Raw genomic sequence first — 57,671 nt, 5'->3', positions numbered from 1 at the left:
TAGGAGTTATTTTAGTAAGTGTATTATTTTATAATTTAAAAGAAGGTAAAAATAGAGACGAAATTTTAAGTAAATCTGAGGTATCAAATGGAAATGTAGTTTATGATTCAAATAAAGGAAGTACAGATATAAAAAACTTTGAACAAATAAGCATAGGAGATACTAAAGATTATGTACTGTCATTAATAGGTAAACCAGCTAGGATTGATGAAAGTGAATATAATTTTAAATGGTATGTATACAATCAATACAAAGAAAATTTTGTTATGATTGGAATAAAAGATGATGTAGTGGTTGGACTTTATACTAATTTTATAAACTCGGTGGAAATAGAAAATGTATCTATAAATGATAATAAAAAAATTGTAATAGAAAATTATGATCCATTAGAATATAAGAAAAAAGGAAATACTAGATACATAATAAACTCAAATAATCAATATGATATAGTCAAAGAAGATAACAAATATATAACTTTCTTTTATGATATTTATGAAGAAAATAGAGTATGTTCATACCAAATAATAAGTAATGATGCAGAATTAAGTTTAAGTAAAATGTATCCAAGTCCTAGCGAAGAATTAAAAAAGAGTTTTGAATTACAAGTAATAGACCTTGTAAATAGTGTTAGATACCAAAGAGATTTAAATGATTTAAAGTATAGTGAAAAAGCAACGATAAGTTCTAGAAAACATAGTCAAGATATGATGGTGAAAAAATATTTTGATCATACAAATAAAGAAAATAAAAGCCCATTTGATAGAATGAAAGCAGAGGACATTGTATATATGAGTGCTGGTGAAAATATAGCAGCAGGTCAAACAAGTGCAATATATGCACATGAAGCATGGATGAATTCTGAGGGTCATAGAAAAAATATTTTGGGGGATTATAATAATATAGGAGTTGGAGTTGCATTTGGAGGTCATTACAACATATATTATACTCAAAATTTCTATAGATAGAAAAATGTTGAAAGGAAGTCATAAATATGAGACATAAGAAAAAAAAGTTAACACTTGTTATATTAAGTTTAATTGCTATATTAAGTTTTAATACTTGTGTATACGGACAAGATGAAGAAGTATTTGTGAAAAATGGACCAAGAGATAAGAAAGTAATAGCATTAACATTTGATGATGGACCTCATCCAAAGGAAACTAATCAAGTTTTAGATGTATTAAAAAGATACGATGTAAAAGCTACATTTTTTATAGCAGGTAAGCATGCAAATTGGTACTCAAAGCCACTGATTAGAGCAAGTGAAGAAGGTCATGAAATAGGAAATCATACTTTTAATCATCCAGATATAAGTAATTTAAGTAGAGATCAATTAGAAAAAGAAATAGTAGAGTGTGAAGATATACTTGTAAAGCTAACAGGAAAAAAACCTACATTATTTAGGCCTCCATATGGGAGTTATAAAAAAGAAGCATTACAAGATATTGCTAAAAAATATGATTACAAGATAGTATTATGGACTACTATAGACGCAAAAGATTGGCAAAATCCTGGAGCGTGTAAAATTGCAGACACAATAATTAATAATTCTAAAAATGGAGATATAATTTTATTACATGATTATGCTACAGACAATACCGTTGAAGCTCTTGAAATATTAATACCTAAAATGGTAGAAAAAGGGTATAAGTTTGTAACAGTTTCAGAGTTAATAGATAATAAATAAATTAAAAAAATAAGAATATATGCAATATATATTTAATATATTCTAATTATAATAACAATATATGCAAATAAAAAAAATAAAAAATAAAAAAATATAAAACATTTTTGAAAAAGATTAATATATATATATTAAGACTATCTTGAAAAGGATTGATTTAATATATGTATAATAAAATCTATGAAAAAAAAGAATTTATCATATTTCAGGTGAAGGAAGGTTATATCGTCTACAATACTAAAAAGGTTTTTCAAGAAGGTCATACGCATCTAAAGCACTTTGAGGCAGCCAAAACAGCGGTGGACTTAGTAATAAATAAAAAAATTCCAAAAAGTACGGATGGATATTATTTATCAAGTCTTATAAGGATTTCTGATGATGATAACTATATAAATAAAATCAATGCTTTAATAGAAGCAAGAGCGAAAAAAGGAAAAAAAGAAAAGTATTATAATCCAGGATATAAACTTTCAAAAAGGAGCATATAATGCTCCTTTTTTGTGACGAATTTATAACCTATGAGGCAATAATATATTCAAAATTAGTTTTAGATATCAATTAATAATTATACTATGAAACTATCTAATAAATAATACTTAAAAATGACTGTATTGACAGGTATTTCCATAAAAATATATAATTATTAATGTACATAGATAAAATACTAAAATCCGATTAATTGTATAGTTAAATACATATTCGGAATCTTATTGGGGGGAATAGAAATGATTCTTATGATAGACAATTATGATTCATTTGTTTATAACTTAGTTCAATATATTGGAGAACTAGGTGAAGAGGTGTTGGTAAAAAGAAATAACGAAATAAGTTTAAGTGAAATTGAAGAGTTAAACCCAGAAATGATAGTTTTATCGCCAGGTCCTTGCTCACCAAAAGAAGCAGGTATCTGTATTGATGTAGTAAATAAATTTAAAGGAAAAAAACCTATACTTGGAATTTGCTTAGGACATCAAACTATAGGGCATGTATTTGGAGGAGCAGTTATAAAAGCTACACAGCCTGTACATGGAAAGGTTCATAGTATAAAACATACTAATAAGGGTGTATTTAAAGATTTAAATAATCCTTTAAATGTAACTAGATATCATTCACTAGTAGTAGACTTAGAAAGTTTACCAAAAGATCTAGAAGTAACAGCTTTGACAAATGAAAATGAGATAATGGGTATAAGACATAAAAAATACCTTATAGAAGGTGTCCAATTCCATCCTGAAGCTATTTTATCAGAACAAGGTCATGACATACTTAGAAACTTTATAAAGCAAGCAAGACAAGGGGGACAAAGATAATGATAAGAGAAATAAGTACTAAATTAAATTCTTTCGAGATTTTTACTATATTTAAGGATGAAGAAAATAGTTTTATATTAGATAGTGCTATGGACCCTAAAAAACTAGGGAGATATTCTTTTATAAGTAGTAACCCTTTTAAAGTATTAAAATATAAAGACGAAGAAAAGAATCCACTAGACAATTTAAAAGAAGAATTAAATAAATATAAAGTGAAAAATAATACACATCTGCCATTTACAGGAGGTGCAGTAGGATATCTATCTTATGACTTAGGAAACTACGTGGAAAAGCTTCCTAGGACGGCTAAGGATGATACAAATGTATATGATTTATACTTTGGATTATATAACTGGGTAGTAGTGATAGACCATTTAGAAGAAAAAACATACATAGCTACTCCAGATTTAGATACTAAAAACGAAGAAAATATAATTTATGAAATAGAAAATAAAATAAAAGAAGCAGAGATAAATGGAATAGATAGTATTTGTTATGAAGAAAAGGAAGTTGAACCAATAAAATTATCTTCAAACTTTACCAAAGTAGAATTTGAAGATGCAGTTAGAAAAGTTCAAAGCTATATAAGACAAGGTGACATATATCAAGCAAACTTAACTCAAAGATTTAGTGGGCAAACTAAGCTGTCAAGTTATGAACTTTATAGAGATTTGAGAAGATTTAGTCCAGCACCATTTGGAGCGTTTTTAAATTTTAAAAATAGTAGTGTATTATCCAACTCTCCAGAAAGATTCATAAGATGTATAGGTAAAGAAGTTGAAACGAGACCTATAAAAGGGACTAGACCAAGAGGGAAAACTGTAGAAGAAGATTTAAGACTTCAAGAAGAACTAAGAAATAGTGAAAAAGATAGAGCCGAGCTACTTATGATAGTAGACTTAGAAAGAAATGATATTGGAAGAATATCAAAAATAGGAAGTGTAAAAGTTCCAGAGTTATTTGTAATAGAGCCTTATGCAAATGTAAATCATTTAGTAGCTACTGTAGTTGGAGAATTAGATGACGATAAAGATTGTGTAGACGCTATAAAAGCTACATTCCCAGGAGGGTCTATAACAGGAGCACCGAAAATTAGAGCTATGGAAATAATAGATGAATTAGAACCAACACAAAGGAATGTATACACAGGTTCTATAGGATATATAGGATTTAATGGAGAGATGGACTTAAACATTGCAATAAGAACTATTGTAAAACAAAATGAAAATGTATACTTCCAAGTTGGAGGAGGCATGACTTGGGACTCAAAGCCAGAAGAGGAGTACCAAGAAACATTAGACAAAGCTCAATCTATAATGAAAGCATTAAGAGGTTATTATGAAGAATAAGGTATCTTTTGATAGTGATTTAACTAAGTTTGGTATAGGTTTATTTGAAACAATTAAAGTGAAACAAGAACCTATAGATATAGATTTACATATGGATAGAATGTTTAATTCAATGAAAGAGTTAGATTTAGATTTTAAGTATGAAAAGGAATATCTAAAACAAGAAGTTGTAAAACATATAAGAGAAAATGAAATATTTAATAAAGCTATTAGATTAACTGTATTTGATGAAGGATACAATATTTCTACTAGAGATATACCATATAGCAAAAAAATGTATGAAGAGGGATTTAAACTTAATATATCTCCTATAAAAAGAGGAGATAGTATAATATATAAGCATAAGACTACGAATTATTTTGAAAGTATCTATACTAAAAATTATGCAGTTGAAAAGGGATATGATGATGGGTTATTTATCGATTTAAATAATATAGTTTTAGAATGTTCTATGAGTAATATATTTTTTATAAAAGATAAAAAAATATTTACACCAAATAGCAAATTACCTATATTAAATGGAACAACAAAAAGAAGGATTATAGACATTTGTGACGAATTAGATATACAGGTGGAAGAATTAGAAATAAAATCAAATCAAATCAAAGAATTTGACTTTGTTTTTGTGAGTAATAGCCTTATGGGGATGATGAAAATCACTCATATAGAGAAAATTAAATATAATGAATATAATGAGCTGTTTAATAAAATATTATCCTGTATGCAATCTTAAGAGTTAAATGAAAATATTTTGCCAATAAGATACTTAAATAAGTTCTTAGTTTGTAGATTGCTTGAGCAACTTGTTGGCAAATTAATTGAGTCAAATGAGCGAAGTGAAATTTATGTCTGATGGAGAAGAAATATGACTAAAGGGGTTTATGAGATATACAAAAATGAAATAAATAAAATAATAAAAAATGAAAATACAGAATCGGTTTTTTTAGTAGGGTCTTCAAAAGAAATAAGCTTAGGTAAAGAAAATGTGAAATTAAATGATATTGATATATTTGTGTTTGTAGAAAAAGGGGATATGCAAATAAGAGAGATCAAAAATATAGATGGAATAGAGTTTGATATCAACTATTTTTCAAAAGAAGGAATTAAAAAGTTAATAGATTCTAAAGAATACTTCTTTTTAAAAGAAATGTCACAACCTAAAATAATCTATGATAAAACAAAAAAAAATATTGATATCATAAATTTATGTAAAGTGAAATTTAAAGAGGGACCAAAAGAATTATCTAAAGAAGAAAAATATTACATAAAAAGTGATATAAAATCAAAAATAGATAGATTAAAAAATAAAGATGAAGTAGAGAAATTTGAATATGAGTTTTTGACGAATTTATATTTAAAAGATATAATAGTGGGGTATTTTAGTATAAATAATAAATGGATACCTAAGGATAAAAATCTATTCAAAGAGTTAAGAGTGGAAAATTTAGAGCTATTTAATTTAATACAAAAGATTAAAATAAATTATAACTATGAAGATTTATTAAATGTTTATGAATATATATTCAAAAATATAGAAATAAGCAAAAACATAAGAATAACTTACTAATCAAGGGGGCTAAACCAATGAGCAAGGTAGATAAGGATAAGATAAGAAATGCAGTAAGAGACATATTAGAGGCAATAGGAGAAGATCCAGATAGAGAAGGGTTATTAGACACTCCAGACAGAGTAGCTAGAATGTATGAAGAAATATTTGCAGGGCTTCACCAAGACCCTAAAGATCATTTAAAAGTAATTTTCCAAGAAGAAAGTCATGAGGAACTAGTATTAGTTAGAGATATACCTTTTTATTCATGCTGTGAACATCACATAGTTCCATTTTTTGGAAAGGCTCATATTGCATATCTGCCAAAGGGTGGAAAATTAACAGGTCTTTCTAAGCTAGCTAGAGTTGTAGAGACTTTTGCTAAAAGACCACAACTACAAGAGAGAATAACTAAAGGTATTGCAGATATAATAATGGAAGAACTTGAGCCATATGGAGTTATAGTTGTTGTTGAAGCAGAACATATGTGCATGACTATGAGGGGTGTTAAAAAACCTGGATCAAAAACAATAACATCAGCAGTAAGGGGAATATTCCAAAAAGATATAGCAGCTAGAGCAGAAGCTATGAGTTTAATAACTATGAAATAATAAATTAGGAGAAATAGATAATATGTTTGATTATGGAAAAAAGACTTATATAATGGGAATATTAAATGTTACTCCAGACAGTTTTTCTGATGGTGGAGATTTTAGTAGTGTAGATATAGCAGTTAATCATGCTAAGGAAATGATAAAACAAGGTGCAGACATAATAGATTTAGGAGGAGAGTCAACTAGACCAGGTCATGATTATGTAGATGCTAAAGAAGAATTAAAAAGAATTATACCAGTTATAAAGAAGTTGAAAGAAGAGATAAATGTACCTATATCAGTAGATACATATAAATCAGATGTTGCAAAAGCTTCTTTAGAATTAGGTGTTGAAATGATAAATGATATATGGGGACTTAGAAAAGATGAAAACATGGCAAATGTTATAGCTAAGCATGATGCACATGTTTGTATAATGCATAATCAAGATGGTAGTGAGTATGATAAGGATATAATGGAAAGTATAAAAAAATTCTTATTAGAAAGTATAGAAATAGGATTAAATGCAGGTATAAAAAAAGAAAAGATAGTATTAGATCCAGGTATTGGATTTGGAAAAACACTTGAGCAAAATCTAGAGGTATTAAAGAGATTAGAGGAATTAAAAGATTTAGGATATCCAGTTCTTCTTGGAACATCTAGAAAATCTGTAATAGGAAATGTACTAAATGTAGAACCTAAAGAAAGAGTGGAAGGTACTATAGCAACAACGGTTCTTGGAATAAGAGATGGAGTTGATATAGTTAGAGTACACGATATAAAAGAAAATATAAGAGCAGCTAAAATGGCTGACGCTATATATAGAAGATAGAGGGATACTATGGACAAAATATTAATGCAAAACCTTGGATTTTATGGGTATCACGGCCTTTTAAAAGAAGAAAGCGTGTTAGGGCAAAAGTTCTTTTTAGATATAGAACTAGATATCAACACTAAAGAAGCTGGTTTAACTGACGATATGACTAAATCAGTTAGTTATGCAGATGTTTATGAAGTCGTAAAGGATATAGTTCAAAATCAAAGATTCAACTTATTAGAAGCATTAGCCGAAAATATAGCTAAAGAAGTATTAGAAAAATTTGATTTAGTTAAAGGAATAATGATTAGGGTTAAGAAGCCAGAAGCACCTGTAAATGGAATTTATGATTACTTTGGTGTGCAAATAAGGAGAGCTAAAGATGAATAGAGTTTATCTAGGTCTTGGAACTAATATGGGAGATAGATTAGAATATCTTCATGGAGCTTGTCAAATTTTAAGTAAAAATAATTCTATAAATATAACTAAGAAATCAAAAATATATGAAACTAAAGCTTGGGGATATACAGATCAATCAGATTTTTTAAACATGTGTTTAGAAATAGAAACTACACTAGATACATATGAATTGCTAGAAGTATGTCAAGAAGTCGAAAAAAAGCTGAATCGAGAACGAATAATAAGATGGGGACCAAGGACTATTGATGTTGATATATTATTCTTTAATGATATAATATTAGACGACGAAAAATTATTAATACCTCATCCAAGGATAAGTGAGAGAGCTTTTGTACTTATACCTCTTATGGATTTAAATAGTAACCTAAAAATAAAAGAAGCAACTATAGAGAATTATTTAAATTCGCTAACTTGTGAGGAAAGAGAACAAGTAAAGGAGTATGTAGGCGATGAAAAAAAACATATTTAATGAAAATTTTAAATTTGAAATAAATTTATGCGATGAAAAAAAATTAATAGCAAAACAAGATAAACTTATAATGGCAGGGCCATGCGCCATTGAAAGTTATGAACAACTTTTGGAAACTGCTAAGTTTGTAAAAAGTAAAGGTGCAAATATATTAAGAGGTGGAGCATATAAGCCTAGAACATCTCCAAATTCATTTCAAGGGTTAAAAGAAGAAGGTCTAGAGATATTAAAGGCAGTTAAAAAAGAAACTGGTTTGCCTGTGATAACGGAACTTATGGATGCCCGAGAATTAGATAAGTTATATGAAGTAACTGATGTGATTCAAATTGGATCAAGAAATATGCAAAATTTCACTTTATTAACAGAAGTAGGTAAACAGGATAAGCCCGTGATGTTAAAAAGAGGAATATCCGCGAGTATAAGTGAATGGATAGGTGCAGCTGAATATATAGCTGTAGGTGGAAATCAAAAGATAATAATGTGTGAAAGAGGTATAAGAACATATAATGATTATACTAGAAATACATTAGACTTAGCGGCAGTACCTATAATTCAAAAAGAAACAGGTCTTACTGTAATTGTAGACCCATCTCATGCTACAGGAGTTAGGTATTTAGTTAAACCAATGTCTATAGCATCTCTTGCAGCTGGAGCAGATGGTATCATGGTGGAAGTTCACCCAGATCCAGTTAATGCATTATCAGATGGAATGCAATCACTTCATTTTGATGAATTCGAAGATTTAATGAATTCTATAAAATAGTTGAAAAGAGGTTAAACACCTCTTTTTTTTATTGAATAAAATAAAAAAAATTAAAATTCAAAAAATAAGGGTAAATATAATTTAAATAGGTAAAATTATATAAGCATAAAAAAATATCAAGTGCTAAAATTTTCCATTTTAAGTTTTTTTATTTAGCAAAATAAAATAGATAATCTTTATATTAAATATAGGTATTAATTATTGAAAATTATGTAAATAATCAATAATGAATGCAATGTATTTCCAAAAAAAGAGAAAAAAATAAAAAATTCGATTTTAAGAAGGATATTAACAAAAAAAGTCGAATTCTGTATAATGAGGATTTGACAAATTCAAAATATAATGTAAAATAGAAATGTTAGAAAAAATTACACCAGAAGGTGATAATATGAATGATATAAAAGAAATAATAGATGAATTAAAAAGTAGATGTGACATAGTTAGTGCAATATCCCAATATATAGAGGTAAAACAATCTGGCGCGAATTATAAAGGATTATGTCCTTTTCATGGCGAGAAAACACCATCGTTTTATATAAATACATCAAAGCAAATATATAAATGCTTTGGATGTGGAGAAGGTGGAGATGTAATTAACTTTGTTATGAAGATGGAAAATTTAGATTTTATGGATGCAGTAAAATTACTCGCAAAAAGGTATGGAATAGAAATCAATACTAATATGGATGAAGAATCTAAAATTAGAATGGAAAAGATAAAAAGGTTTCAAGATATACATATAGAAGCGGCTAGATTTTACTTTGCAAACTTGCTAAGTGGAAAAAATTATGGTTATGAATATCTAAGAAAAAGAGGATTAGATGATAAAATTATAAAAAAATTTGGACTAGGATATTCACTAGTATCATGGAATTCACTTATGGACTATTTAATATCAAAGGGAAATACAAAAGAAGAGCTAATAGAATGTGGTCTAATAACGTATAAAGAAGAAGGAAATAAAACCTATGATAAATTTAGAAATAGAGTAATGTTTCCTATATTTGATTATAGAGGGAATGTAATTGGTTTTGGTGGAAGAGTATTAGATGATTCGCTACCAAAATATTTAAATTCTCCAGATACTTTAATATTTAATAAAAGACAAAATTTATATGGATTAAATTTTGCAAGAAAAGAAATAACAAATAAAACTGTAGTTTTAGTAGAAGGTTATATGGATTTAATATCTCTTTATCAATATGGGATAAAAAATGTAGTAGCTACACTGGGAACAGCATTGACAGAACAACAGGGAATGTTAATAAAACGATATGCAGAGACTGCTATTATATCTTATGATTCAGATGAAGCCGGAATAAAAGCAACACTAAGAGCTATAGAAATACTTAATAAATTAGATATTAGTGTGAAAATATTAGATTTAAATAAATCTAAAGATCCAGATGAATTTATTAGAAAGTACGGATTAAATGAATATAAAAAAGCAATGGATACTTCTGTTCACCAAATAAAGTATAAAATAGATAATCTTAAACGAAGTTTTAATATGCAAAAAGATGAAGATAGGGTGAAATTTGCAAAAGAAGCATCTAAAATAATCAAAGGCTTAAAAAGTGATGTAGAAATTGATTATTATACTAAATATTTATCAAATCAAATTGATATAAGCGTTGAGTCAATAAAAAGAGAAGTTTATGGAAAAAGTTATGATAAATTACAAAGTAAAAAATATAATAAATTTGATAAATATAAAAATAAAAAAGAAGATAAAGTAATAGAAAAGCCTAAGACTATAATTAATGGCGAAAAATTTGTTGAAGAAAGCCTTATAAAAATAATGATAGAAGATAAAAATCTTAGAGATATAGTATTACTTAAGGTAGATGAAAATGATTTTTCACTAAAGGATAGTAAAGAAATTTTAAATTATATAATTAAAAATCAAGAATTGGACAAAATACCTATTGACAAAATGAAAAGTTCAAACGTATCCGAAGAATATTTAAAAGAATTACAAAATATATCTTTAAACAACATGAACTTACAAAATATCAAAAGCATAGATGAGATAGTAAAAAATATGAAGAAGAATACACTTCATGAAAAAATGAATAGATTGCTAGAAGAACAAAAAAATATTGAAAATAACAAAAATATTAGTGATGCGAAAGAGGTAGATGGTAAGATTATGGAAATTGCTTTAAACATCGTGGAAATAAGAAGAATGTTACAAAGGTTATAGAGAAGGGAGGTCTGAGTGTGGAAAATAAAACTAATAAAAAAGAATTAAAAAAAGTAACGGCGAAGAGTTTAATTGAAAAAGGTAAGAAGCAAGGATCCCTTACTCTTGCAGAAATAATGGAGGCTTTTTCTGAAACAGAATTAGATAAAGACCAAATAGAAAATCTTTATGAAACTCTAGGAAATTTAGGTATAGAAGTAACGGAAACTAAAACTGAAAAAGCAGAAATAGATTTTTCAACTGATGATGACTTAGATATTGATGTTTTAGAAGAGGAAGCAGAATCAGAAGAAGAGTTAGTAAAAGAACATGCACCTATGGAATTAGAAGCTATAGATTTATCATTACCAAAAGGGATAAGCATAGATGACCCGGTTAGAATGTATCTAAAGGAAATAGGAAAGATTCCACTACTTAAACCACATGAAGAAATAGAATTAGCTAGAAGAATGATGGAAGGCGACGAGATGGCCAAGCAAAGACTTGTAGAGGCTAACTTAAGACTGGTTGTAAGTATAGCAAAAAGATATGTAGGAAGAGGAATGCTTTTCTTAGATTTAATACAAGAAGGTAACTTAGGTCTTATAAAGGCAGTTGAAAAATTCGACTACGAAAAAGGATTTAAGTTCAGTACGTATGCCACATGGTGGATAAGACAAGCTATAACTCGTGCTATAGCTGACCAAGCAAGAACAATAAGAATACCAGTTCATATGGTTGAAACTATAAATAAATTAATAAGAGTATCAAGACAATTACTTCAAGAGTTAGGAAGAGACCCTAAACCTGAAGAAATAGCCAAAGAAATGGAAATGACGGAAGAAAAGGTAAGAGAGATAATGAAGATAGCTCAAGACCCAGTATCTTTAGAAACTCCAATAGGAGAAGAAGAGGATAGTCACTTAGGAGACTTCATACCAGATGATGATGCACCAGCACCAGCAGAAGCAGCAGCATACTCATTATTAAAAGAGCAAATAGAAGAAGTACTTGGTTCTTTAAATGAAAGAGAACAAAAAGTATTAAAATTAAGATTTGGTCTTGAAGATGGAAGAGCTAGAACTCTTGAAGAAGTAGGTAAAGAGTTTGATGTAACAAGAGAAAGAATAAGACAAATAGAAGCCAAGGCTTTAAGAAAATTAAGACATCCAAGTAGATCTAAAAAGCTTAGAGATTATTTAGACTAAGATTTATATATGTAAAAAATTCGCCTTGACAAAGGCGAATTTTTAATATGTGGAGTTGAAATTAATATATTAATGCCAATAATTAATTCTTTTTCCATAATTAATTTCTTTTTGTAAATCTGATTTTGATTTAGAAGCATTTTCATCTTCAGCTTCTTGAATTATTTTTTGGTCAGTTTGATTAGACCAAAGAAGAGTATTTCCACCCCAGTTATAGGTAGGATTATATTCAGATTTACGTTTTTTTATTTTAGGCAATATAAACACCTCCTAATAATAGTATTAGGATTTTATATAATATTATTATAAATACTTCAAATTTAAGAAAGGATGAGACATTTGAAATTAACAGATAGATTATTAAAAATAGCATCACTAGTTACTAAAGGGAAAAGAGTTGCTGATATAGGAACTGATCACGGATACATACCAGTGTACTTATTAAATAAAGGTTATATAAATTTTGCAATACTTGCAGATGTAAATAAAGGACCTCTTGAAAATGCAAGAGGAGAAGTAAGACATAATAACTTACTTGAAAAGGTAGACTTAAGGTTAGGTTCAGGTATAGAGGTTTTAAGAGTAAATGAAGTAGATGAAGTAATAATTGCTGGTATGGGTGGAATATTAATAAGCGAATTGTTAGAAGCAAAAAAAGAAGTTGCTCATGGTGTAGATAAGCTTATACTTCAGCCTATGCAAGCTCAAAATGAACTTAGAAAATATCTTTTAAACAATGGATATGAAATATTAGATGAAGTATTAGTTAAAGAAGATTTTAGAGTATATGAAATAATAATAGCTAAATATACTGATAAAAATACTGTAGTTGAAGATGAAATATATTATGAAGTAGGAAAGAAACTTATAGAAAATAAAGATCCTTTACTGAATGAATTTATAGACAAAAAAGTATTTATGTATAGTTCAATACTTAAAAAAATTGAAGGTAAAACTGGAGAGGGAATAAGCAAAAAGGTAGAGGACAGTAAACTTGCAATAAGTAAACTTGAGAAGTTAAGATATTAATATAAAATATTATGGGGATAATACTATGAACTTAAAAAGCCTTATAAAGAAAATAGAAAACAAATACCCACTAAACTTAGCTTATGATTGGGATAATGTAGGTCTTTTAGTAGGTGACTTTAATATGGATGTAAAAAAAGTATTAGTAGTTCTTGAAGCTAATGAAAAAGTTATAAATGAAGCTATAGAAAATGAGGTAGATTTAATTATAACTCATCATCCATTTATATTTAAAAAAATGAATAAAATAAATACAAGTGATTTAAAAGGAAAATTAATACATAAACTTATAAAAAATGATGTAGCTCTTTATTCTATGCATACAAATTTTGACATAGCATTTGATGGATTAAATGATTATTTTATGGAGTTAATGGGATTTGAAGACTGTAAGATACTAGATATAACAAACAATGAAGTTTTATATAAATTAGCTGTATATGTTCCAACTACACATATAAAAAAAGTAAAGGAAGCCCTAGCTAAGCCTGGAGCAGGGCATATAGGTAATTATAGCCATTGTAGTTTTAGCAGTGAAGGAATAGGCAATTTTAAGCCTTTAGAGGGTACTAATCCATTTATAGGGAATGTTGGCAAAATAGAATCTGTTGAAGAAATCAAAATAGAAACAATAGTTCCGCAGAAAATTTTAGGCGGAGTTATTAATTCTATGATAAATTCTCATCCTTATGAAGAAGTAGCATATGATTTATATAAACTTGAAAATAAAGGAAAATCAGTTGGGTTAGGAAGAGTGAGCAAGTTAAAAGAAAATATAAGTCTACAAGAGTTATGTAATAATATAAAAGAAAAATTACATATGAATCATATTAGACTAGTAGGAGATATTGATACTAAGATAAGTAAAGTAGCAGTAGTAACAGGATCTGGTACAGATATGGTTAAAAAAGCACAAAGAGCAGGAGCAGAGGTTATAATAACAGGAGATGTAAAATATCATGATGCGCAAGATGCACTAGATATGGGAATGTGTATAGTAGATTGCGGACATTTTGATACTGAAGATATATTTAAAGATGCAATGAAAAGATTTTTAGACAATATAGAAGAAATAGATGTAATAAAAAGTGATGTATATTTAAATCCATTTACGATAATATAAGAGAAATAATTTGTAGCAATAATGCAATAATTTCATATAGTATAATATAAATTTGTAAATGTATTAATTAAAATAATAATTGACAGTATAAAATTATTAGCGTATTATTAAGTTAAATAAATTAGTAAATCCTTTGATAAGGAGGAGTAGCTAGATTTAGGTTCAATATAGAGAGCTGAGGATGGTGGAATCTTGGCAAGAAGAAATTTAGTGACTGGGCCTTTGAGGAGCAAATCGAAATTGTTTTAAAGTAGACTTTGCCGTGTGTCGCACGTTATAGCGAATAGGGTATGATAGTACCTGAAATTGAGTGATGTGTGACGATATTTTGTTATACATAAACTAGGTGGCAACGCGGATAATCTCCGTCCTATTAATATAGGGCGGAGTTTTTTATTTTCTAAATATATAAAGGTGGTGATGATGATGGTATGAAAGTTTAAATCTAAGGAAGATGTACTAGGAGATTGGCAAATTATAAAAATATTTAAATTAAAAAATACTAGGAGGAAATACAATGAAAACAAATACAAGAAAATTAGTTTTAAACTCAATACTTTTAGCAATGGGATTGTTACTTCACCAAATCACACCTGCATTAGGGCTTCCAATACAACCGGATATGACTCTTACAATGCTATTTACAATAATGATATTAAATAAAGGTGATTATAAGAGTTGTTTAGTAGCGGGGATAGTTACAGGAATATTTACAGCTTTAACTACAAAGTTTCCAGCAGGACAATTACCTAATATAGTTGATAAGGTTATTACAGTAAACTTAGTTTATTTTATAATGGCTGTTATATATAATTTACCAATTATAAAGAAATTAAATGATAAAAAACAAGACAATATAGTATTAACAATAATATTACCACTTGGAACTCTTATAAGTGGATGTGTATTTTTAGGATCTGCACAAATTTTAGTTGGTCTTCCAGGATCATTTACAAGTTTATTTATGGTAGCTGTAGTACCAGCTATAGTTATGAATGCAGTAGTGGGTATGTTCTTATTCAAAACTGTAAATATATCTGTAAGTAGAACAAGTTATAAAAGTACTAAAAGTAAATAAACAATAAAAACAAATAAAAAATATCATAGGCAAAGTCTAGAGCCTATGATATTTTTTTATATTAAATGAAACTTATTTAATTGACAAAAGCTTTTTTATATCGTATACAGCAGCTTCAATTAATATATCTGCTTGTTGTTGTGTGATTTTATTATTACTAAGTTGAATTAATTTATTTACAGCTAATTCTTTTTTATCGATTCCAGCTAGCTGAGGATTTGCTTGTTCAATTGCCATAACGACTTGTTTTGCCATTGCATAGTAGTTAGTTAATTTATCATTTCCTATTTTTTGTCTTAAAAAGTTAACTAAATAACCTCCTCCAACTGCAATAACTAATGAAATCAAACCTAAAAATGTATTAAACAATGTTGAGTCCATTTACTATATCACCTCTCTTAATAAATAACAAAAAATGTAATTTTGAAATAGTATAATTTTTATTTAAATAATACACATACTATTAGTATAGTATATGACATTTCAGGAGGTTATGTGACATGGTAAAGTACTTAATTAAGAAAAAAATGAAAAAACAAGCTGAAGAAAATGGAAAGAAATCTCTTATATATGCAGGAGCAGTATTGACAGGAGTGGGAGCATATTTTTCTTACAAGGCAATAAAAAATCATAAATCAAATAAAGAATTAGAAGAAGAAAACTATTTAGAGGATAGTGAGTACGAAATATATAATTATGACAAGGAAAAAGATGAAAATAATGATTTAGATGAAAAAGTAAAAGAATTTAACTCAAGAAGAATAAATTATGATAATTGCCCACAAGTATCTAAAGAGGATTTGGAAAGTTATGTGAACGATTCAGAAATGCATAAGAAAGAAGAAAAGAATGAAATAGATTTAGATGAAAATGGCTATAAAGAAGAAGGATATGATAAGTATGAATATTATGATGATGATTTATCAAAAGATAAATAATATATTGTGCTAGTTAATCATGCTTATTGAAGATGTCTAGTTTCATAAATTAGTTTTAATAGTATTAAAATATAAAATTTATTAATTTAAACAGATATGTTATTTTAAATATCACAACAGGTTAAGTAGCATAGCTTAAACCTATATGTTATGTATTTGTGTTGTAACTTTTATTTAACATATTGAGCTTAACTATGCTACTATTATTTTTTGGATAATTTACGATTATATTTTTTATTGTAGAACTAAGGTATTTAATTAATTCAAATAGAATATGAAATACTGAAATAAAGTTATATATACTAAATTTTTAATATAAATAGAATAAATATAAGCTCGATAAAGAATAACTAAATACACAGGTTTTGATGGGAAAAATAAAATAAAAAAATTTAAAAAAGTAGATACAAAAAATAGAAAATGTAAAAAAGGGGGTGATTAAATATGAAAGTATATAATAATGCAATTTATAAAAATACCAAGTTGAGTGATAAAGAAATTCCCCTTTTGAGTGCTTTAAAAAAATACTCATTAAGAAATATATCTTGTTTTGACGTTCCAGGTCATGTAAAAGACCAAGGAGTTGATGTTTTAAATAATTACCTAGGGAAACATATTATGAATATGGATATAAATTCATCTCCAATTATGGACAATGTAGCTAACCCAAATGGAGTTATAAATGAAGCACAAAATTTGTTAGCTAAAGCATATAAATGTGATGAAGCTTTTTTTATAACTAATGGAACTACACAGGCAATACATTCAATGATATTGAGTATGATAAGACCTGGTGATAAAATAGTTCTACCTAGAAATATTCATAAATCGGTTATAAACGCACTAATTTTAAGTGGTGGAGTACCTGTATTTATACAGCCCGAATTTGATGAATATTTAGGTATTAGCTTAAATTTAGATTTTGATAAAGTTAAAAAAGTTATAGAAGAAAATAAAGATGTCAAAGCATTATTTTTATTAAATCCAACTTACTATGGAGCTTGCACAGAACTAAAAAAGATAATTAAGCTTTGTAGAGAAAATAATGTATTAGTTTTAGTTGATGAAGCTCATGGAGCGCATTTTGCATTTCATGATGAATTGCCCCCTTCAAGTATGGAATTAGGTGCAGATATGTCAGCTATAAGCATTCATAAGACAGGTGGAGCGCTTACTCAAGCATCTGCGCTTTTAGTAAATAATAAAAATATAGATGTAAGTAAAGTAAGACAAAGTATAAATATGTTACAGTCAACATCTGCTTCGTATTTACTTATGGCAAGTATTGATGGAGCTAGACATAATTTAGTCGAAAATGGTCAAAGTCAATTATTGAAAGCTTTAAATTTGTCTAGATATGCAAAAGCTGAGATAAATAAAATAAAAGGTATAAAAGTCGTTTCAACTGAGTTAAAACAAAATAAAGGTGCTAATTTTATTGATGAAACAAAGCTATGTATAAATACAAGAGGCATTAATTTAACTGGATTTGAAGTTTATGATTTACTATATAAAAAGTTTGATGTTCAAGTTGAACTAGGAGATTTATATAATATATTAGCATTAGTAGCGATTGGAACTACTAAAAATGATATAGATAAATTAATAAACTCATTAAAACAAGTAGCTCAATCATTTTCTAAGATAGATAAGGTAGATATTGTAAAACAAATAAACACTAAGCAAATAATACCTGAAATTAAGATGAATCCAAGAGAAGCTTTTTACATGGAAAAAGAAAGTGTAGAAATAGATAAGTGTAGAAATAGGATAAGTGGAGAATCTATAATGGCATATCCACCAGGAATACCTATAGTTGCACCTGGAGAATTAATTACAAAAGAAATCATCCACTATATAAAAACACTTAAGGAAAAAGATGCTCATTTAACAGACATGAAGGACAAAACTCTTAAAACAATATTAGTAATAAATGACAAAGATAAATAGAGGAGAGTGGATATTATGAAATTTGAAACATTAGGGAGACATATATTAGTAGAATATTATAACTGTGATGAGGAAATTTTAAGAGATCCAAAACTTATAGAAAAATATATGAATGATTCGGCTTTAAATGCGAAAGCAAATATAGTAGATTCAGTTTTCCATCACTTTAATCCGTGGGGAGTATCAGGTGCTGTTATAATAGCAGAATCTCATTTAACTATACACACTTGGCCAGAATACGGATATGCAGCAGCAGACTTTTTCACTTGTGGAGATATAGATCCATGGAAAAGTTTTGAATTATTAGAAAAACTTTTAAAGGCAGAAAAAAGTGAATCTATAGAAATACCAAGAGGTTTGACAACAAAAATACAGAAGTTTGCAAAAAAAGATTTAGGGGATATCACTCACAAGCCGGAAATTGTTTAGATGAAATATATGAAGGAACTAAAGATATTGTAGGTGATAACAAGAGGGATTTATATATCAAAATCTTTTATAATTGGAATTGTAGTGGAGATACTTATTGGTATATAAAGTAAAATAGCCTAACTAAATATAAATTTAGTTAGGCTATTTTGATTATTAATGACAACTTAAATCACTTTCACTAAATTTAGCTTTAGTTCCAGCAGTAGCTTTATTTATTGGTCCCTTAAGCATTAAAGTAAATACAATAGGTATAACCATAAATATAACTAATACACATATATCTTTTATTAAAGTAGGCTGATATACACCACCTACTGTTTCACGTAATGCAGATATTGCATAAGTGAAAGGTAGTAGTGGATTTATATTTTGGAAAAATTGTGGAGTAACCTCGATTGGGAAAGTTCCTCCAGAACCTGCTACTTGTAGTACTAATAATACAATACCAATTGCTTTACCCATATCTCCAAAGATAGATACTATAGAGTAAATTATTGAAGTAAATACCATACTTGTAAATATTGATAACATAACAAATGATATAGGATCTACAACTGTTACACCTAGCAATAATATATCACCAATACTAACGATAAGAGCTTGAGCTATAGTAATACTTAAGAAAGTAAGACCTCTACCAAAGTATATTTCATAAGATTTATAATCCCCGTGAGCCTCTGTGGAAAGAAGTGACATCATCAATAATAAACCAACCCATAAAGACATTACAGTATAAAATGGTGTCATAGCAGAACCATAATTAGCGATTGGGTATAATTTATTAGTAACTAAATCAACCGGTTGTTTTAAAAAATTAGAATGTGTAATTGCATCACTTTTAAGTAATGATATTAATTTATTCATATCATCGCTTTCATTTATTTTCTTAATAGCATCAACTAATTCATCAACTTTAGATTCAGCTAAAGGTAATTTTTCTTGTATAAACTTTATATTATCTTGTGCACTCTTAGATAGAGCTAAAGAAGTGCTTAGTGTATCTTCAACTAAAGGAAGTTTTTCTTGAGCTTTATTTAAAACATCAATAGCATTATCTGCAACTTTGAAACTTTCTGCAAATATATTATTTATAGGAACAACTATTTTAGAATCAAAGTTATTTAATATTTCTGAAGCTATGTCATTTACATCATTAGTAAGTTGTAGAAGCTTATTTAAGGCATCTAATGAAGGCTTTTGTCCATTAGCAATTTCATTGTTTATATCATTTAAAGTACTAGTTGCTATATCAAGTTTATCATTTATAGATTGTAATTTTTCTATGGGATATTGAAGTAGATGACCAGGATCCAAGCTATCTAATTTCTTTAAAAACTCTAATACAACATTATTATTATGTGATAAAACAGACAATTTAGCATATAAACTATCTACTAATTCAGGAACAATTTCATCGCCTTTATTTATTAAATCTATTAAATCTAACACACTTGAAGATGCACTTGATGAAATTTCTTCTATAATTTGTAAATCATTTTTTATAATAGGAGAAAGTTTATCTAAACTACCTTTACTATCTTGTAAAAATGTTTTAACATCAGAAACTAAGTTTTTAGAATTAGTTATACTATCTTGTATTAGTGGTATATCTTTTTGTAAACTAGTTATGATATCAGCTGCTTTATAAGTAGCATCAGATGCTAAAGATACAGTTTTTTCTATATCTTTAAACTTTCCTTGAACTTCAATTAAATCATTTTCTAAATTTACTAATTTTGGTAGTTGATTTTCTAATTCTATACCAACGCTATTAGATACTTCAAGCATGACTTCACTAACAGTTTTAACTATAGTTTGATTAATCTCATGTTGGACAGTAGAAGCACCCTTATCTGTAATCTTAGGAGCTATAGCATTTATTTTTTCATTTACAGTATAAATTATCTTCCCTTTTTTAACATCATTTGTAATTAAAGAAGCTAAATCTTTTGAAAAATCTTTAGGTATTTCTATTGAAGCATAATATATACCCTTTTTAACACCATCTAAGGCAGTTTTTTTATCAGTGAATTTCCAACCTAAATTTTTATTATCTTTAAGTTTTTCGACTAATCCATCACCTATATTTATCTTTGTATCTCTAATAGTAGTACCTTTATCGTTGTTTACTACTGCAACAGATATATTTTTAGTATTACCATATGGGTCCCAACATGCTTTAATATTAGGCCATGCATATAGTGATGGTAAAAAAGCAAGACCTATTATGATAACTAATAAAACTTTGTTAGTAAATATATCTTTTAAATCTCTTTTGTATATTTTAAATATATTCTTCAAGTCTATCCACCTCCATGATTTCACAAAAGAAAAAATAAGTTTGATTTCGAACTATTTTATATTATATTCGTTTTTATATAAATAGTAAAGTAAAAAAAATGTAACTTTATTCTATTTTGTTCGACAAAAATACTAATCAATTAAATGAAAATATAAAAAGTTATTAAATATAAATATATGTAATCATGTAAAAATAGTATTATAATTAAATTAGAAGGTGTAAAATGAGCATTAGATTAAAAGATGTAGACAAAATGTATAACAGCAATAGTATTATATGTACTTACAACTTTAACAATAGAAGATAATTATTATAATATATTCTCGCTTAAAGTAATTGGATACAACAAAAAAGAAGTTAATTCCATGATGCTAAATAGCTATTTGATATATTCAATAGTTTCTTATTTAATAAGCATACCAATAACTGTTTATAGATTTTGTGCAATGATAAAATATAGCATGGTATAGTGGGGCTTGTAGTGATACTTGTTATATTTTTAGGTGAATCATATGTAGCTACAAATATAACAAGTATCTTTACAAGAAGTACTTAAAGCTTATACAGAATAAATCTGAAATTTATTTTGTAAATAACAAAAAGAGTGAAGTTTTATGAATTATTTTTTATAACATAGAAACTTCAACCTTAAATTTTAATAAGAATTCAAACCAGATCTATAATGAAATGATTTATAGGTTATTATAAAACATACTTATCTAAAAAGGCTAGATATTATTCCTGTATGTTCATTTAATATATTTATACCGATTAAAATTAAAATAAGTCCACCTACAATTTGAGCATAGCTTTTAAATACATTTCCAATTTTCCTTCCAATCAAAACACCCATAAAACACATTGAAAATGTTATGATTCCTATAGCTAAACAGATAGGAATTATATTAATGCTTAAAAATGCAAAGCTGATTCCTACAGCTAAAGCATCTATACTAGTTGCAAGTGATAATACTATAAGCTCTTTATTATCTAACGTAGAAGAACTATTATCATCATCTTCTCTAGCATCAAATATCATTTTAATACCAATAAAGCTTAATAAAAAAAGAGCTATCCAATGGTCAAAGGATTTTATGTAAGATTCAAATCTAATACCCAGAGACCAACCAATTAAAGGCATAACTCCTTGAAAAAGTCCAAAGAAAAATGCTATTTTAGTTGCTATAGAATAATTTATCTTTTTTAGAGTAATTCCTTTAGTAACAGAAACTGCGAAAGCATCCATTGAAAGAGCAAAAGCAGTAAGGAAAATACTTACAATTCCCATTAAAATTCCTCCTTATATTTAAAACATAACTAGTTCTATTTTATAGCAATGAGTATTATAATATTCATATTATTTAATTATATCAGCTTTTTTTAGGTTAGACTATAATTTTAAATTTACGAAAGTAATTTTTATTATGTTATAATATGTAATTATATTAAAGAATAAGGAGTATTATAGAAATGAAAAAATCTAATTATTATGTACTTGTATCAATTATATTAATTGTAATATCTTGTATAATGTTTTTCATACATTATTTGATATTTGGTCAAGCTGTAAATACAGCTTATTATTCTCTTATGAATCTATGCTTTATACCTATAAACAGTTTAGTAGTTACAATAATCCTTGAAAAAATAATAGATAATAGAGCGAAGGAAGAAAGAATGAACAAGCTAAATATGTTGGTAGGAATATTTTTTACTGAAGTGGGATGTAAACTAATGCATTTAATAATAAATGCTGACAAGACAGCTAAAAACTCTATAGCATCTTTTGATAGTTTAGATAAGGTAGAGTATGATTTATTAAAACATGAATATGAAATAGATATAAAAGAACTTGATTTGGAAGCATTAAAAACTATTTTAATGGATAATAGCAATTTGCTTATAAACTTAATCAGTAACGAAAATTTACTACAACATGAGATATTTACAGATTTACTTATGTCAGTAGTTCATTTAAGAGATGAACTTGATTTTATAGAAAATAATAAAAATAGTGAAATTGATATAAATCATTTAAAAAATGATATTATAAGAGTATATAAAAATATTACCATTCAATGGGTTCATTATCTTGAATATTTAAATAAATTTTATCCATTTTTATATAATAATGCTATAAGAGTTAATCCATTTAAGTTTAAATAAAAGGAGCTATCTTTAATAATTAAAGATAGCTACTTTTATAAATTTTAAAGCTTATATGTAAAGTAGGATTGTATACTTAAATAAAAAACAAAAGAATCTTTAAATGTTTTCAAGTCAAGTCCTAAAATTTCTTTTATTTTTTCTAATCTATATATAAGAGTATTTCTATGTAAAAACAAAGAAGAAGAAGTTTTAGAAATATTAAGGTCATTCTCTATAAAGCTAAGTCCTGTATGTAACAAATTTTTATCTATATTTTTTATAGTTTCAAAATCGATTAAACTAGAAAAACACTTTTCTTTTCCGATTAAAGATATGGCCTTATACATAGTTAAATCATGTAAAGTCATAAATTTATTTAAATTAGTACCGATATTTAATAGAGATAGAACTTCATCTAAAATAGATAATCTAAAATTAAAAATTTCAATATTATTTATTTTACCTAAATAAGCAATATAAGTTTTACTATAAGTTTCTGATTCAATTATTTCTGGAGTAGACAAATCAATGTCTAAGATTTCATTAGAATTCAATATTAAATACTTATTATACTCAAAAATATTTATATTTTCATATAAATTATCCAAAATTCTTTTTAGATTATCAAATTCTAAGTTCTGTTGATAGATTAAATAAAAGTATCCACTGATATTATTAAGCATAAATTTATCATCCATTTGGATTATATATGCTTTATCATTAAAAGTTATAACTTGTTGATTATTCTTCAAGATTTGATTACTATATTCAAAAATATTAATTTTTTTATTCGTTTGTTTTTCGAAAAAAGCGATTAAATTTTGCACAAAATTCCCCCTTAAAGTATTGTGTAATGAAAAAAGTAAGATGATTAAATCATCTTACTTTAATATATCATTAAGTGGTATTTATTTATATAAGATTTTAAAAAATTCAAATTATTTTGTAGCTTGCTGAGTTCCACCCTCGTATTTTATAGATTGTTGAGTTTCTTTATCGAATATGTGTAATCTGTGTTTATCAATAGCAAGCTTTAAAGTATCTCCTATGTTCATTCTATATCTACCATCAAATCTAGCTGTTATACTGTGTTTTCCAGCTTTTAAGTAAGCATAGATTTCAGCTCCCATAAGTTCTCCAAGCTCAACTGTAGCTTCGAAAGAACTATCTAAACTATTTTCAACGAATACATCTTCTATATGTATATCTTCAGGTCTTATACCTAAGAAAACATCTTTACCTATATATCCATTATCAATTAAAGCTCCACATTCACCTTTGTTTAAAGCTATATCAAATGTTTCATTTTGTGCACGTATTTCACCATCTTTTTCAACTAAAGTAGCTTCTATAAAGTTCATTTGAGGAGCACCTATAAATCCTGCAACGAACATATTGTTTGGTGAATCATATACATCTTGTGGAGTAGCTATTTGCTGAACTATACCATCTTTCATAACAACTATTCTATCGGCCATCGTCATAGCTTCAACTTGGTCATGTGTTACATATATAAATGTAGTACCCAGAGATTTATGTAATTTAGTTATTTCTGTTCTCATCGCTGTTCTAAGCTTTGCATCTAAGTTTGATAAAGGTTCATCCATTAAAAATACCTTAGGATTTCTAACTATTGCACGTCCAAGCGCAACCCTTTGTCTTTGTCCTCCAGATAAAGCCTTGGGTTTTCTATCAAGTAATTTTTCTAAGTCTAATATTCTAGCAGCTTCCTTAACTTTTCGATCTATTTCCTCTTTAGGCATCTTTCTAAGTTTAAGAGCAAAAGCCATATTATCATATACTGATAAATGAGGATATAATGCATAGTTTTGGAAAACCATTGCTATATCTCTATCTTTAGGGTCAACTTCGTTTACAATTTTATCTCCGATGTATAATTCTCCAGAACTTATTTCCTCAAGTCCAGCTATCATTCTTAAAGTAGTAGATTTACCACAACCAGATGGTCCGACTAAAACTACGAACTCTTTATCCCCTATATTGATATTTACATCATTAACTGCATTAAATCCATTTGAATACGATTTGCATATATTTTTTAAAACTACCTCTGCCATAATAATTCTCCCCTTATTTTAAAATGAATTTCAGTTTTAAGATTATTAGTGAAATGTGTATCACTTATTAAATTAATAGTAACAAAAAAATGTTTTCCTGTGAATGTTCAAAATAACTAAAAATTTTTAGACAAAATATACAATGGGCTAGAAAACTTCTATTAAGAGTAAAAAAATATAAAATTTCTATAGTATAGTATAGTATAGTATAATAATTAGAAGTTTTATAACATTTAGAATAGTAATTAAATGGAGTAACAGGATCGGATGAGTATAGTGCATTAGTTAATAATAATATTTATATGAAGGTAAAATATTAATTATAATTCTTATTAAAGTTTGTGAATGAATTTAAGGATAATAAAGATAGTTATTAAGATATATGTGATAAATTAAACTGGAACAAAGAAAAAGTTACCTTCACTGGGTAACTTTTTCTTTGTTCCAAATGTTAGATTCAATAATTAATTAGTTATTATAAATTAATTATTAATTAATTTTCAAACAAATTACCTAAAGAACCTAAAATACTACCCTCGCCTTTTTGAGCTCCATAAGCTTGAGGGGCAGAGGCGAATACTTTAGAAGCTAATCTACTAAATGGTAAACTTTGAATCCAAACATCACCAGGTCCAATTAAAGAAGCAAAGAAAATTCCTTCTCCTCCAAATAAAGTATTTTTTATACCACCAACAAACTCTATATCATATTGAACATCTTTAGTCATTGCTACTAAGCATCCTGTATCAACCTTTAGTTTTTGACCAGGTCTTAGTTCTTTTTTTATAATAGTACCACCTGCATGAATAAAGCATAGACCATCACCTTCTAGTTTTTGAAGAATAAATCCCTCACCACCGAAGAAACCTACACTAAGTTTTTTCTTAAAATCTATACCAACGCTAACTCCTTTAGCGGCACATAAAAAAGCATCTTTTTGACAAATTAGCTTTCCACCGAGTTGAGATAGGTCAACAGGTATAATTTTACCAGGATAAGGAGAAGCGAAAGATACTCTTTCTTTTTCGTGACCTCCATTTGTAAATGCAGTCATAAAAAGACTTTCTCCAGTTAAAACTCTCTTAGCAGCACCCCCTAAAGCACCAAATAATCCAGACTCACCTTTTTTACTACCATCACCAAATATAGTTTCCATCATAATACTTTGATCCATCATCATCATAGCACCAGCTTCGGCAATTACAGTTTCTTTTGGATCTAATTCTATTTCTACAAATTGCATATCATCTCCATGCAATTTATAATCTAGTTCATGAGATTTCATTTATGTACCTCCTATAAGTAAATTGTATTAAAGAAAAAATCTTTTTATTTTATATTATACCACTAACGCATAACATTAAAAGTGATTTTAAAACATATCAATCTGATAATATAATTGATTTGATTTTGTAAAAATCTATAAAAATAAATTTTTTACTTCTCATATATATAAAGAATATTAATCTTTATATATATGAGATTATAATAAGTAGAATATACAATGATTTAAATAATTTAAAAAAAATATATAAATATATGTTTAAGGTATTAGGTGCCGGGTATCTATATATTATAACAATAGTAATGAATACTAGATTTCAAAATAGATAAAAACTAGGAGGAATAAAATTATGAAAAAATTTGTTTGTACAGTATGTGGATATATACATGAGGGGGAAACTGCACCAGAAATTTGTCCAGTATGTAAGGTGAAAGCTGAAAAGTTTAACGAAATGAGTGGAGAAATGGTTTGGGCAGATGAACACAGAATAGGTTTAGCACAAGGTGTTGAGGAAGATATATTAGAAGGATTAAGAGCTAACTTTACTGGAGAGTGTACAGAAGTAGGAATGTACTTAGCAATGAGTCGTCAAGCAGATAGAGAAGGATATCCAGAAGTTGCAGAAGCATATCAAAGAATAGCTTTTGAAGAAGCAGAACATGCAGCTAAATTTGCAGAGTTACTAGGGGAAGTGCTAGTAGCAGATACTAAAGCCAATTTAAAAGCAAGAGTAGAAGCTGAATATGGAGCAACTGAAGGAAAATTAAAGATAGCTAAAAGAGCTAAAGAACTAGGATTAGATGCTATACATGATACAGTTCATGAAATGTGTAAAGATGAAGCTAGACATGGCAAAGCATTCTTAGGATTACTAGAAAGACACTTTAGAAAGAACTAATCGAGTCATATTAATACAAAAAAGTTACCTTAACTAGGTAACTTTTTTAATAAGAAAAAATTATAAAAAACTATTGAAAACATTTTCAAATCATGGTATATTCATATTAATTAAAGATGCCAATAAGTGGCATATATTTTTTAAGACTTGTGCAATCGATTGCACATAATGGGAGGCAAATATGAAAACAAAATGGTGGAAAGAAGCAGTTGCTTATCAAATATATCCTCGTAGTTTTATGGACTACAACAATGATGGAATTGGAGATTTAAAAGGTGTAATATCAAAATTGGATTATTTAAAGGACTTAGGAATAGATGTAATATGGATATGCCCAATGTATAAATCCCCAAATGATGATAATGGATATGATATAAGTGATTATCAAGATATAATGGATGATTTTGGAGATATGAAGGACTTTGATAATTTATTAAGTGAAGTTCACAAAAGAGGAATGAAACTTATAATAGACTTAGTAATAAATCATACAAGCGATGAACATCCATGGTTTATAGAATCAAAATCTTCAAAAGATAATCCAAAAAGAGATTGGTATATATGGAGAGAAGGTAAGGACGAAAAAGAACCGAACAACTGGGAAAGTATATTTAAGGGATCAGCTTGGGAATATGATGAAAATACAGAAGAATATTTTCTACACTTATTTAGTAGAAAACAACCAGATTTAAACTGGAAAAATGAAGATATGAGAAATGCAATATACAACATGATGAATTGGTGGTTAGATAAAGGTATAGATGGATTTAGAGTAGATGCTATAAGTCATATAAATAAAGAAGAAGGATTATTAGATATTGAAAATCCAGATAATTTAAAGTATGTACCATCATTTAGTAAACATATGAATGTAAATGGAATACATGATTACTTAAAAGAAATAAAAGAAAATACTTTTGACAAGTATGACATAATGACGGTTGGAGAAGCAAATGGTGTAAAGGCTGAGGAATCTGATTTATGGGTTGGAGAAACAAATGGTAAGTTTAATATGCTATTCCAATTTGAACATTTGGATTTATGGAATTGTGATAATGGAAAATCATTTAGTGTACGTAATTTAAAGAAAGTATGGAACAAATGGCAAACTAATTTAGATAATGGTGGATGGAACGCTCTTTATATAGAAAATCATGATGTTACAAGAATAGTATCATCTTGGGGAAATGATAAAAAGTATTTAAATGAAAGTTCAAAAGCCTTAGGATTAGTATACTTTATGCACAAGGGAACTCCTTTTATATATCAAGGGCAAGAAATTGGTATGACAGATGTTAAATATGACAACATAAATGACTATGATGATGTGAGAACAAAAAATGAGTACAGTGAATTAATAGAATCAGGTATAGAATCTCAAAAGGCTTTAGAGAAAGTAGCATTATCATCAAGAGATAATACTCGTACTCCAATGCAATGGGATAATACTTTAAATGGTGGATTTAGTAAAGGTAATCCATGGATAAAATTAAATTCAAATTATGTTAATATAAATGTAGAAAAACAATTAATTGATGAAAATTCTACTCTTAACTTCTATAAGAAAATGATAAAAATAAGAAAAGAGAATCAAAGTTTAATATATGGTGATTACAAATTAATCTTAGAAGATGATGAAAAGATATTTGCATATGAAAGAGTTTTAGGGAATGAAGAATTTTTAGTAATATGTAACTTGAGTAATGATGAAGTAAATTATGAATATGAAAAATCAATTCTAAAATATAATAACTTAGTGATTTGTAACTATAAAATAAATACTCATGAAGATTTAACTAAGCTAAATTTAAAACCATGGGAAGCAAGACTTTACAAAATATAATATATAGAAAAGAGGGAGAAATTATGAGTACACAATTAGGGAAAAAGAAATTAATATCGTTTGATTTTTGGCAAAAATTTGGTAAGGCATTATTAGTAGTTATAGCAGTTATGCCAGCTGCAGGATTAATGGTATCTATCGGGAAATTAATAGGAATGTCGTCAGATGCACATTTTGTAATGACAATTGCAAGGGTAGTAGAAGACATTGGTTGGGGAATTATTGGAAATTTACATGTACTATTTGCAGTTGCAATAGGTGGATCATGGGCTAAAGATCGTGCAGGTGGATCATTTGCAGCATTAATAGCGTTTATATTAATAAATCGTATAACAGGAGCGATATTTGGAGTAAATGGGGCAATGTTATTAGACCCAAGTGCAACAGTAACTTCATTAACAGGAGTAGAACTTATAGTTAAAGATTACTTTACTTCTATATTAGGAGCACCAGCACTTAACATGGGAGTATTTGTTGGTATAATATCAGGATTCTTATGAGCTGTTTTATATAATAAGTATTACAATTATTCTAAGCTGCCTCAAGCTTTAGCATTCTTTAATGGAAAACGTTTCGTGCCATTTGTGGTTATATTAGGTTCTGTAGTTTCGGCAATCGTTTTATCTATAGTTTGGCCATTTATACAAGGGGCATTAAATTCATTTGGTATATGGATTGCAACATCAAAAGATACAGCACCAGTACTTGCTCCATTTGTATATGGAACACTTGAAAGATTATTATTACCATTTGGTCTTCATCATATGATAACAGTACCTATGAACTATACAGAATTAGGTAGTGTATATAAAATAGCAACAGGTGCATCAGCAGGAACTGTAGTTGCAGGACAAGATCCATTATGGTTAGCTTGGATAGCAGATTTGATAAACTTCAAAAATGCAGGAGATATAGCATCTTACAATGAATTATTAAATACTATAACACCAGCTCGTTTCAAAGCAGGACAAGTTATATTATCAACAGCATCACTTGCGGGGATAGCAATGGCGATGTACAAAAATGTTGATAGCGACAAATTAAAAAATTATAAACCAATATTCTTATCAGCATTACTTGCATGTTTCTTAACAGGAGTTACAGAACCAATTGAATTTATGTTTATGTTTGTATCACCAATATTATATGTAGTATATGCAATACTTACAGGACTAGCATTTGCACTTGCAGACATAATAAATTTAAGAGTTCATGCTTTTGGATTTATAGAGTTCTTAACTCGTACACCTATGTTAATAAAAGCAGGATTAACTATGGACTTAGTAAACTTTGCATTATCTTGCGTAGTATTCTTTATACTTAACTTTGTAACTTTCAATTTCTTAATAAAGAAATTTGATATAGCAACACCAGGACGTAAGGGTAATTATATAGAAGAAAGTTCAGATCAATCATCTAAAGATAATAAAAATTTAGTAGGAGATGAGCTATCAAGTAAAATAATAGGATTATTAGGTGGATCTGATAATATAGAAGATGTTGATGCATGTATGACTCGTTTAAGAGTAACAGTAAAAGATATGTCTTTAGTAGCTAATCAAAATGACTGGAAAAAAGCTGGGGCACTAGGGCTTATATTAAAAGATAAAGGTGTTCAAGCTGTATATGGACCAAAGGCAGACGTTATTAAATCAAATATATTAGATATGTTAGGAGCATAAAAATTGAGATTATTAACGATTAATTGCCATTCGTGGCAAGAAGAAAATCAATTAGAAAAAATTAAATATATAGCAAATGTTATAAAAGAGAATAATTATGATGTTATAGCGCTACAAGAAGTTAGCCAATTAGTAAATGAAGATATCGTTTATAATAATATAAAAAAAGATAACTTTGCATTGTTAATTAATGAAGAATTAAAAAAACTTGGAGTAAGCAAATATGAATTTTTCTGGGATATGTCTCATATTGGATATGATGTATATGAAGAGGGGATTTGTGTAATGACAAAGCTTCCTATAAAAGAAAATAAAAGTTTTTATATATCAAAGTCTGAAGATATGAACTATTGGAAAACTAGAAAAATAATAAAAATAAAAATTGATGATAATGGAAAAGATATAAGTTTTTATTCATGTCACTTAGGATGGTGGGATGATAATGAAGAACCATTTGAATATCAATTCAATACGTTAATTAGAGATATAGAAAAAGAAGAACTAGCGTTTATTATGGGAGATTTTAACAACAGTGCAACGATAAGAAATGAAGGATATGATTATATGTTAAGAAAAGGTATTATAGACACATATAACATATCAAAAGATAAAGATAGTGGAGTAACAGTTAAAGGAAAAATAGCAGGTTGGGACAAAAATAAAGAAGATTTAAGGTTAGATATAATATTTGTAAATAAAGAAGTAGACGTTTTATCATCAAATGTAATTTTCAATGGAAAAAATAAAGAAGTAGTATCAGACCACTTTGGAGTTGAGGTACAAATTAATATTTAAGGCTACTAAAAAGCTGTATTAGGTATATGTAAAATTGTACCATAATACAGCTTTTTTATAGCCTAATGATCTTTACTACTTTTCATTTGTTTATTTAAGTATCCACCCTTAAATTGAGTCAAGTCATAAGAAACTATAAAAGCCCCAGGTTCTTCACTTTGGACAATTTTAATAACTTCATTTTCTCTAATTCTATGAGAAAGAATTTCCAGTCTGTATCTTTCATCACCATTTATCCCATTACCTACAAAAGTTGTAACACCAAATTTATTTTCTCTAAGTTTATTAACTAAGTATAGATTTTTATTAATTAAGCTGACATGGATAGACCTATATCCAATGGCAAGCTTAGCTTCTACCATACCGCCTATATAAACTCCAAGAGCATACCCTATAACATAAGCAATTATATTTGCTATATTGGTTAAATCAGAAAAAACAATTCCTAAACTAAATATATAAATAATTCCTTCTAATAAAGCAGCAATAGATGCTTTATTTTTCTCGCCTTTTACAACTAATGTTGTTCTCAACGTTAGCAAGGGTACATAAATAAGTTGAAGTATAAATATTACTAATGCTTTAACTAACATAAAGATTACCTCCTATTAAATGGTTTATATTATCATATTAAATGAATAAAATTAAATAACTACAATACAATAATAAACTATAATATATCAAATTTATAGTTACAAAGATATAGATTAAACATTAAATATAATAAAACCTTTAAATATATATAAATGATAAAAAATTAAATTTAAATATATTTATTATTTATATAGATATACAAATGACTTTATGAATATAATTCCAATAATGCTTATCATATAGACATAAAAATAAAAATAGTGTAATATAAACAGGTAAAAAATCGAATAATATAAGTAATACCGAGGTGAGAATGTATGAATGTTGAAAATGTAACTGAAAATATATCTAATGAAGTTAAAAAAATGAGCAACATGAGTTTAGAAACTATAGTTGAAAGGTTTGTAGAGTGGGTTACTATAAATGGAATAAAACTTATAGTAGGATTAATTTTAATATCTATAGGTTTAAAATTAATAAAAAAAATTGTAAAACATTTTATAAATTTTTTAGAAAAAAGAGATGTGGATATAACTTTAAGAAGATTTCTAAAATCGTTAATATCAGGAGTTTTAAAAGTAGTATTATTCATAATAATACTAGGATATTGGGATGTAGAATTAACGGGACTTGCAGCATTAGTTGCTTCGGCAGGGGTGGCAATAGGTTTAGCTCTTCAAGGAAGTTTATCTAATTTTGCAGGTGGATTTATAATTTTACTACTTAGACCTTTTAAAGTGGGAGATTATATAGAAACAGGAATTTATGGTGGTACTGTTGAAGAGATAGGGTTATTTTATACTAACTTAGCTACTGTAGATAATAAGTTGATACTAATACCTAATGGAACATTATCAAATGGTAGCTTAATAAATTATTCAGCTAAAGAAAAAAGAAGAGTAGATTTAAAATTTAGTGTAGGATATGAAAATGATTTAATGCATGTAAAAAATGTGTTAACAAGTATAATAAATAAGCATCCATTAATACTTAAAGAACCAGAACCTTTTGTTGGAGTAAGTGCGCATGGACCAAGTTCTATTGACTTTATAGTTAGAGTTTGGTGCAAATCAGAAGATTACTGGACAATAAATTTTGAGTTATTAGAAGAAGTTAAATTAAGATTTGATGAAGAAAAGATAAGCATACCATATCCTCAAATGGAACTTCATGTAAAAAGAAGAGATTTAGATACAAAATAAATTTGAAATATAAAATTAAGTAAACCTTCATATATATATGGAGGTTTGCTATTTTTAAAATAATAAATTTACTTATAAAAATGATGAAGTCACTAAGATAATATTTGTAATTGAGAATGTAACTTCTATAGATGAAAATAATATAATGAATGAAACTCTAAAAAATAAAGTAAAAAGGTAGAGAGTAGAGGGTATAAAAATAATACGTGAACAGTAGAGAACTATTAATAAGCATAAACTAAATAAAAGTCTAAAATACAAAATAAGATAAGAATATAATAAGATTGTAAGAAAAATAATGTATACTTGAATTATAAAAAATTAAGGAGACAAGGATGATGGAGTATATTCAAGGTTTATATTATATTGCAAAAGACTATTGGTTTCTTACAATGTTAGTAGGATTAGCTAGTTGCTTTATTGAGAGTTTTTTACCAATATTGCCACTAGTAGCAATAGTAGGAGTTAATTCACTTTTATTTGGTTTATTTGGAGGACTTGTGCTATCTTGGATAGGTTCAGGGCTAGGGACATTAGTATTATTTTTAATAGTTAGCAGATTTAGTGATAATAAAATATTTAATAAACTTAGAAATAAAAAAACAGAAAAAACTATAAAATGGATGAAAAAGCAAGGATTTAAATTGTTATTTATTGCATACTCGTGCCCTTTTGTACCAAGCTTTTTAGTTACAGTAACTGCGGCATTTTGTAAAAGAGACGTGAGAAACTTTGCTCCACCAATGTTAGCAGGTAAGTTTGTTATGTTTTTAGTAATAAGCTATCCAGCTAGTGACATACAAGGTTTTATAAATAGTCCTACAAAAATAGGAGTATTTTTACTATTAGTATTTTTATCTTGGAAAATAGGGAGTAAGGTAAATAAAAATGTAGAAGAACATAAACATCGTGAAGAAGTGAATGATATAGAAAATTATAATAAGTTAGTTAAATAAATAAAAAATCCCTCTTATTTATATAGTAAGGGGGATTTATATTTAAAATAATATATAAAATCTATATCCTAATAAAAATATAACTACAAAATTTAAGCTTTTACAAATGAATTTTTCAGTTTTAGAGTTAGTTTTTATAGGTAATAAAGAAAAATTGATAGATATGGGATAAAAAATCTCGATTCCTTCTTTGGTTAATAAATCAAGACAAAGATGAGATATATATCCAATTAAGAATCCACTACATAAACATAAAAAAACTATATTATTGTTAGTGTAGTTAGCGAGTAAATCTGATAAATACATTAACAATGATACAAAAAGTAAGCTATGAGTAAATCCTCTATGCTTAAATTTAGAGCCTAGTCTTTTATGAATTATAGGATGTCTTTTACTAATATAGGAGCCTCTCATATCTATGTCAGGCACTAAACATCCTAAGTAAGAAGAATAAATATATATTACTAATAAAATACACTTGTATATAAGATCATATTCATTTAAAAAAGTATTATTTAAAAAAGGGAGGGCTATAAGTGCAAAAACATAACTTCCCTTTGCATGAGTTTCTTTTACCATAAATCCTCCTAAGATGATAAGATACAATTAAAAGATCAATGATTAATGTGGTAAATAAGACATTAAGTTGTTTTCATTATATAGTAAAATACAAGTTTTTTCAAAATTATTTTGAATTTATATAAGAGGTGACTACTATATAGATTTATAAACCATATACATATTTTATATGATGTATATGGTTTATAGAAAATTAGATATATAGGTATTTTTACTTAACTGGGTTTTTATAATTTTCTTCTGCTTTATCCCAATTTATAATGTTAAACCATTTATCTATATAAGTACTACGATCATTTTTATAAGATAGATAATAAGCATGTTCCCAAACATCAAGACCTATTATAGGTTTAAGGTTTAACGTAATAGGAGTATCTTGATTAGGAGTAGTAACTATAGATAGATTACCAGACTCATCAGAAACAAGCCAAGTCCATCCAGAACCAAAAACACTTAGGCTAGCTTTCTTAAATGCATCTTTAAAATTATCGAAAGATCCAAAATCTCTATTTATAGATTTCTCAAGATTTCCAGATACCTTAGTTTGGTTAGAAGTCATAATATCAAAGAAAAACTCATGATTATAAACGCCGCCACCATTATTTTTTATAGTTTTGGCAACTTCGCTAGGTAAACAATCTAAGCATGTAAGTAAATCATAAAGACTAGAGCCATAAAGGTCTGGATAGCCTTTAATAGCATCATTAAACTTGTCTAAATAAGCCTTATAGTGTTTATCATGGTGAAGCATCATAGTTTCTTTATCAATATATGGTTCAAGTGCATCATAGGCATAAGGGAGTGATTTTAACTCTTTAGGCGTATATTGCGGAACCGATGCAAAAGTATTACATGCGCTAGAAAAAATAAATAGCGTTAATAAAGATAATATTAATATTTTTTTTTTCATAAAATCACCTCAAACATATTATGCTTATTAATTAAATAAAAAATTTATGAAAATAGAATATAATTTTACATAAAACTTGACAGTTTACATTATATAATATAATATAGTAATCAAACGTTTAAAAAATAATAACTATTAGATACCAAGAGAGCCTTCTATATAAAAATATAGAAGGCTCTCTGTTTTTAAATATTGGTAATTTATAACTTATATTATTTTGAGGGTATTAGAAATTTAAAATATTGAATGAAATGATGAATTTAGTTTATAAAACTAATGTTAATAAAGTTGATTTTTTATAGGTAAGTGTTGTAAAAATAAAGTTATAAATTTATAATGAATAAAAATGGAATGAGATGGGAGGGTTATTTTTGCCAACTACATTAAGCAATATAGAGGAAAGAGATAAAAAAATATATAGAAACTATATATTTTTAGTAGCTACAGTATGTGTGGTTATCCTTTTTATAATAGAACAAGTTTTAATGGTTGATTATTTAACTAAAACAATAAGTAAAATAATGTTATTTACATTAAGTCAAGTAGTGTTTATAAAACTATTAAGAAAAACAACTTTAAAAGATGGGCTTAATCTGAAATTAGTTAATAAAGAGACTGTAGGAATAGGAATGCTTTTAGGTATATTATCAGGAATTATATTAGTCGGAGCATTTATGTTTTTTAGAAAAACGATAGACATGGATGTAATATTTGTAGAACTAGCTACAAAATCTAAAATAACATCAGCAAATTATTTACTAGTAACTAGTTATTTTACATTTGTAAATTCATTTTTAGAAGAGTTCTTCTTTAGAGGGTTTATATTTACTAATTTACATAAGATGGGGTATAAAAAATTAGGGTATCTATTTTCATCAGGGTTATTTGCTCTTTATCACATAGGAATATTTAAAAATTGGTTTAGTATACAATTAATATTACTTTGTGTATTAGGATTGTTTATAACAGGAGTAATATTTGATTATGTAGATTCAAAATCAGAGAACTTTCTAAATTCATGGACAATACATATACTAGCAGATCTTGTTATAGTAATTATAGGATATCTTTATTTATTCTAATATAAAAGTAGTACTAATACTGTATTTAAGTGTTAGTACTACTTTTTTTAGAATACTTAGGTATTATAGATTATCAACTTATGGATAATTGCTTTATAAAAAGCATTTAAACAAAACTATACTTTAAGTTTTTAAAGAATATTTTAATTTTTGATAAATGTAATGGTACAATTTCTGAATTTAATAAAATTGTATCGAACAAAATTAAAATAATATATAATGTTTTTAAATAAGAGATGTAGTGGAGGAAAAATAATGAATAATAAAATTGTTTATACACCAGGACCGACAGATGTTAAAGAAAATGTAAGATTAGTAAGAGCTAACAAAACTACTAATCCTGATATTGATAAAGACTTTTTTGATTTCTATAAAAATACATGTGAAAAAATAGGAAGAGTGATAAAAACTAAAAGTGATATATATATACTAAGTGGAGAAGGTATATTAGGGCTTGAAGCTGCATGTGCTTCACTAACAGAAAAAGGGGATAGAGTATTAGTAATAGACAACGGTATATTTGGAAAAGGTTTTGACGATTTTGTAACTATGTATGGTGGAGAAGCAGTACTTTTTAGCAAAGAACATAAAAAGGATATAAATATAGAAGAATTAAAAGCTTTTTTAGAAAAAGATAATGATTTTAAATATGCAACAATAGTGCATTGTGATACACCAACAGGAGTGCTTAATGACTTAAGTGAAATTTGCCCACTATTAAAAGAACATAATATATTAACAGTAGTAGATTCAGTTGCAGCTATGGCAGGAGAAGAGCTTAAAGTAGATGAGTGGAAGATAGATATAGTATTAGGTGGTTCACAAAAGGCAATATCTGCTCCAGCAGGACTTACTATAGTAAGTATAAGTGAAGATGCAAAGAAAGCTATAAAAAATAGAAAGACTAATGTAATTGGATTTTATTGTAATTTAGGAATATGGGAAAATTACTATGAAAGAAAATGGTTTCCATACACAATGCCTATAAGTGACATATTAGGATTAGATAAAGCTATAGATAACATACTAGATGAAGGTATACAAGAAGTATTAGATAGACATGAAAAAATAGCAAGTGCTACAAGAATAGCATTAAAAGAGTATGGATTAGAATTATTTTTAGAAAATGGATATTCTAACACTGTAACGGCGATAAAGATTCCTGAAAATATAGGATCATTAAAGTTATCAAACTATATGCTAGAAAATTATAATACACTTGTAGCAACTTCATTAGCAGAGTATAAGGAAATTATTTTAAGAATAGGCCATATGGGCGAAAATGCAAGAATAGAAAAAATTATAAATATATTAAATACAATAGATATGAGCTTAAAGGAATTAGGCTTTGACAGTAAAGGAAATTTGGTTGAATTATTTAATAAGCATTATAAATAGCAAAAAAATGGAGGGTTATTATGGAAATTACAACTAATAGTAAATCAAAAACGAGTACTAGAGATTTAGTAGAAACAGCTTTACTTATAGCATTAGTATTTGTAGCAACAAGATTTATAAATATAAGATTACCGATATCATCAAATGGTGGGCTAGTACACTTAGGTAATACTATGCTTTTTATATCTTCGATAGTATTTGGAAAGAAAAAAGGAGCTATTGCAGGTGCATTTGGTATGGGTCTATTTGATTTATTATCTGAGTGGGCAATATGGGCACCATTTACATTTATTGTAAGAGGTGTTATGGGGTATATAATAGGAAGTATAGCTTGGTCTAATGGTAAAAAAGGGAATAATACAATCATAAATATAGTAGGTATAATTATATCAGGAATATGGATGATATTTGGGTATTATACAACAGAGGTTATTTTATATGGAAATTATATAACACCTCTTGGATCTATTCCAGGGAATATAACACAAATAGTTGTAGGTATTGTAATTGGAGTTCCGATAGCTAAAGTTTTAAAAAAGCATATTAGATAAGATAAGAAAATGAATAGACAATATGGAAAAAACGTAATTTAGCAAATAGATAAAATAAAAGAATTAAATTTCTTAGATATAAGCAATAAATAAACTTAAAAAGGTAAAAATTATAAGGTGTAAAAACTATATAAAAGCATACCCTAAACTTAGAAAATAAGAAAGGGTGATAATATGAAGCAGTCTAAAAAATATAAAGAATATAAAAATCAATCTATGGAAAGTTTAGTTAACCATGCTCAAGGAGATCAAGATTTAACAGCACAGTATGAAGAGGTTCAGGAAGTTAACAAAAAACTAGGCAAGAATAAAAAAGAAATAACAACTAGAAATAACATGTATTAAAAAATAATATACTAAATAACACTTGCTTTATGCAGGTGTTATATTTTTTTGTAAATAATAGAATATAAGGTTCTGTAATGTAGAATTTGTACAAAGTATTTACAAATATGTTTCAAGATAAGTAATAACTTTGAAATAAACATTAAAAATGCTATAATAACATTAAATGAAAATTATAAAATAAAGAGTAATGGAGGAAATAAATTATGGGAATAACGTTAGCTAAAGGACAAAGGGTAGATTTAACAAAAAGTAACCCAGGTCTTAAAAATATAGTAATAGGATTAGGATGGGACACTAATAAATATGATGGTGGTAATGATTTTGATTTAGACACAACTGCATTTTTAGTAGGAGAAAATGGAAAAGTGACTAATGATGGCGACTTTATATTTTATAATAACCTAAAGCACTCTTCAGGTTGTATAGAACATTTAGGTGATAACAGAACAGGACAAGGTGATGGCGATGATGAGCAGATATTAGTAAACTTATCATTAGTTCCAACTAATATCACTAAAATAGCATTTACAACTACAATACATGATGCTATGGAAAGAAGACAAAACTTTGGACAAGTAAGCAATTCATATATAAGAGTTTTTAATCAAGATACAAATGAGGAATTAATAAAATATGAATTAGGCGAAGACTTTAGTATAGAAACGGCAGTAGTTGTAGCCGAAATATATAAAAATAATGGGCAATGGAAATTTAATGCATCAGGAGCTGGTTTTGAAGGTGGATTAGTAGCTCTGTGTAATAACTTCGGTATAAATATATAGTTAATTTATGGGGGGAAAAACATGGCTATAACATTAAAAAAAGGTCAAAAAATAGATTTAACAAAAGGTAACCCAGGTCTTAAAAACATTAAGTTAGGGTTAGGATGGGATACAAATTCCTTTGATAGTGGATACGATTATGATTTAGATGTTAGTATTTTTATGGTAGGAGAATCTCAAAGAGTAGAAAGAGACGAAGACTTTATATTCTATAATAATTTAAAACATATCTCAGGTTGCATAGAGCACTTAGGTGATAATAGAACAGGAGAAGGTGATGGAGATGATGAAGAAATATTAGCAGATTTATCTTTAGTACCTAATCATATACAAAAAATGGCAGTCGCAGTAACTATACATGAAGCTAAAGAAAGAAGACAGAACTTTGGACAAGTAAGCAATTCTTATGTTAGAGTTATAAATGCTGAGAATGAATCTGAAATATTAAGATATGATCTTGGAGAAGAATTCAGCATAGAAACAGCAATAGTTGTATGTGAATTATATAAATACAATGGAGAATGGAAATTTAGTGCAGTAGGTTCTGGATTTGAAGGTGGATTAGAATCACTTTGTAGAAACTATGGGCTAAGTGTTTAATTACAAAAATTACAAATGCAGCGACCTAAATTAATCGGTATTATATGTAATAATGTAATTATAAATAAACCGAATAAGTTAGACTCGTTGCATAAATAAATTAGGAGGAAATATTATGGCTATTAATTTACAAAAAGGTCAAAAGATAGATTTAAGAAAATCTAATCCAGGTTTAAGTTCGATAACTGTAGGGTTAGGATGGGATCCAATTAAATCAAGTGGAGGATTCTTCAAGTCATTAATGGGAGGACAACAAAATGTAGACTGTGATTCATCTGTATTTATGTTAAACAGTCAAGGTAAATTAGAAAATAATAATGATTTAATATACTTTGGTAACTTAAAAAGTGCAGGTAATGCAGTAGTTCATACTGGAGACAATCTTACTGGAGATGGTGATGGAGATGATGAGCAAGTATTAGTTAACTTAGATAAAGTTCCAGCTCATGTAAATAAATTATTATTTGTAGTAAATATATATAATTGTGTAGCTAGAAAGCAGCATTTTGGTATGATACAAAATGCATTTATAAGAGTTGTTGATAATTGTACTAAAAAAGAAGTTGTAAGATATAACTTAAGTGATGATTATTCATCAAAAACTGCCTTAATAGTAGGAACTATATATAGACAAGGTAATACTTGGCAATTTAGTGCAGTGGGAGAAGGAACGAGCGATACTTGCTTAAAGGATGTTGTATCAAACTTAGGGAAAATAGAATGTGCATATGAGGTATAAAAAATGAAATTTTATAATGTAGAAAAAGAAGAAGTATTAGAAAGTTTAACTGTAGAAGAAAGCAAAGGCCTATCATCTAGTGAAGTTAAAAAAAGAAGAGAAAAGCATGGTTTTAATGAGTTTACACCTAAAGAAGAAGGAAGTTTTTGGGAAGAATTAAAAGGAAATTTAACTGAGCCAATGATACTTATATTAATGGCAGCCGCTGTTATAAGTGCTGTGATAGGTGAAGCTCATGATGCCATCGGTATAATTGGTGCAATAACTATAGGTATAGCTATAGGTATGATAACAGAAGGTAAGTCTAAAAAGGCTGCTGATGCATTATCTAAACTTACTGAAAATATAGAGGTTAAAGTATTAAGAGATGGTGAAATTCATCAAATGCAAAAAAGTGAATTACTTCCAGGGGATATAGTTTATATAGAAATGGGAGATATGATACCAGCAGATGGTAGACTTATAGAAAGTATAAATTTAAAAATAAGAGAAGATATGTTAACAGGAGAATCTGATGATGTATCTAAAAAAAGCGATGTAATAATTCCTATGGAGAAAATAGAATCTAAAGGTCAAATTATAGAGCAAGAACCAATACCAGCTAAGCAATTAAATATGGTATTTGGTGGTACTTTAGTTGCATATGGAAGAGCTACAATGGTAGTTACTACTATAGGTGATGATACAGAAATGGGTAAAATAGCTCAAAATCTATGTGATGAAGATGAAGAAACACCTTTGCAAGCTAAGCTTGGGAATCTAGGTGGTATGATAGCTAAGATATCTTCTGCTGTTGCAGGATTATTATTCATATTTATGGTTGTACAAATGGTTATGAGCGGTGTATTGAATGTAGATATGAGTGGTTTTATGCCATTTTTACAATCTATAGAACCAGCTAAGACAGCATTTACAGTTTGTGTTGCATTAATAGTTGCGGCAGTTCCAGAAGGACTTCCTACTATGATAAATATGACTTTAGCTATTACAATGCAAAAAATGGCTAAGATAAATGCATTAGTTACTAAAAAAGAAGCTTGTGAAACAATAGGTTCAGTATCTGTAATATGTTCAGATAAAACAGGAACATTAACACAAAATAGAATGACAGTAGAAGTTGCGTATATAGACGGTAGATATGTTGAAAGTAAAGATATTAAAAATAATAGCTACTTTAATGAAAACTGCACTATAAACTCTACTGCAGATATAGAACATAATAATGGTGAAACAAAGTATATAGGTAGTGCTACAGAATGTGCATTATTACTATACAATAATGATGATTATAGAAAAATAAGAAAAGAATCTAATATAGTAGCACAAAATCAATTCACATCTGATAAAAAGAGGATGACATCTGTTATAGAAAATAATGATGGATTACTATTACTATCAAAAGGTGCTCCAGAAGTATTACTACAATTATGTTCACATATACAAAAGGGCAATGATATAGTATTTTTAACTGAAACTATAAAAAATGATATATTAGATGAAATAAAGAAACTACAAGTTAAATCAATGAGAACATTAGGTTTTGCATATAAAGAAATATTAAGTGCAGGACAAGAAGCAGCAGTAACATTAGAAGCAGAAGATATTGATGTTGATTCTAATGAAAATAATTTAGTGTTTAGTGGATTTGTTGGAATAAGAGATCCATTAAGAACTGATGTAATAGAATCTGTTAATATAGCCAATAAAGCAGGTGTATCTGTAAAAATGTTAACAGGTGATAATATAAACACCGCAAGAGCTATTGGTGAAGAATTAGGATTACTTAAAAATAATATGAGAGCGGTTGAAGCTTCTTATATTGATACTTTAAGTGATGAAGAATTAAAATCTGAAATTCAAACTATATCTATAGTAGCTAGAAGTAAGCCAGATAGTAAAATGAGAATAGTTCAAGCTCTACAAAATTTAGGTGAAGTAGTAGCAGTTACAGGCGACGGAATAAATGATGCTCCTGCATTATCTAAAGCAGACGTAGGTATAGCTATGGGTATAGCAGGTACAGAAGTAAGTAAAAGTGCAGCTGATATAATACTTACAGATGATAGTTTCTCTACAATTGTTAAAGGTATACAATGGGGTAGAGGAATTTATGATAACTTCCAAAGATTCGTTCAGTTCCAGTTAACAGTAAACATAATAGCTTTCTTAGTTGCTATAATATGTACTGTAACAGGACAAGAGATGCCATTTACAACTATACAATTATTATGGGTAAACATCATAATGGATGGACCTCCAGCACTTGCACTAGGACTTGAACCGGTAAGAAAGCATGTATTAAAAAGAAAACCAACAAATAGAAATGCTAATATAATAACTAAATCTATGGGTACAAACATAGTATTAAATGCATTATTTATCACAGGCGTTTTAATGGCTCAATCTACATTTAATATATTAGATGTAGAGCTAAAAGAACAAGGAACAGTAATGTTCGCATTATTTGCATTCAGTGCACTTTGGAATGCGTTTAACTGTAGAGAGTTTAATTGTGATAGTATAATACCTAACTTATTTAAAAATAAACTTGCATTACAAATAATAAGTGTAACAGCAATAGCTCAAATAATATTTACACAATTATTCCAAGACTTCTTCGATTCAGTAGCACTTGATGTTATGACTTGGGTTAAGGTAATATTACTTGCATCATTAATAATTGTAGTTAATGAGTTAGTTAAGTTTGTAATAAGACTATTTAAAGGAAATAAACAAGAAGAATTAATAGAGGAATTAGCAACATCAGAAGAATAAATATATGAAATTTAAAATAGCCTCATTCTAATTTAGGATGAGGCTTATATAAAATTAGCTAATCTATATAAAATAGGAGGATAAGTGTGAGTGATTGTTTAGTTTTTGAAAAAATATTTTCTAGCCAATCAGATAGAGGGAACTACACTCCATCAATAAGTCATTTAAATTACTTTATATCTTATGTAGGATTAAAAGACACAAATTTATATAATCTTGAGATATTCAAAAGTAAAGAAAAAATTGATAATAGGCAGGATATAGCACTGTTTTTAGATAGTATACCGAATCCGAATGATTTTGATACTATAAGTTATTTTAAAGATATATTAAAAAACTATAATAATAGTTTAGAAAATATAGAAATTACTATCGTAAATAATGAAGATTTGAATAGTAAAATAAAAAAAGCTTTGGACATATTTTTTAATAATGAGAGTAATGAATTTAGCAATGAGAGAGTAAAGCAAAACTTTATTATTAAGATAATGGCATGGATTAAAGAATATATAAATCCTTTAAAAATAAGTAAAAATGATACACCTAAAATTATATTTTATGGATCTATAAAAAAGCATGAAATATACTTATTGAAAATACTGAATTTAGCAGGGTTTGATATATTATATTTAAATCCAAATGAAGATGGAAATATTAGTGTATTATGTAATGATAAGTATGAAATAGAGATGATACAAGAAAAATTAGCAGACGAAAAAATCAGCTTTGAAGAAAGAGTTAATTTTGGAGCGGTAGTTGAAAAATCATCTATAAAAAAAGCTATGACGATTGGTGCTCAAGCTTCTAAAAGCATTAGTGATCAATTGTTAAATGATTCAGGATTTATAAAGCCATGGCAACTTCAAGATAGAAAGATAAAAAGTTTACTATTAAGTTCGACATTAGACGAAATAGATATATACTTTAGAGAACCATTGAAACTGAGACCAGGCTTTAATTTTGATAATAAAAGTGTTGAAGCTCCAGTATTCTTTTCTAAAATAAATGGAGTTTATAATGATAATAATGAGTATTTAGACTTTGTAAATAATTTAAGAGATAGTGATGATGTATTTTTTATAGAATTTAATGGAGATGTAAATTATTTCTCAAAAGGATTTACGAAAGATGCATTTAGCTTATCGTTTTTAATAAGTAGTGATGGAATTATAGATAAAAAGGGTATTTTAGGAGATAAAAGTTACACTATATCAACTTTAAATGCAAATACTCAAGAAATGATTTTAGAAAAAATAGAAGAAGTTATAGTAAGTGATATGTTTGTAGATGGATTAAATCGTGAAGATAGGATAAAAGGGTTATATACAGTACTTAATATGGATAGAAGGTTTGTTCATATGATAAATAACTTTGATTATTCTCTTATTAACCCTAAGCTTGTAGTATATATAGAAAAAGATATTATATTTGAAAAAGAAATAGCATTTTTAATGCTTTTATTAAGTAAAATTGGGTTTGATATAATAAATTTATGTCCATCTGGGGCAAATTGTATAGAAAATGTAATAAATAATAAGATAATAGATATTCATAGATTAGATAAAATGGTGTATGAATTAAAGCTTAGTTCAATAAAAAATAGTATACCGCTATTTAAGAAAATTTTTGGAAAGAGGAGATAATAAAAATGGCAATAAATATTAGTGGAATGAACAAACAATCAAGCTCTACATCTATGACAAATGCAGCAGAAATAGTGGAAGAAAAATTTGATATAGTTGAATATACAAACAATAAAAAAACTGAGTTAAGAAAATCAAAGGAAGTAGAAAAGCTAACAGCTCTTATAGAAGTAGAAAATCCAAATAGTATACTTCAATTTGGTAGAGGAGCATCAGAAGGAATAGCAAGAGTTTCAGATTCATTGTTAAATTCAATAAAGTTAAATAGAAATGAAGAAAATTCTAAGATGTTACTTCATTTAGCTAAAATAATGGATAAGTTTGATTTAGATGATTTTCAACAAGGAAAAGAGCCTTCAATATTACAAAAAATATTTAAAAAAGCTAGTAATGCAGTTGAGCTAATGTTCCAAAAATATGAAACATTAGGTGGAGAAGTTGAAAAAATTCAAATAGAATTAGAACAATATGAAAGAGACATAGCCCTATCAAATAAGCAATTAGGAGCTATGTTAGATGAAAACTTTAACTTCTACAATGAATTACAAAAATATATTGTGGCAGGAGAAATGGCAATAGAAGAAATGGATAATGAGATATTACCATTCTTTAAAGAAAAATCAGAAACTAGTACAGATCAAATGGATATGGTTAACTATCAAGATCTTTTAAAAGTATATGATATGTTAACTCAAAGAGTATATGATTTAAGAATAGCAGAAAATATATCTATACAAACGATACCAATGCTAAGAGGAATGCAACATAATAACTACGGATTAATAAGAAAAATAAATAGTGCTTTTGTTGTAACGCTACCAGTATTTAAACAATGTTTATCTCAAGCTATAATACTTAAAAAACAAGAATTACAAGCTAAATCTTTAAAAGCACTTGATGATAAGACTAATGAATTATTACTTAGAAATGCTCAAAATGTAACAACACAAAGTGCACAAATTGCTAGAATGGCAAATTCAAGTTCAATACAAATAGAAACATTGGAAAAAATGTACAGTACAATAAAAAGTGGCATAGATGAGACAATGAGAATTGAAGAAACAAATAGATCAACAATGAAAGATAACAGTAAGAGACTAGAAGATATAAACACATCATTAATTTTTAATAAGTAATATGTTAAAGGGCTGATTTAATTAAATTAGCCCTTTACACTTATAATTTTAATAGATGAATGAAGTGAATCTTGGTAAAAGTTTTGACAAAGAGATTGACTTGAATTTTATAAGAGGTGGAGAAATTGAGATACTTTGACTATATAGGCAATGAGAATCTAGAAAGAATATTTTTACAACAGCCACAGTATTTTAATAATAATACAAAATTAGATTTATTAAAATATTCATTGGGTGCCTTTTTATATATACCAGCTACACAATATAACATGATATATAAAACAATAAGAGGCGAAGTAATGGGGGTTAGACCTCTTGCGATATGCCTTGAAGATTCAGTTGGAGCAAAAGGAGAAAAAGAAGCGATAAAAAATCTGAAATTAGTTTTAGAGGATGTAAAAAATAAAAACATAGAAAATATACCTCTGATTTTTATTAGGATAAAAGATGCAAATCAGTTAGAAAAAATAAGTGACATTATAATATCAAATAAAAAGATAATAACAGGAATATTACTTCCTAAAGCAGATGCACAGCTTATAGAAAAATGTATAGATATATTAAACTCTTTTAAATTATTAGATATGTATGTAATTCCTATAATAGAAAGTAAAGAATTTATATACAAAGAAAGTAAAGAATATTATTTCAAGAATATTTACAAAACACTTTTAAAGCATAAAGATAGAGTCTTAAATATTAGAATAGGGATAGCAGATGTATTAGGTATATATGGAATAAGAAGAAGCAAGTCTTTTTCTATGTATGATAATGTAATATGTGCTTCCTTTATACATGATGTTATAAATTATTTAAACAGACCAGAATTAGATATACCAATAAGTGGTGGTGTGTCAGAGTTATTTGATATGAATGATGAATTAATAAAAAATAAATATATTGAAGAAATTCTATTAGATAAATTTCATGGATTGATTGGAAAAACTGTAATACATCCAAATCAAATCGTAATGGTACAAGCTTTACAAGTTGTAAGCTACGAAGACTATATGGATGCTAATACTATATTAAATAGTATTGATAGCGTATATGGGGTGAGTAAAGGTGTATTAGGGGCAAGGATGAACGAAGTAAATCCTCACTTATTATGGGCTAAGAAAACATTAATTTTATCACAAATATATGGAGTATTAAACGAAGGGGTAGATTATAATGAGTTATTTAAATTTTAGTTGTGACATAAAGGTAGAAGACAATCCGCTAGATTTAAATATAAATGATTATCTTCAAGTTGGAATAAGAAATAATCTAAAAAGAAGGTTTTTATTTGTATCTAAACCATTAGGCAAACATTTAGCATGTAAGCCAAAGGATATGGATGAATTAGGTAAATCAATAGTGCAAGTATATAATAGTAAGAAGAAAGACTTTAAAAACGAAAAAGGAACTATAATATCATTTGCTGAAACAGGAACAGCTTTAGGACACAGTGTATTTGATTATTTAGAAGGTGATTATGAGTTTATACATACTACAAGAGAGATAGTTAAGGAATATAAGAGCTTAGAATTTTTAGAAGAGCACTCTCATGCAACAGACCAGAATTTATACTTTGAGAATCTTAAAAATCTACAAAATGGAGATAGTGTCCTTTTGATAGATGATGAAATAACAACAGCGAATACTTGTGTAAATATAATAAAGAAAATTCAAAACCTATATCCTAAAAAAAGATATACAATATGTTCGATATTAAATTGGGTAAATGAAGAAAGCTTAGAGAAAATCAAAAATGTAGAAAAAGAATTAAATTGTAGTATTGATTTTGTATATTTATTTAAAGGAAACTTTGATTTTAAGATAGACAAAGAAGTAGATTATAAAGAAGTAAAAGAACTAAAAACAATTGAAAAAGAATTATGTATAAATTATATAAACTTAGATATGAAAAATTATATATCAAATAAAAGATATATTAAATATACTGGTAGATTTGGTATGAATAAAAAGGACCAAGAAAATCTTATGAGTATTATAAAAAAAGAAAAAGATAAATTAGTACTACAAAATAAAGAAGAAAATACTTTGGTTTTAGGAACTGAAGAATTTATGTATATTCCTATGATGTTCGCTAAACAAATGGAAGGTAAAATATATTATCACTCTATAACGAGAAGCCCTATTATACAGATAGAAAATGAAAATTACCCTATAAACAGTAAGTTCAAGTTAAATAGTTTTTATAATGAGGAAGTATCAAACTATGTATATAACATAGATAAAGATAATTATAAAGAGTGCTTTTTATTTGTAGAATTAAAGAAAGATAAGAAAAGTTATGAAAAAATTATAAATATATTTAAATCTACAAACATAGAGAAATTAAATATAGTATGTTGTAGTTAGGGGTGAAAACTATTGAGTAATTTTGGTACATATGAAAAAGAAGATGTGGTTTTTTTATTAAAAGATATATCAAATTTAATGGTAGAAGAAAATAATACAGAGCGTGAAATGAAGATTCAAAATGGTGGACATTATTCGCAAATGCTACCAATAGAAAAAAGTGTAAGTAAAGAATATTTAAATTTATATAAAGAACAACTAGAAAATAATAAAGAAAAATTAGCTTATGCTATAGGAGTAATGAGTGAAAAGATAATAAGAAAAAATGGGGAAGATGTAGTCTTAGTATCTCTTGCAAGAGCAGGGACTCCAATTGGAGTACTAGTCAAAAGGTATTTAAAGAATAGATATGATTTGAAATTGAATCACTATACTATATCTATCATAAGAGATAAAGGAATAGATATAAATGCTATTAGATACATAATAGAAAAGCATCCCTACTCTAAAATCCAATTTGTAGATGGATGGACAGGTAAAGGAACTATATGTAGGGAACTAGACAATGCATGTGAAGATATGAAAAAGATATTAGGTATAGATATTGATTCAACTCTAGCAGTGCTAGCAGACCCTGCAGGATATGCCAGCATTTATGGAGTAAGAGAAGATTTTTTAATACCTAGTGCATGTCTAAATTCAACTGTATCTGGACTTATTAGTAGAACCGTATTAAGAGATGATTTAATAGGGAAAGATGATTTTCATGGTGCGAAGTTTTATAAAGAGCTTATAGATAAGGATGAGTCTATTAATTATATACAAACGATAGAAAGTTGCTTTAAAAACCAATATGAGAAGATAGATAAAAATCTTATTAAATTGGATTATTGTGTTAGCAAAATAGGAGATGTAGATGTATTAAATATAAAACAAAGCTATGATATAAAAGATAAAAACTTTATAAAACCAGGAGTAGGAGAAACTACAAGGGTTTTACTTAGAAGAATACCAGATAAAATATTAGTCAAAGACCTCAATGATAAGTCTATAGAGCATATATTTATATTAGCTAAGGAAAAGAACGTTGAAGTAGTAGAAATGGATTTAAAAGCATATAGATGTTGTGGAATAATAAAAAACTTAAAGGATATATAAATTTCATTTAAAAATTTCATATATAAAATATAAAATATAAAGTATAAAGGATGTAGGGAGTATGTATGTTTTTTCAGATTTAGACAGAACTGTAATCTATTCAAATAAATTTTTAGATACAGAAGTTAAATATTCAAATATAGAAAAATATGAAGACAGAGAAATATCTTATGTATCACTAGATACAATAGAATACATAAAAGAAATACAAGATATAGGTATGTTTATACCAACTACAACAAGAACATCAGAACAGTTCAGACGAATAAACTTTGATAAATATGGAATAAACTTTCCGTGGGCAATAACTACAAATGGCGGATGTATATTAAATAATAATGAAGTCTTAGAAAGCTGGAAAAATGAAGTTGAAAATATTAAAAATAAGTCTTGTGATTTAAATATTATGGTTAATGATTTTGAAAAATATACTAAATTACCAGGCGTAATAAAGTTCGCAGTGGCGAGTGAATTATTTTTTTATATAGTAGCAGATTATTCAATATTTGATATAAATTGTTTGCAAGAATATGTAGATATATTAGATGAAAAAAATTGGGATATATACATAAGTGGAAGAAAGATATACTTTTTACCAAAGGGAATTACTAAGGAAAATGCTATAAAACATTTAATAAAAGAACTTAATATAAAAGAGTTTACTGCAATAGGAGATTCTACTATGGATTATGGCATGGTAAAAAATGCAAATCACGGATATGTACTAAAGCATGGAGACATGTTAAATGAAAATACAAATGATAATTTATTTGTAAGTAGTTTAAAAGGAATGGATGGTAGTGAAGAGATTTTAGAGTATATAATTGAAAGCAACAAAGTTCAAAATGTACTTTAAATAAAGATAAAATAGTGTATATGAATTAAATTCATATACACTATTTTTAAACTATATTGATTGAGGGTTATTTAATTCATTTTTATTAAAGTTAATATATTCAACTACATAATCATTTAAAATGCTCTTTAGAGCATTACCTATCTTAGAATAAGCCTCATCGTGAAGATTAGCAAGAGAAACTCTTACAGACCATTCAGGACCAGCAAATCCATTACCACTAAGAAGTACTACACAGTGGTCATTAGCTAATTTATATAATACATCTACAGGAGTATATTTATCTTTAAGATAATTTACAAAATCTTCACCGTAATTCATACGTCCCCACTGTTCTATATCAAACTGAGTATAATAAGCAGCATTATCTTTATCTTCTTTAACTGGTATTTGTAGAGCATCATATAATAATTTATAGCGATTGTTACAAATACTCATATTAAGTTTCTTATAAGCATTTTCACTATCTATTAATGCAAAAGCAGAGAAGAGTGCCATTTGAACTTGTTGAGGTGTTGAAAGCCCTGCAGTATGATTAAGTGCTACAAGTCGACTATCTGCAACTATTCTATCCATAAATGAAATAGAAGAAGGATTTAAACTTATATCACCATAACGCTTATTTAAAGAACTTTTTAATTCTTCATCTAAATCATTTATTCTTTTATCAAACACATTTTTTTCATGAAGAGCCATTGTACCTAATCTCCATCCTGTAACACCGAAATACTTAGAATACGAATAAACACCGATTGTATTGTAAGGAAGTTTTGCCATTAAAGATGTAAAATCATTTACAAAAGTTCCGTAAACATCATCTGATATTATCATTAAGTCTTGATTATATTCTTTAACTACATCAACAAGATTTGTTGCGGATTCTTCATTTATAGCGATAGAAGCTGGATTGTTAGGATTGACAACAAATAGAGCTTTTATTGATGTATCTTTAAGTTTTTTAAGTTCATCTTTTGAATATTGCCATGTGTGGTTTCCGTATTCGTCAACCTCATCTGCATTTATATTAATAACCTCAAAATTATATCTAGGAAGATGAGGTATTTCAAGGTAAGGTGTAAATATAGGTGTCATTAAAGCAATTTTATCACCTCTTCTTAAAAGTTCATTAGCCATTAAAGAATCGAATATATAGCACATTGCAGCAGTTGCACCTTCTACAGCGAATATATCTAAGTTGCCACCTAAATCTGTATCATATTTCATTTCTTGAACTAAATAATTATGAACTATTTTTTCTAAATGAGGTAACATTCTATCTGGTACGGGATAGTTATCTCCAATTATAGCGTCAGCCAATTCGTGAATAAAGTCATCACCATCAAAGTTTAATTCGTTTATTCCATAGTCGATTATATTTTTTAAAAGAGAAGCACCAGGCATAGAGCTATTTTCATTTATATATTTGTAAAATCTATCTCCGATACCATTTTTTTGAGGCATACCAGCTAAGTCACCTAAGTCCCAATTTAAACGAGTTTCATTAACTGCAAATTGTCCAAATGTAAAAAATGCTTCTCTAGGAGTAGCAGCAGTCCAGTTTGGATTTCCACGACCTGCATCAAGTATATTTATATTTTTCTTATTCGCATTATATTTTGCTAAATCTATCAATTTATCCTTAAATTCAAAAGGACTTATTTTTCCATACATCATTTGCATTTCCTTGTAACTATACTTTCTCATAAAATAATCTCCTTAAAATATCATTTATTAAATATAATTAATTATTACAGTAAGAGTATATGAAAATTTAATAAAAAAGTCAATAATAAAAAAAGGTGAATAAGCTTAAAAGCTTTACAAAAGGACTGTTGCATGTAATAAATGAATTAAAAAATAATTAAAAAAACGATAAAGACTTTATTTAATAAACAATACGATTCGAAAACACTAGTAATTTCTTAAAAAGTAAAAATTTAAAAAAATAAAATAAAAAAGAACTCTTCTCCGAGTTCTCTTTATATCAAATGAAATTATTTGGCTCCAATTATCCCAGAAGCTAAAATATCAATATTACATCCTAAGAAATAGCTATTAATATCGACTAATTCTAAAGATTTTTTTATGCTATTTTCTTCATGTTTAGTATCTGTTAAAAGTTCTTCTATAAAAGACACATCACATTTTCCGAAGAAATCTCCAAAGAATTTTATTTCTTTTATAATTCCTTTTTCAACATTAAGGTTGAATTCTACATTTCCACCAGGATATTTAAGCTCATTAGTAAGACTATACTTTGGAGAATTACCAAAATTCCAATCCCAAGAATTATATTTTTCATCAACTAATGTATTTATACTGGTGATATCGTCTTGTGTTAAAGTGTAGGGTTTATTATCAGCATTTGATTTAGCTAAATGATTCATTACTAAATCTTTAAATTCTAAAATATCTATATTATCTTTTAAATGCTCGCTTATATTAGTTACACGAGATTTAACGCTTTTTATACCTTTACCTTCAAACTTTATAGGTTTTACCTTTAGAGCATTAGAAAGGTCTCCTATTTGTGATGAAAATAAAAGAGTACCGTGGTGCATAACTTTGTTTTTATAGTTATATTGAGCATTCCCAGAGAATTTTTTACCATCTATTAGTAAATCATTTCTACCAGAAAACTCAGCATTTATATCTAAAGTTTTTAATAACTCTATTATAGGTTGAGTAAATCCTTTAAAATCACTAAAGCTATTGTTATCATTAGCTATAAATGTAAAGTTTATATTACCTAAATCATGAAACACAGCCCCTCCACCTGATTGTCTTCTCACAACAGGTATGTTGTTTTCTTTAATGTATTCCAAATTTATTTCAGATAAAGTATTTTGGTTTTTACCCACTATTACAGAAGATTCATTTCTCCATAAAATAAATAAGTCCTCATTAAAGTTTTTAAGTAAATATTCTTCCATAGCTAAGTTGAAATATGGATTAGTTTTATCGTTGTAAATTAATAACATAAGTCATCCCCCATTTGCTTAAATATTATGTTTTTGCTAGTAAAACGTTTTCTTATTTCTATATAAAATATTATCACAATGCAAGATAATTGGCAAACATACTATAAATTTGAAATTCAATAAAAATTCTATTACAACATAGAATAATTAAAACAAAAAAAGAAAATAATATATATAATGAACGTAACGATTTATTGTTACGTTTGTTTTTATATAAATTCTTATAAGTAAAAGGAGCTATGCTATGGCATATATAAATTTCAAAGAAGAAAAATTTGCATTAAAAGAACAATTAGAAAAAAGGAAGAAAAATAATGAAAAATTATATAATGATATAATAAAGCATAAAATCGAGTTAAGTAATTATACTCCTAATTCAGAGTATAGTTATACTAAAATATTAGATCAATTAATAGGTAAAAAAGGAGTATTAGATGAGCAAAGTTTTCGTGAAATAATTAATGAAGATATAGTTTGTGCTAAATTTATAGGATGCAGTTTTAGAAATGTAAAATTTAAGGAGTGTAGGTTTGTTGCTTGTATGTTTGAAGATTGTAATTTTAATGGTGGAGGGGTTGTATTTGAAAATTGTATATTTTTAAAACAAGATAGTGAGAAATTACCTTCATTAAATAAAAAAGATAATTTAGGATGCAGTTTTTATAATTGCCAAATATATGCTAAATTTTTAAGTTGTGATTTATCATTTATTATTTTTGAAAAAAGTAAAATTAAAAATACATCTTTTGAACTTAGTGATATGAAAAGTACAATTATTACAAATTGTGAATTAAATATGGTTGAAATTATTGATTGTGATTTTTCAGGACTTAAAACGTTGGAAACTTATATAGTAGATATACAATTTAATGACAAGTATAAAACTAAATTTGATGAAAAAACATTCTTTGATAAGATTCTTCCAAGAGTTAAAAATAAGCAAGAATATGAAGGTATATATATGACATATGAAACTTTAGCAGATAAATTTAAAGAAAATACTTTAAATAATAATTTTGGAGAATATTACTATTTAGGTAAATGTACAGAAAGAAAATGTGTAGATTTTATACCTAAAGTGGGTTCATATATATCTTGGTTATCATGTGGATATGGAGAAAGGCCTATATTTTGTATATTATCTTCTTTAGTAATTATTCTTATATTTTCAATCTTATATTTATTAATAGGTATAGATGTAAATGGAGATATAATTAGATACACATTATCAAATATGAATACTTGGAACTTAAAGGAATTTATAAAAGATTTAAATGAAGTAATTAATTTAAGTGTAGGTATGTTTGGTGGTGTTGGAGTTAATAATTCAAAACCAACAGAAATAGCTTATAGACTGGCAGATTTTGAAATACTTATAGGTATTATTATGATGGGTCTAGGTATAGGAACATTAACAAGGAAGGTAGTAAGATAAATCTTTAAAATTGTATTGATGAAAATATTTAGGTTATTTAAAATATATGTTGCTAAAATGTTAAAAAGATAGTACAATTAAAGAGTAGTAAAGATTTGCGGATGTGGCGGAATTGGCAGACGCACCAGACTTAGGATCTGGCGCTTTACGGCGTGGGGGTTCGAGTCCCTTCATCCGCACCAATAAAAGCAGATAACATATGTTATCTGCTTTTTAATTTATAAATAAAAGCCAGATAACATATATACCCTACAATACTAACTTAAGAAGTCGCGATTGTAGGGTATAAAATTTGCATAAAAAAAGAACGTAGATATTTCTACGTTCTTTTTTATATTAAGCTACTTGAGAATTTTCTTGTGATTGAGTACCACGGATTTCATCAGCAGTCTTTATTTTGTAATTTTTAAACATTGCATAACCTATAAATCCAGCAATTACACTTACAACTACACATCCTGCAGCACCTATTAAAGCTCTTGGTCCGTTTTGTGCAACTGATATTGCAAATCCAGCTATTGGAGTAGCAGTACCTGGAGTACTTACTTCAAGTCCCATTATAGCAATTATTACACCAGACATAGCTCCACCTATGAAGTTAGTAACATATACTGGTATTGGGTTAGCAGATATTATATCTGCTTGAGTTAAAGGCTCTATAGCAACAGAGATTGTATCTTTCTTTGAACCGAACTTCATTTTTGAGAAGAACACGTAGTTCATGAAAGAAGAACCAAATACTGCTAAAGCACCTATTGCCATTGGAACACCTGTTAAGCCTATTATAGCAGTTAAAGCCATTGAGCTTAAAGGAGCAGTTGCAACAACTGTTATTAATCCTCCTAATATTATCCCCATAACTATTGGAGACGTATCAGCAGCTTGTATTAAAACTTGTCCTATTTGAGTTAATGAACCCTTAACTATAGGGTCCATACCCATTGCTATACCTCTTGCCATTGGAGCAGCAATTAATATTATAACTATTAAATCGATACCAGCAGGTATTTTTTCTTCTAAGAATTTAACAACATAAGAAACTAAATAACCAGCTATAAATCCTGGAAGTATACCAAATCCAGAAACTGATAAACCAACTAATACAGCGTATACTGGAGATACACCTAACGCAAGTGGAACTAATACAGCAGCAGCTACACCGCCTAAAGAACCGTTAGCTCCTCCAACACCTGCTAAGAATTCTATGTTCATAACTTCACCAAAGAATGCGAAGTGGAAAGCTTCAACTAAGAAACTTGCGCAAGCAGCACTTGCTAACGCGCCCATTGCCTTCATACCATTAGGTGCTTTGTAACTGAATAATGTGAATAATGCCAATACTGCTAATAATAAACCTGTACCTTTTAAAATTTCAAACATTTTGTTTCCTCCTAAGATGTAAATATATTACTACCATTTCATGGTAGTGTTTTCCTTGCTTGCCTTATTATGCAAACTATTTATTAGAACAATTATAATTATAAGGCAAATTTCGACAAATGTAAATATTTTTTTGCAAGAAAAAAATAGTATTTTGAATCTTGGTGATAAAAATTCTTTAAAAAACAGAATTAAATGAAAATTCTTCAAATGGAAATTACTTTTTAAATAAGTAATATAGCCATTTGTTAGAGCCCTAATTATATAATATAAAAAAAAATAAATGTTAAAATAAATGTTAAATCATTTATAAAAAAAGTATTAAAATTTATGA

55 protein-coding genes, 1 tRNA gene, 1 pseudogene and 1 other annotated feature (1 of these 58 running past the window's edge) are annotated in these 57,671 nt (G+C 27.4%); of the genes and pseudogenes, 44 read left to right on the top strand and 13 right to left on the bottom strand.

All coding sequences use genetic code 11. The features are described from left to right. The 14 genes from AC11VW_RS06760 to rpoD form a co-directional block, all read left to right on the top strand. Positions 1-965: the 3' portion of a CAP domain-containing protein gene (locus AC11VW_RS06760; protein WP_484300639.1), read on the top strand. Its footprint begins 19 nt before the window's first position; only the last 965 of its 984 coding nucleotides appear in the window; its start codon lies off the left edge, out of view; its stop codon occupies positions 963-965. A gap of 26 nt (positions 966-991) precedes the next feature. Continuing rightward, positions 992-1,687, top strand: coding sequence for a polysaccharide deacetylase family protein (locus tag AC11VW_RS06755; RefSeq protein ID WP_484300638.1), 696 nt, complete (start codon positions 992-994; stop codon positions 1,685-1,687). Positions 1,688-1,848: 161 nt separating this feature from the next. Continuing rightward, a complete protein-coding gene (locus tag AC11VW_RS06750) occupies positions 1,849-2,172 on the top strand; it encodes a hypothetical protein (protein ID WP_484300637.1) in 324 nt (107 codons plus the stop codon). A 237-nt stretch (positions 2,173-2,409) separates the two neighbouring features. Continuing rightward, positions 2,410-2,994 carry an anthranilate synthase component II gene (locus AC11VW_RS06745; RefSeq protein ID WP_484300636.1) on the top strand — a complete coding sequence of 195 codons (585 nt, stop codon included), beginning with the start codon at positions 2,410-2,412 and terminating at the stop codon, positions 2,992-2,994. Next, positions 2,994-4,343, top strand: coding sequence for an aminodeoxychorismate synthase component I (gene pabB, locus AC11VW_RS06740; protein ID WP_484300635.1), 1,350 nt, complete (start codon positions 2,994-2,996; stop codon positions 4,341-4,343). Before AC11VW_RS06745 ends, pabB begins: the two co-directional genes overlap by 1 nt. After that, positions 4,333-5,076, top strand: a complete 744-nt coding sequence (locus AC11VW_RS06735; RefSeq protein ID WP_484300634.1) for an aminotransferase class IV — start codon at positions 4,333-4,335, stop codon at positions 5,074-5,076. Before pabB ends, AC11VW_RS06735 begins: the two co-directional genes overlap by 11 nt. A 132-nt stretch (positions 5,077-5,208) precedes the next feature. Next, positions 5,209-5,910 carry a hypothetical protein gene (locus tag AC11VW_RS06730; protein ID WP_484300633.1) on the top strand — a complete coding sequence of 234 codons (702 nt, stop codon included), beginning with the start codon at positions 5,209-5,211 and terminating at the stop codon, positions 5,908-5,910. Positions 5,911-5,927: 17 nt separating this feature from the next. Continuing rightward, positions 5,928-6,500, top strand: a complete 573-nt coding sequence (folE, locus tag AC11VW_RS06725; protein WP_484300632.1) for a GTP cyclohydrolase I FolE — start codon at positions 5,928-5,930, stop codon at positions 6,498-6,500. Positions 6,501-6,522: 22 nt separating this feature from the next. Further along, the gene (gene folP, locus AC11VW_RS06720) at positions 6,523-7,314 is read left to right on the top strand and encodes a dihydropteroate synthase (RefSeq protein ID WP_484300631.1); all 792 of its coding nucleotides are present in this window, start codon (positions 6,523-6,525) and stop codon (positions 7,312-7,314) included. A gap of 9 nt (positions 7,315-7,323) precedes the next feature. After that, on the top strand, positions 7,324-7,689 hold the full coding sequence (gene folB, locus AC11VW_RS06715; RefSeq protein ID WP_484300630.1) for a dihydroneopterin aldolase: 366 nt from the start codon (positions 7,324-7,326) through the stop codon (positions 7,687-7,689). Beyond that, positions 7,682-8,188, top strand: a complete 507-nt coding sequence (gene folK / locus AC11VW_RS06710) for a 2-amino-4-hydroxy-6-hydroxymethyldihydropteridine diphosphokinase (RefSeq protein WP_484300629.1) — start codon at positions 7,682-7,684, stop codon at positions 8,186-8,188. Before folB ends, folK begins: the two co-directional genes overlap by 8 nt. Then, on the top strand, positions 8,169-8,951 hold the full coding sequence (aroF, locus tag AC11VW_RS06705) for a 3-deoxy-7-phosphoheptulonate synthase (protein WP_484300628.1): 783 nt from the start codon (positions 8,169-8,171) through the stop codon (positions 8,949-8,951). Before folK ends, aroF begins: the two co-directional genes overlap by 20 nt. 388 nt (positions 8,952-9,339) lie before the next feature. After that, complete coding sequence (dnaG, locus tag AC11VW_RS06700) at positions 9,340-11,157, top strand: DNA primase (RefSeq protein ID WP_484300627.1); 1,818 nt, start codon at positions 9,340-9,342, stop codon at positions 11,155-11,157. A gap of 17 nt (positions 11,158-11,174) precedes the next feature. Continuing rightward, positions 11,175-12,344 carry an RNA polymerase sigma factor RpoD gene (rpoD, locus tag AC11VW_RS06695; protein WP_484300626.1) on the top strand — a complete coding sequence of 390 codons (1,170 nt, stop codon included), beginning with the start codon at positions 11,175-11,177 and terminating at the stop codon, positions 12,342-12,344. A gap of 69 nt (positions 12,345-12,413) precedes the next feature. Here rpoD and AC11VW_RS06690 read toward each other — a convergent pair whose 3' ends face one another. After that, the gene (locus AC11VW_RS06690; RefSeq protein WP_484300625.1) at positions 12,414-12,602 is read right to left on the bottom strand and encodes a hypothetical protein; all 189 of its coding nucleotides are present in this window, start codon (positions 12,600-12,602) and stop codon (positions 12,414-12,416) included. Positions 12,603-12,683: 81 nt separating this feature from the next. Between AC11VW_RS06690 and AC11VW_RS06685 the strand changes: the two genes are divergently transcribed. From AC11VW_RS06685 to AC11VW_RS06675, 3 genes are all read left to right on the top strand, one after another. After that, positions 12,684-13,373 (top strand): tRNA (adenine(22)-N(1))-methyltransferase, encoded by a 690-nt coding sequence (locus AC11VW_RS06685; protein WP_484300624.1) that lies wholly within the window; start codon positions 12,684-12,686, stop codon positions 13,371-13,373. 25 nt (positions 13,374-13,398) lie between these two features. Further along, positions 13,399-14,496, top strand: coding sequence for a Nif3-like dinuclear metal center hexameric protein (locus tag AC11VW_RS06680; RefSeq protein WP_484300623.1), 1,098 nt, complete (start codon positions 13,399-13,401; stop codon positions 14,494-14,496). Positions 14,497-14,620: 124 nt separating this feature from the next. Next, positions 14,621-14,872, top strand: a binding site (T-box leader). A gap of 141 nt (positions 14,873-15,013) precedes the next feature. Further along, the gene (locus tag AC11VW_RS06675) at positions 15,014-15,574 is read left to right on the top strand and encodes a tryptophan transporter (RefSeq protein ID WP_484300622.1); all 561 of its coding nucleotides are present in this window, start codon (positions 15,014-15,016) and stop codon (positions 15,572-15,574) included. Between the two features lie 72 nt (positions 15,575-15,646). Here the strand turns inward: AC11VW_RS06675 and AC11VW_RS06670 are convergent, their stop codons facing one another. Then, entirely contained in the window at positions 15,647-15,955 is a 309-nt protein-coding gene (locus tag AC11VW_RS06670; protein WP_484300621.1) for a phage holin, LLH family, read from the bottom strand. Positions 15,956-16,074: 119 nt separating this feature from the next. Between AC11VW_RS06670 and AC11VW_RS06665 the strand changes: the two genes are divergently transcribed. The 3 genes from AC11VW_RS06665 to speD all read left to right on the top strand — a co-directional run bounded on the left by AC11VW_RS06665 (position 16,075) and on the right by speD (position 18,891). After that, complete coding sequence (locus AC11VW_RS06665) at positions 16,075-16,512, top strand: hypothetical protein (protein ID WP_484300620.1); 438 nt, start codon at positions 16,075-16,077, stop codon at positions 16,510-16,512. A gap of 444 nt (positions 16,513-16,956) precedes the next feature. Next, a complete protein-coding gene (locus AC11VW_RS06660) occupies positions 16,957-18,462 on the top strand; it encodes an aminotransferase class I/II-fold pyridoxal phosphate-dependent enzyme (RefSeq protein WP_484300619.1) in 1,506 nt (501 codons plus the stop codon). A gap of 15 nt (positions 18,463-18,477) precedes the next feature. Further along, a complete protein-coding gene (gene speD, locus AC11VW_RS06655; protein ID WP_484300618.1) occupies positions 18,478-18,891 on the top strand; it encodes an adenosylmethionine decarboxylase in 414 nt (137 codons plus the stop codon). A gap of 156 nt (positions 18,892-19,047) precedes the next feature. Here the strand turns inward: speD and AC11VW_RS06650 are convergent, their stop codons facing one another. Beyond that, positions 19,048-21,195, bottom strand: coding sequence for a YhgE/Pip family protein (locus AC11VW_RS06650; protein WP_484300617.1), 2,148 nt, complete (start codon positions 21,193-21,195; stop codon positions 19,048-19,050). Between the two features lie 258 nt (positions 21,196-21,453). Between AC11VW_RS06650 and AC11VW_RS06645 the strand changes: the two genes are divergently transcribed. Then, entirely contained in the window at positions 21,454-21,666 is a 213-nt protein-coding gene (locus tag AC11VW_RS06645; protein WP_484300768.1) for an FtsX-like permease family protein, read from the top strand. 245 nt (positions 21,667-21,911) lie between these two features. Here the strand turns inward: AC11VW_RS06645 and AC11VW_RS06640 are convergent, their stop codons facing one another. Continuing rightward, positions 21,912-22,484 (bottom strand): manganese efflux pump MntP, encoded by a 573-nt coding sequence (locus tag AC11VW_RS06640; protein ID WP_484300616.1) that lies wholly within the window; start codon positions 22,482-22,484, stop codon positions 21,912-21,914. Between the two features lie 182 nt (positions 22,485-22,666). On the opposite strand from AC11VW_RS06640, the gene AC11VW_RS06635 reads away from it, so the two are divergent. After that, positions 22,667-23,362, top strand: coding sequence for a hypothetical protein (locus AC11VW_RS06635; RefSeq protein WP_484300615.1), 696 nt, complete (start codon positions 22,667-22,669; stop codon positions 23,360-23,362). A 44-nt stretch (positions 23,363-23,406) separates the two neighbouring features. Here AC11VW_RS06635 and AC11VW_RS06630 read toward each other — a convergent pair whose 3' ends face one another. From AC11VW_RS06630 to AC11VW_RS06620, 3 genes are all read right to left on the bottom strand, one after another. Continuing rightward, positions 23,407-24,171 carry a PucR family transcriptional regulator gene (locus tag AC11VW_RS06630; RefSeq protein WP_484300614.1) on the bottom strand — a complete coding sequence of 255 codons (765 nt, stop codon included), beginning with the start codon at positions 24,169-24,171 and terminating at the stop codon, positions 23,407-23,409. Positions 24,172-24,282: 111 nt separating this feature from the next. After that, complete coding sequence (locus AC11VW_RS06625) at positions 24,283-25,422, bottom strand: ABC transporter ATP-binding protein (protein ID WP_484300613.1); 1,140 nt, start codon at positions 25,420-25,422, stop codon at positions 24,283-24,285. 493 nt (positions 25,423-25,915) lie between these two features. Then, a complete protein-coding gene (locus AC11VW_RS06620; protein WP_484300612.1) occupies positions 25,916-26,707 on the bottom strand; it encodes a TIGR00266 family protein in 792 nt (263 codons plus the stop codon). A 349-nt stretch (positions 26,708-27,056) separates the two neighbouring features. On the opposite strand from AC11VW_RS06620, the gene AC11VW_RS06615 reads away from it, so the two are divergent. From AC11VW_RS06615 to AC11VW_RS06600, 4 genes and pseudogenes are all read left to right on the top strand, one after another. After that, the gene (locus AC11VW_RS06615) at positions 27,057-27,605 is read left to right on the top strand and encodes an NADH peroxidase (RefSeq protein ID WP_484300611.1); all 549 of its coding nucleotides are present in this window, start codon (positions 27,057-27,059) and stop codon (positions 27,603-27,605) included. A gap of 181 nt (positions 27,606-27,786) precedes the next feature. Next, a complete protein-coding gene (locus tag AC11VW_RS06610) occupies positions 27,787-29,448 on the top strand; it encodes a glycoside hydrolase family 13 protein (RefSeq protein ID WP_484300610.1) in 1,662 nt (553 codons plus the stop codon). Next, positions 29,421-31,130, top strand: a pseudogene (locus AC11VW_RS06605) (PTS transporter subunit IIBC). The gene AC11VW_RS06610 and the pseudogene AC11VW_RS06605 overlap by 28 nt, the downstream one beginning before the upstream one ends. 3 nt (positions 31,131-31,133) lie before the next feature. Continuing rightward, a complete protein-coding gene (locus tag AC11VW_RS06600; RefSeq protein WP_484300609.1) occupies positions 31,134-31,925 on the top strand; it encodes an endonuclease/exonuclease/phosphatase family protein in 792 nt (263 codons plus the stop codon). Positions 31,926-31,987: 62 nt separating this feature from the next. Here AC11VW_RS06600 and AC11VW_RS06595 read toward each other — a convergent pair whose 3' ends face one another. Further along, entirely contained in the window at positions 31,988-32,518 is a 531-nt protein-coding gene (locus AC11VW_RS06595) for a DUF2179 domain-containing protein (protein ID WP_484300608.1), read from the bottom strand. Between the two features lie 318 nt (positions 32,519-32,836). Here AC11VW_RS06595 and AC11VW_RS06590 point away from each other — a divergent pair, with 318 nt between their 5' ends. After that, positions 32,837-33,721: a mechanosensitive ion channel family protein gene (locus AC11VW_RS06590; RefSeq protein WP_484300607.1), complete on the top strand. Its 885-nt coding sequence runs from the start codon at positions 32,837-32,839 to the stop codon at positions 33,719-33,721. Between the two features lie 335 nt (positions 33,722-34,056). Then, positions 34,057-34,677, top strand: coding sequence for a TVP38/TMEM64 family protein (locus AC11VW_RS06585; RefSeq protein ID WP_484300606.1), 621 nt, complete (start codon positions 34,057-34,059; stop codon positions 34,675-34,677). A 42-nt stretch (positions 34,678-34,719) separates the two neighbouring features. On the opposite strand, the gene AC11VW_RS06580 is transcribed toward AC11VW_RS06585, so the two are convergent. Continuing rightward, on the bottom strand, positions 34,720-35,256 hold the full coding sequence (locus AC11VW_RS06580) for a metal-dependent hydrolase (RefSeq protein WP_484300605.1): 537 nt from the start codon (positions 35,254-35,256) through the stop codon (positions 34,720-34,722). Positions 35,257-35,467: 211 nt separating this feature from the next. Next, positions 35,468-36,166, bottom strand: coding sequence for a Fe-Mn family superoxide dismutase (locus AC11VW_RS06575; protein ID WP_484300604.1), 699 nt, complete (start codon positions 36,164-36,166; stop codon positions 35,468-35,470). A gap of 371 nt (positions 36,167-36,537) precedes the next feature. On the opposite strand from AC11VW_RS06575, the gene AC11VW_RS06570 reads away from it, so the two are divergent. The 14 genes from AC11VW_RS06570 to AC11VW_RS06505 all read left to right on the top strand — a co-directional run bounded on the left by AC11VW_RS06570 (position 36,538) and on the right by AC11VW_RS06505 (position 51,541). Next, a complete protein-coding gene (locus AC11VW_RS06570) occupies positions 36,538-37,248 on the top strand; it encodes a CPBP family intramembrane glutamic endopeptidase (RefSeq protein WP_484300603.1) in 711 nt (236 codons plus the stop codon). Positions 37,249-37,503: 255 nt separating this feature from the next. Next, positions 37,504-38,646, top strand: coding sequence for a pyridoxal-phosphate-dependent aminotransferase family protein (locus tag AC11VW_RS06565; protein WP_484300602.1), 1,143 nt, complete (start codon positions 37,504-37,506; stop codon positions 38,644-38,646). A 20-nt stretch (positions 38,647-38,666) separates the two neighbouring features. Continuing rightward, positions 38,667-39,197, top strand: a complete 531-nt coding sequence (locus AC11VW_RS06560) for an ECF transporter S component (protein ID WP_484300601.1) — start codon at positions 38,667-38,669, stop codon at positions 39,195-39,197. 174 nt (positions 39,198-39,371) lie between these two features. Continuing rightward, positions 39,372-39,542 (top strand): hypothetical protein, encoded by a 171-nt coding sequence (locus tag AC11VW_RS06555; protein ID WP_484300600.1) that lies wholly within the window; start codon positions 39,372-39,374, stop codon positions 39,540-39,542. Between the two features lie 206 nt (positions 39,543-39,748). After that, positions 39,749-40,327, top strand: a complete 579-nt coding sequence (locus tag AC11VW_RS06550) for a TerD family protein (RefSeq protein WP_484300599.1) — start codon at positions 39,749-39,751, stop codon at positions 40,325-40,327. Positions 40,328-40,348: 21 nt separating this feature from the next. Continuing rightward, positions 40,349-40,927 carry a TerD family protein gene (locus AC11VW_RS06545; RefSeq protein WP_484300598.1) on the top strand — a complete coding sequence of 193 codons (579 nt, stop codon included), beginning with the start codon at positions 40,349-40,351 and terminating at the stop codon, positions 40,925-40,927. A gap of 115 nt (positions 40,928-41,042) precedes the next feature. Continuing rightward, on the top strand, positions 41,043-41,666 hold the full coding sequence (locus AC11VW_RS06540) for a TerD family protein (protein ID WP_484300597.1): 624 nt from the start codon (positions 41,043-41,045) through the stop codon (positions 41,664-41,666). 3 nt (positions 41,667-41,669) lie between these two features. Continuing rightward, positions 41,670-44,441 carry a calcium-translocating P-type ATPase, PMCA-type gene (locus AC11VW_RS06535; RefSeq protein WP_484300596.1) on the top strand — a complete coding sequence of 924 codons (2,772 nt, stop codon included), beginning with the start codon at positions 41,670-41,672 and terminating at the stop codon, positions 44,439-44,441. 86 nt (positions 44,442-44,527) lie between these two features. Next, positions 44,528-46,084, top strand: a complete 1,557-nt coding sequence (locus AC11VW_RS06530; RefSeq protein WP_484300595.1) for a YceG family protein — start codon at positions 44,528-44,530, stop codon at positions 46,082-46,084. 5 nt (positions 46,085-46,089) lie between these two features. Then, on the top strand, positions 46,090-47,220 hold the full coding sequence (locus AC11VW_RS06525; RefSeq protein ID WP_484300594.1) for a toxic anion resistance protein: 1,131 nt from the start codon (positions 46,090-46,092) through the stop codon (positions 47,218-47,220). 125 nt (positions 47,221-47,345) lie between these two features. After that, the gene (locus AC11VW_RS06520; RefSeq protein ID WP_484300593.1) at positions 47,346-48,413 is read left to right on the top strand and encodes an HpcH/HpaI aldolase/citrate lyase family protein; all 1,068 of its coding nucleotides are present in this window, start codon (positions 47,346-47,348) and stop codon (positions 48,411-48,413) included. After that, positions 48,394-49,587, top strand: coding sequence for a phosphoribosyltransferase family protein (locus AC11VW_RS06515; protein ID WP_484300592.1), 1,194 nt, complete (start codon positions 48,394-48,396; stop codon positions 49,585-49,587). The genes AC11VW_RS06520 and AC11VW_RS06515 overlap by 20 nt, the downstream gene beginning before the upstream one ends. 12 nt (positions 49,588-49,599) lie before the next feature. Next, the gene (locus AC11VW_RS06510; protein ID WP_484300591.1) at positions 49,600-50,685 is read left to right on the top strand and encodes a cysteine protease StiP family protein; all 1,086 of its coding nucleotides are present in this window, start codon (positions 49,600-49,602) and stop codon (positions 50,683-50,685) included. A gap of 61 nt (positions 50,686-50,746) precedes the next feature. Beyond that, positions 50,747-51,541: an HAD hydrolase family protein gene (locus AC11VW_RS06505; protein WP_484300590.1), complete on the top strand. Its 795-nt coding sequence runs from the start codon at positions 50,747-50,749 to the stop codon at positions 51,539-51,541. A 51-nt stretch (positions 51,542-51,592) separates the two neighbouring features. Here the strand turns inward: AC11VW_RS06505 and aspD are convergent, their stop codons facing one another. Beyond that, entirely contained in the window at positions 51,593-53,245 is a 1,653-nt protein-coding gene (aspD, locus tag AC11VW_RS06500) for an aspartate 4-decarboxylase (RefSeq protein WP_484300589.1), read from the bottom strand. A gap of 290 nt (positions 53,246-53,535) precedes the next feature. Continuing rightward, positions 53,536-54,522 (bottom strand): lipoate--protein ligase, encoded by a 987-nt coding sequence (gene lplA / locus AC11VW_RS06495; RefSeq protein WP_484300588.1) that lies wholly within the window; start codon positions 54,520-54,522, stop codon positions 53,536-53,538. 244 nt (positions 54,523-54,766) lie between these two features. On the opposite strand from lplA, the gene AC11VW_RS06490 reads away from it, so the two are divergent. Then, a complete protein-coding gene (locus tag AC11VW_RS06490) occupies positions 54,767-55,957 on the top strand; it encodes a pentapeptide repeat-containing protein (RefSeq protein WP_484300587.1) in 1,191 nt (396 codons plus the stop codon). Positions 55,958-56,054: 97 nt separating this feature from the next. After that, a tRNA-Leu gene (locus tag AC11VW_RS06485) sits at positions 56,055-56,139 on the top strand. A 154-nt stretch (positions 56,140-56,293) separates the two neighbouring features. Here AC11VW_RS06485 and AC11VW_RS06480 read toward each other — a convergent pair. Next, entirely contained in the window at positions 56,294-57,337 is a 1,044-nt protein-coding gene (locus AC11VW_RS06480) for a PTS sugar transporter subunit IIC (protein ID WP_484300586.1), read from the bottom strand. Positions 57,338-57,671 lie beyond the last annotated feature (334 nt).

It is taken from the genome of Romboutsia sp. (genome assembly GCF_056995035.1).
Note: the sequence above shows the minus strand (reverse complement) of the source record. Positions and strands in the feature narration are given on the sequence as shown.

Bases quoted from the DNA above. Each gene is read 5' to 3' on its own strand.
- AC11VW_RS06675 (WP_484300622.1), top strand. From the start codon at position 15,014: ATGAAAACAAATACAAGAAAATTAGTTTTAAACTCAATACTTTTAGCA.
- AC11VW_RS06735 (WP_484300634.1), top strand. From the start codon at position 4,333: ATGAAGAATAAGGTATCTTTTGATAGTGATTTAACTAAGTTTGGTATA.
- AC11VW_RS06545 (WP_484300598.1), top strand. From the start codon at position 40,349: ATGGCTATAACATTAAAAAAAGGTCAAAAAATAGATTTAACAAAAGGT.
- AC11VW_RS06525 (WP_484300594.1), top strand. From the start codon at position 46,090: ATGGCAATAAATATTAGTGGAATGAACAAACAATCAAGCTCTACATCT.
- AC11VW_RS06480 (WP_484300586.1), bottom strand. From the start codon at position 57,337: ATGTTTGAAATTTTAAAAGGTACAGGTTTATTATTAGCAGTATTGGCA.
- AC11VW_RS06585 (WP_484300606.1), top strand. From the start codon at position 34,057: ATGATGGAGTATATTCAAGGTTTATATTATATTGCAAAAGACTATTGG.
- AC11VW_RS06620 (WP_484300612.1), bottom strand. From the start codon at position 26,707: ATGAAATCTCATGAACTAGATTATAAATTGCATGGAGATGATATGCAA.
- AC11VW_RS06680 (WP_484300623.1), top strand. From the start codon at position 13,399: ATGAACTTAAAAAGCCTTATAAAGAAAATAGAAAACAAATACCCACTA.
- folK (WP_484300629.1), top strand. From the start codon at position 7,682: ATGAATAGAGTTTATCTAGGTCTTGGAACTAATATGGGAGATAGATTA.
- AC11VW_RS06635 (WP_484300615.1), top strand. From the start codon at position 22,667: ATGAAAAAATCTAATTATTATGTACTTGTATCAATTATATTAATTGTA.
- folE (WP_484300632.1), top strand. From the start codon at position 5,928: ATGAGCAAGGTAGATAAGGATAAGATAAGAAATGCAGTAAGAGACATA.
- AC11VW_RS06660 (WP_484300619.1), top strand. From the start codon at position 16,957: ATGAAAGTATATAATAATGCAATTTATAAAAATACCAAGTTGAGTGAT.
- AC11VW_RS06745 (WP_484300636.1), top strand. From the start codon at position 2,410: ATGATTCTTATGATAGACAATTATGATTCATTTGTTTATAACTTAGTT.
- dnaG (WP_484300627.1), top strand. From the start codon at position 9,340: ATGAATGATATAAAAGAAATAATAGATGAATTAAAAAGTAGATGTGAC.
- AC11VW_RS06555 (WP_484300600.1), top strand. From the start codon at position 39,372: ATGAAGCAGTCTAAAAAATATAAAGAATATAAAAATCAATCTATGGAA.
- AC11VW_RS06505 (WP_484300590.1), top strand. From the start codon at position 50,747: ATGTATGTTTTTTCAGATTTAGACAGAACTGTAATCTATTCAAATAAA.
- aroF (WP_484300628.1), top strand. From the start codon at position 8,169: ATGAAAAAAAACATATTTAATGAAAATTTTAAATTTGAAATAAATTTA.
- AC11VW_RS06540 (WP_484300597.1), top strand. From the start codon at position 41,043: ATGGCTATTAATTTACAAAAAGGTCAAAAGATAGATTTAAGAAAATCT.
- AC11VW_RS06515 (WP_484300592.1), top strand. From the start codon at position 48,394: ATGAGTTATTTAAATTTTAGTTGTGACATAAAGGTAGAAGACAATCCG.
- AC11VW_RS06610 (WP_484300610.1), top strand. From the start codon at position 27,787: ATGAAAACAAAATGGTGGAAAGAAGCAGTTGCTTATCAAATATATCCT.
- AC11VW_RS06580 (WP_484300605.1), bottom strand. From the start codon at position 35,256: ATGGTAAAAGAAACTCATGCAAAGGGAAGTTATGTTTTTGCACTTATA.
- AC11VW_RS06640 (WP_484300616.1), bottom strand. From the start codon at position 22,484: ATGGGAATTGTAAGTATTTTCCTTACTGCTTTTGCTCTTTCAATGGAT.
- AC11VW_RS06595 (WP_484300608.1), bottom strand. From the start codon at position 32,518: ATGTTAGTTAAAGCATTAGTAATATTTATACTTCAACTTATTTATGTA.
- folB (WP_484300630.1), top strand. From the start codon at position 7,324: ATGGACAAAATATTAATGCAAAACCTTGGATTTTATGGGTATCACGGC.
- lplA (WP_484300588.1), bottom strand. From the start codon at position 54,522: ATGTTATTAATTTACAACGATAAAACTAATCCATATTTCAACTTAGCT.
- AC11VW_RS06490 (WP_484300587.1), top strand. From the start codon at position 54,767: ATGGCATATATAAATTTCAAAGAAGAAAAATTTGCATTAAAAGAACAA.
- aspD (WP_484300589.1), bottom strand. From the start codon at position 53,245: ATGAGAAAGTATAGTTACAAGGAAATGCAAATGATGTATGGAAAAATA.
- AC11VW_RS06575 (WP_484300604.1), bottom strand. From the start codon at position 36,166: ATGAAAAAAAAAATATTAATATTATCTTTATTAACGCTATTTATTTTT.
- AC11VW_RS06750 (WP_484300637.1), top strand. From the start codon at position 1,849: ATGTATAATAAAATCTATGAAAAAAAAGAATTTATCATATTTCAGGTG.
- AC11VW_RS06590 (WP_484300607.1), top strand. From the start codon at position 32,837: ATGAATGTTGAAAATGTAACTGAAAATATATCTAATGAAGTTAAAAAA.
- AC11VW_RS06665 (WP_484300620.1), top strand. From the start codon at position 16,075: ATGGTAAAGTACTTAATTAAGAAAAAAATGAAAAAACAAGCTGAAGAA.
- folP (WP_484300631.1), top strand. From the start codon at position 6,523: ATGTTTGATTATGGAAAAAAGACTTATATAATGGGAATATTAAATGTT.
- AC11VW_RS06755 (WP_484300638.1), top strand. From the start codon at position 992: ATGAGACATAAGAAAAAAAAGTTAACACTTGTTATATTAAGTTTAATT.
- AC11VW_RS06670 (WP_484300621.1), bottom strand. From the start codon at position 15,955: ATGGACTCAACATTGTTTAATACATTTTTAGGTTTGATTTCATTAGTT.
- speD (WP_484300618.1), top strand. From the start codon at position 18,478: ATGAAATTTGAAACATTAGGGAGACATATATTAGTAGAATATTATAAC.
- AC11VW_RS06560 (WP_484300601.1), top strand. From the start codon at position 38,667: ATGGAAATTACAACTAATAGTAAATCAAAAACGAGTACTAGAGATTTA.
- AC11VW_RS06535 (WP_484300596.1), top strand. From the start codon at position 41,670: ATGAAATTTTATAATGTAGAAAAAGAAGAAGTATTAGAAAGTTTAACT.
- AC11VW_RS06625 (WP_484300613.1), bottom strand. From the start codon at position 25,422: ATGGCAGAGGTAGTTTTAAAAAATATATGCAAATCGTATTCAAATGGA.
- AC11VW_RS06550 (WP_484300599.1), top strand. From the start codon at position 39,749: ATGGGAATAACGTTAGCTAAAGGACAAAGGGTAGATTTAACAAAAAGT.
- AC11VW_RS06730 (WP_484300633.1), top strand. From the start codon at position 5,209: ATGACTAAAGGGGTTTATGAGATATACAAAAATGAAATAAATAAAATA.
- pabB (WP_484300635.1), top strand. From the start codon at position 2,994: ATGATAAGAGAAATAAGTACTAAATTAAATTCTTTCGAGATTTTTACT.
- AC11VW_RS06615 (WP_484300611.1), top strand. From the start codon at position 27,057: ATGAAAAAATTTGTTTGTACAGTATGTGGATATATACATGAGGGGGAA.
- AC11VW_RS06565 (WP_484300602.1), top strand. From the start codon at position 37,504: ATGAATAATAAAATTGTTTATACACCAGGACCGACAGATGTTAAAGAA.